The organism is Methanolobus sp. (assembly GCF_016278385.1).
Classification (GTDB): Archaea; Halobacteriota; Methanosarcinia; order Methanosarcinales; family Methanosarcinaceae; genus Methanolobus.
The window spans coordinates 1-57,671 of sequence record NZ_JADQBY010000016.1; the positions used below are offsets into that span (position 1 = coordinate 1).

A 57,671-nucleotide genomic window follows, 5' to 3' on the forward strand; every position below is an offset into this window, starting at 1 on the left:
AATTTGATCTCTACATCTGAAAACATAGTCTTAATCCCACTGAGAAGTTAATATAGAGGATTTCGATAAACCCCCACTTTCAACCAATTGCTTATAAGGAGTATATATGCCGAGTTTCAAAAAATAGGGTTTTTCGAAATCCTCTATATTCTGCTTTCTCCCCATAACCTTTGGTAGCGTCTCATATTTGCTGTAAAATCCCTATACTCCTATCTGTCCTTAATCTTCCATAGATAAATATCTATTTCCTGTGATCCATTCTTCGTTGATATCTATCAATATTGAGACTTGCAGTCTCAATAGCGACTCGTTATTAGGGAATACCCAAATGACCTTACTTCTTCTTTTGAGTTCCTTGTTAATCCTTTCTAAGATATTCGTATTCCTTATAGTTTTTCATTCATCTTTTCCTGCACCTGATTGCTGTAAAGCCTCAACTTCTATAATCTTGTTCAAGAACCAGGTTATAAGGGTTCTTACAGCATCTTCGCTATCGACAAAATAATCTTCTAACTGGTCACATAGGTTCATGGTCATGTACCTTCTTAGTTAGCCTAAAACATTCTAAAAAGGTACAGGACTATCACATTTTACAGCAAATCAGTTATGTTACCTTTTAGGCACTATAGCAAACTTATTGAAATCACAATCTATAGCTGAAATTATGAAAATAATCAATATAATAGAGACCATATCGAAGTTTTATTAACTTGAACATTTGTTTGAATTTGGAGGTATTCTACAGAACCCTACTTCAATACTTCTTTTAAACATTCTCCTATTACACCGTAAAAAATGTAATATTAAGATATCATTCAAAATAAAAATTGCAGACAATGCTTTCCAAAAGACTTTTATTTAATATTTCAACATAGAACAATGGATACAAAATCCGTACAACAAATGGGGAATTACTGTGGAAGTGCAATGCCTACTCGATTCGAATATGAACCATATCGTAGAAGAGGTTGATAGAGCTATTCATTCAGAGTTGAAGATACTCTTTAGAAAGATAGCAATCTGATATGAAAGGTTTAATGTGGTTTTCAAAGGATTATTAGATATCGCATGCTCTATGTCGTATTGGAAAAAAGTTAACCAGAAGTTTTGAAATCGGTTTCATAGAAAAACGCAGCTTGAAATATCATGCCGAACATAAATCAAAAATATGGGGAAATACAATGGCAATGAAGGAAAATAAGTTAGCTGAGAATGTTGATGGTGCTTATTATGTTGATGATGACTGTATAGGCTGCCGACTTTGTGAGGGCAACGCACCTAAAAACTTCAAGATGAAGGATGATGATTCTACAGCCTACGTATTCAAGCAACCAGAAAATGAAAAAGAGAAGCATGTTTGTGAGAATGCTCTGGATGAGTGTCCTGTAGAGGCAATTGGAAACGATGGTTGAGATTTGAAAATCGGCTGTAGAAAAACTCTAAATTCATGAGACTTATCATGTTAACAATTTTTCAAAGTACTTCAGAACATGACCATATTTGCTCACTGTAATTGACTGGTTCCCTTTTTGAGAGGGTTTCTGCAGAGTCTATAGAGGATTTCGATAAACCCCCACTTTCAACCAATTGCTTATAAGGAGTATATATGCCGAGTTTCAAAAAATAGGGTTTTTCGAAATCCTCTATAATATATGAAGTAATATATAGAAATGGAATGAGACAGTTATTTATTCGATAATTTATAAATTAGGGATAAATATTTTATTTGAAAAAAAGAAAATGTGGAGTGAAATAATGGTAGCGATTGTAAATAGAGAACTGTGCACAGGATGTGGTCAATGTGTTAATATCTGTCCAATGGAAGCCATTTTGCTGGACGACGAAAGCATTGCGGTTGTTGATTTAAATTCGTGTATAGACTCTGGAAATTGTGTAGATGTTTGCCCAGTTGAAGCTATTTCAATAGAGTGAACACCTTTTATTCGACGAATTATGAGAAATTCAGAACTGGGGATAAATAAGAATGATGGGTATTGAAGATTTGAGGCATGAACACAATGAAATAAGTTTAATGCTTGATGTTATGGGAAGGATCTGTGAACTACTCGATGCAGGGGAAAATATTGACCCGGTACACATTAAACAGCTATATGATTTCATGGTTGTTTTTGTGGATGAGTGCCATCATGGAAAGGAAGAAGAGTTTTTGTTCCCTAAGTTGGAATCTATTAATGGCGAGGAATCTAAAAAACTAATTGGTGTGCTTATAGCAGAGCACAAAGTTGGTCGTGAATATGCAAGTATTATAGTTGAAGCTATTTCTAATCATGAAAATATAGATTTAGAGAGTCGTTCAAAAATAATTAAGTATGGAAGGAACTATATCAAGCTCTTGACTCAACACTTTAATAAAGAAAATAAAATCCTTTTCACGATGGCTGAAAAGAAACTCTCAGATAAGGAGAATCAAGAGTTGTTTGAAGAATTTGAGATTGTGGTAAAGGAAAAGATTGGAATGAACAAATGTGAACAATTACATGAAATGCTTCACCAACTGGCTGATATTTATCTATGAACAAAGTTTGGCTCTGTTAGATAAAAGATAACCAATCAAAATAAAGATAGCTATAGGGATGCTATTGCTATTGTATCAGAAAAAAAATCAGGTTCAATGAAAATGTTTCACTGATACTTGACGGTCAAATCAAATATATGCAATTGGCTCTATAAGATGGTTGAGGGTAGGCTCACCCGGAAGTTCACGTTTAGGAGTACAGTGCCCCTATTGAAACGAGAGCATTTATTCCTGTGGACTCCTCACACCCAACACTATTTCTTCCCACCTTTGCCAAAGAATCCCAAGCTTTCAGGACAGAGCCAGCTCAGACGGCACACAGTGAATGCATTGTTTGCAATGGATGACGAAGTTAACTGTGAATATGGTGTTTCAGCATTGCTTAAGGTAGTAAGCATTTCTTATTATGAAAAAGATGAGATGCTCTAAGGGTACATTACAGTATATGAAGAAGAACTCCGAAGCTGATAAACCATTTATTCTCAATAACCATGTAAAAGAAAGGTTGGAAATGCTCTTAAAAAATCAAAATTTATCGAAACTATAAATAATCAAATAAAAGGCTTTGATATCAAGAAAAAGAATATGACAATACGAACTGTAATCATGCATTCAAGTGCCTCCAAAATCGTTTATAAGCCACTGATGGATTCAGGCAGGTCAATGTATGGACGGACACAAAATCTCCGTGTATAAACCGTCATTTTTGACCCATTCTGTCATCAAAGATGATGGTCAGTTTGAATGGGACTAAATGAAAATGTACGATATATGCAAAGAAGGAGATGGAATGCACTCATGCTATTTTTCTTTGAGTTTGGTGTAATATATTATAGAGGATTTCGATAAACCTTCGATTTTAACCAATTGCATATAAGGGGTTTATATGCCGATACCCAGATTTCCGGGTTTATCGAAATCCTCTATATTATATAATTACCATTTATATCATTGCCACTTATTACATTGCCAGAACATGCTTCCATTCAAATATTCCTATATCACCATCAAATTTGGATTCAGGATGATTGGCATACTCTATTATTGTCCTGCTAAGTTGCTTGAAATACTGAGATCCTTGCTTCATCTCTCCTGTTTCATAATCAATAAACAATTCATAATCAATCTCTTCGTATTTTATTTCCTTATACTTGGAAAGTGAGAGGTCGTAGTTATTTTCCTTGATTTCATCAAATGGAACATAGAAGCATTTACCCTTCCTGTCCTGAGGATTCTCTGTTTTCCTGTTCTTGTACCTCTCAATTATATCAAGAATATCCCCTCTCTTATCAATTGGAGTTCTCTTGTCATCCAGAGAGTAACCGTCTGCTTCCATGTCATAGAACCAGACCACCCTTCCGCACGCCTGCGGAAACGACCCTTTCGGATTGGACGATTTTAAGTTTTTCGTTCCGATTTTAGCGGAACTTTGGGCTTCACCAAGTTTGGCGGCAAATTCTTTTCATATAACATCGGGATTTAGAGAAGTTTTTGCGAAGCAAAAATTTGGGTGAACGAGTGCAACGGAGTGAACCTCTAAATCCTTGTTATATTCCCCGAAGGGCTAAAATATAGTGCAACGTTCCGAAGGAAAATTATAGAGTTTTATTTTTGCTTATTTCAGTACTTTGCTAATTTTAACAATAAATCCAAAATTACCTTTCGATAGCTTTATATGCGGCGGGAACGCCGCCATATGTCTCTTCTAGCATCCAATCCAAACACCTGTGCTAAAGTCGAATTAAGACCTAAAGAATGCATTGATACTGTTCTAAAATCCCTTACAGATAATATCACCATTAACATCAATGGTTCACTTACCTGTAAAGACCTGTTTTATACTGCCATATGTATGGCAGTAGAGAATAGTTCGATCCATTCCATATCAAAACACTATCAACAGATTCCTTGTGAAACATCTACAAGATATCATCTCAGGAAACTGAATCTTGAAGAGCTTATCAGGATAAATAAAAAGATCCTGCTTCAAGGTCCTATTAATACTCTGAAAACAGAGAAGAAGTATGAGTTTGCTATCGATTTTACCAATGATCCTTATTATGGAAAAACGAATTCATCCAATGAAAACTATGTGATACGTAGTCAGGCCAAGAAGTCAACAAACTCATTTTATTCATACGCTTCATTATCCATAATAAACAAGAACGAGAGATTCACTATATCTGTTCTTCCAATGGAGAAAAGTAAAACAACAGTCTATTACCTCAACTATTTTCTTGATACGATAAATAATCTAAATCTAAAGATTAAGGTTCTTTGTTTGGATCGAGGATTTTATTCTGTTGATGTTTTTAAATTTTTACAAAACAAAGAGATTCCTCATATAACACCTGTAGTAAAAAGAGGAAACAAGATCAAGCTACTACTTATCGGCAGAAATGCAAGATATACTGAATATGTAATGAAGAATCCTCAGAAGAAAGAGGTTAGATTGGATATTGTAATCGATGTCAAGTATCTGAAAGGTAAAAGAAACAAAACAGGATGTGAAAATCTTGGATTTGTAGTTTATGGACTTGAATGGAAACCTAGGAAGATCAGCAATGTATACAGAAGACGGTTTGCTATTGAATCATCTTATCGAATGAGAAATATAGTCAAACCAAAAACATCTACAAGAGACGTTACTTTAAGGTATTTCTTTGCATTGATATCGTTCCTGCTTAGAAATACATGGCTCTACATTCAGAAAAAGCATTTCACGATTGTAAAGCAAGGTCCTCAGACAATTGATGAGGACAAGTTCAGATTTGATCGATTTATTCTGTTTGTTGGGGAATGGCTTAGAAGAAAGCTAAGGATTCAGCTAGTTGTGCAGTGTTTGAGGTAGAATGATTGCGGTAAAAGCAAAAAGGATGGAAAATTAGCAAAGTACTGATATTATATCTATGTGTAGAAAACTCCTTAATCGGAGATCAATGCAATTATATTGTGATAAGAAGAGTCCATGCAATAATTGATAATACACTATCATCTCAATTTTTTTATTCAAAAATTTGCGTAATATCTAAACAGTTGAAAATTATTTTTTAGAAAAGTGCTGAAAAGTACCAATCGGTATAATAAGGGTACTTTTCAAGAGATTTCTATATAATTAATTTAAACTGTTCAGATGTTTCATAAAAATTTGGCAATAAAAATTGAGATTTAGATTCTTAGGCTCTGTAGAAATCTTCAATATTCTGATAATAACGAAAGTCGACAATTATTTTAAAAATATTCTCTGATTATGATAAAATATGCTAATTTCGTCCAGATGATGCTTATTTAGAGCTGTTTTCTACAGAGCCTAATCATTTATTGTTTTAATAGATTTTTGATTTTCATTATAATGTATAACAAATACAAATTTGCAGAGAAAAAGAAAACTTTTTTATACTTTTATAACTACCACATTTTTGTTATTATATGCATTTGATAGCAAGCTCAGCTAAAACAAAGATTGAAACTTGCATGTCTATTATGTGATGCTTTCAATAAAATTGGAATACAAAACAAATCAAAGATCATATTAAAAAGGTTGTTATATGGATAAAACAACAATAAAAGAAAGCACAGATTATTTTCTCTATAATGTGTGTCCTCTAGCATCTGTAACACTGCTATTTGGTTATACGATACTTAGCGCTATCAATGCATTACCCTCATACTTTTCATCAATGTCTGGCAATGCTAGTATTTTCTTAACTTCATCTGGCCTTAACCATTCCTTGTGATATCTATTTGTTTTTACTTCAATTTTTATTTTACTCATCTTATAAAAACACAACAATTACTATCTAAAAATTGTGTGAATGTGTGGGGAGTTTTAGAAACGATGTCAATAGACCAATTTGACTTGAAGTACATCTTGCCGAAATGGAGATAATGCAACAAATGATACGAAATGTTGCATCACATTTTAAGTTTATTGATGAAAAGAGATAACGAACTTGGTACGAATCAGTCAATTTTGTTGAAAGCGTACCAAATTATCCTTCATACAAAAAAAGGAAACTTCTATACAGGTTATGTAGTAAATATAATTAGGTAACGATTAAATATGTTATTATAGGATACATTTTATTGTATTAATGTTGCCATAAGTTGTAACCTTGTTCATTAAGGTTTCTTTGTTTCAAGTTCGCTTTTGTAGAGATTATGAAATTAGGACTTTGTGGAAATCCTCCTGCTACAATCTCAACTGTGGGCAACTTTTGATTAGTCAACCTAAACGGAAGATTTTTTCCATAATGAAGCTATACTTCGAAAAATCAGATTTTACATATAATGAAAAAAGCGTTTTTTAAAATGCTGTTGAAGTTTTTCCTTTAATTGGCAGCTATGGAACTCTGTGGAATATCTATTGAAATTATTTGTGCATCTCTAAAAAATGCTATTTTATACTAAAGTTTATGTCCATTAAAGTGGTTATTTATTTATAACAGTCACTTAGACCATTAATAATGATTTATTTGTTAAACATCGAATCTATTTTTTAACTAAGATTAACTGGTGGGTAAATACTGGTACAATTTGATTATTTTTCAGAAAACAAGATAGGCAAGTGGGAAACAGAACCTTCAATCTATTCTAATAGAATAGAATTAATAAAAAAATGGACTCCAATAAAGAATTTGAGTCTTATAACTAATCTTCCAGATATCCCTTTAAAATATCATCCTTGTCCAAAGGAGATGGAAGCCATAAAACTCTCCCTATACGTTACAAACCAAGCAACAGTTGCCACAGAATTGAGCGAAGCATTTGTCCTTCTTTGGAACAACGGATTATTCAATGCTGTTACCCTACCTATCCGAATGATATATGAAATTTGGGGGTCTGTCCATTACGCTCATAACATAATTAAAGGAATGAATGATAATTTTGAAGTCACTCAATCAAAGACCACGCGTTTAATAACAGGGAGTCGTTCTAATATAGAGTTGCCGTGGGGAGGCACTTCTAACATAACTTCGGTTCATATTCTGGATTTTATCCGCTCTCTTAATGATATATGTCCAGAGGCAGAGGAAAATTACAATTATCTCTGTGAAGCTTGTCATCCAAATTTTATAAGGCATGCTGAGTTGCAGATAATGGGCCCAAAGATAAACAATTGGGATAATAAAAACTTTCAGAAAAATGCTCATAAATTGGTTAATCAGACACTTTTTATAATGGAAACTGCGCTTATTGGACTTACTTTAGATATAAATGAATCGTTGGAGTTAGCTCTATGTTATATGATAGATAATCCAAATGTCAAACATTAGTTATTGTTGCATAAAAATATGAAGTTGTATAAAATTAGTCTTATCTATGGGAAATTGGAACGCTTAATCACTATATCTTAGCTCTGCATCCTCATTTAGATTTTTTCAGCCCTGAAGATTTAGGGAAACTCGAAAATCCCAATTTAGTTTATTTTTATTTACAGGTGAGAATCCACATCTGACCATCGCTTCTTTAAACTGCGGATTTGCGATAAAGAAACCATCTGGTGATTCTTCAAATAAAAGTTTAAGCGCATAACTGGCGTAAGGTTTCTCTGGTGTTTTTTGGGGGAGTATATTTAACGTTATCCAATTATCCAGGGCTTCTTTTTGATTTTCGGGTAATTCGTATGCACTCTCTTTTTTTGCCATATTGATACTGAATGATTTGGAAATATTTAATTCACATCCTTTTTCTTCAAAATAATTTTCACCAAGTATTGAGCCCATTTCTTCCAGTTTATTGTTTCCAAACTGTACAGGATCAATTGAAAATGAAGAGAACTAACCCTCTATTTAGGGCATCATCTTCATGATCTCACTTATTTCCGTGTGAAGTATATCTGTCTGCATTCTAATCTTCTCTCCTGAAATGCACCATTTTTGAAACACCTATCTTCCTCTCCCCAAGATAATATGAGCACAGGGCATGGTGAAACGAAGTGTAACTCCCCGAAGGGTTTCAACAGCAGAAGCCATTTCGATGAATTTAGCAAGATAGAAACTACCCTGTCCTGTAACATCATTGATTGCCCGAATATAATTTACATTACTTGCTTAAATGGACTCGCACAGTTCAAGTTACATAATCTAAATATCACATAAAACCAATCTTCTCTAAATGAGTTATATTATCAACAAGATAGTCCCGAAACAGCGTAAGATGTCTACAAAGGTAGGTGGGATTCTAATAATCGTAGGTGAGACTATGTTCCTTTTCTCTCTTCTGAATTTCCTGATGATAACAAGGCTTCAGTATTATAGTTCAGGGGACAGTTTCATGAGAACACTCTTTCCTCATTACCTTTTCTTCCTTGCAGCATTATTCATTGCGGCATTCATAGGCATGTGGCTGACCTATGTGTATGTGTTCCCGAGCAAACAGCGGTTTGCACAGGAACAGGCCATCAAGGATGACAGAAGTCCTCTTTTCAACAAGGTTCTGGACATCGAGAGTGAGATCGAAGAACTAAAAACCGCTGTCATTGAGCTGTCTAAAAAGATGGATCGCATGGCTGAAAAAGACAAACATTAATTTCCATTAAAATGACAATAGAGATCGATCCGGTTTTTGATGAACCTGCACTTGTAGTAAACAACGAAACAAGGGCACTGGTAATTGCTGATATACACCTTGGGATAGAGTGGGATCTCTATAGAAGTGGATTCTCCATTCCAAGCCGCATGAAACAAGGTCTTGAACGAATACTCGGGTATATCGAACAGGTTTCACCCGACAGAATAATCCTGCTTGGTGATGTGAAGCACAATGTACCTCAGATATCCTGGCAGGAACGGGATGAGATTCCCTATTTTCTTTTAATGCTTTCCGATCATGCAATGGTGGACATCTTCCCTGGGAACCACGATGGTGGTATCGAGTACCTGCTGCCTGAAAGAAAGAATATAACAGTACATCCTGTACGTGGTTCTGTAATAGAGGGTGTGGGCTATTTCCACGGGCATACCTGGCCAGACCCTTCTTTGCTCTGCGCAAAATACATTATTGCTGCTCACAATCATCCGACTATTCGTTTCACTGACTCTCTGGGGTATGCTACAGTAGAGCAAAGCTGGATAAGGACTCATCTGAATCTTCAGGCACTTCAGGAACATTTCACAAGTCTTGAGCTGGAAAAGGAAAATGGTAACTGGAATGACCCTGAACTTATAATCGTGCCGTCATTCAATGAATTATGTGGTGGTGTGGCTTTTAATGAATCCCTGCATGATGATCTGCTTGGACCTCTGTTCTCATCAAAGGGTGTGGATATTGACAATGCGGAAGCCTATCTTCTGGACGGAACAAATCTCGGGAAACTGAAGAACATAAGGAAGCTGGAAGAGAGCAAGATGCGTCCCTCAAGAAGAAAAAGAAAGAGAGCTAAAAAATGAGTTTTGGAAATTTTTTTGATTCATTCGACCCACGGATACAAGTTGCCCTTGAAAAACAGGGATTTAAGGCTCCCACTGAACCTCAGGAACAGGTATTTCCATATATCATGAAAGGAGATCACACATTTCTTATTGCACCTACAGGTTCTGGTAAGACCGAATCAGCAGTCCTTCCCATATTCCATTCCATTCTTGCCAAGACTCAGGAACAAAGAACGGGTATATCAGTTCTCTACATCACTCCTCTGCGTGCTCTTAATCGTGATATGCTCTCACGTATCCAGTGGTGGGGGAATGAACTTGGAATTGATGTGCAGGTAAGGCATGGAGATACTTCACAGTATGAGAGGCAGAAACAATCCCGAAAGCCTCCTGATTTCCTGATAACTACTCCGGAAACTCTGCAGGCAATGTTTACAGGTTCACGCCTGCGGAAGAACCTGGAATATGTGACTCATGTTGTTGTGGATGAGATACATGAGATGGCCTCGTCTAAAAGAGGAACCCAGCTTGCAGTGGGTCTTGAAAGGCTTGTGGAACTTTCAGGTGAATTTCAGAGAATAGGGCTTTCAGCCACAGTGGGAAATCCGGATGAGGTGGCAAAATTCCTTGCTGGCTCGGATAGGGATGTTTCCATTGTTTCTGTTTCCATGCTAAAGCTTCTGGATTTCAAAGTAGTGAGTCCACATGTGACAGATGAGGACGTAGCGATCTCAAAGAAACTGGCATGTGATGTTAACTTCGCTGCACATCTGCGTTGCGTCAGGGACATAGTTATGGATAATGTTTCCACTCTTGTTTTTGTAAATACAAGACAGAGTGCAGAGGCACTGGCAGCAGGGTTTAATATGATGGAGCTTCCTGTTGGAGTTCACCACGGTTCTCTTTCAGTGGATTCCCGTATTGAGGCGGAAGAATCATTTAAAAACGGAGACCTTCGAGGTCTTATATGCACTTCATCAATGGAGCTGGGTATTGATATTGGCAATGTGGATCATGTGGTGCAGTACGGCTCCCCTAGACAGGTTTCAAGGCTTCTGCAACGTGTAGGGCGCGCGGGACACAGGATACATGAGATCTCCAGAGGTACTATCATTGCCATGGATGCCGATGATATTGCAGAGAGCATGGCAATTTGCAGGCTGGCCATGGACGGTAAAGTTGAGTCGATATCTCCTCATATGAATTCTCTTGATGTAATCGCTAACCAGCTATCCGGATTGGTGCTTGATTTTGGCGAAGTTGGAATTGACCGGATATACAGCATCTTGAAACGTGCATATCCTTTCAAAGACCTTAAGATAGAGGTTCTCAGGAAAGTCGTCAGTCAGATACTGGAATATCGGATGGTCTGGCAGGAAGAAGGCTCGGATTCTATCAGTCGACGGAGAAAAAGCTGGCAATATTATTACGAGAACCTCTCTATGATACCTGATGAGAGAAAGTACGAGATATTCGATATTGTTACCGGCAGGTCAGTGGGTGTTCTGGACGAGGCTTTTGTTATTAATTTTGCAACTCCCGGGGCTGTTTTCATTACCAAGGGGGATATGTGGCGGGTCATTGAGATGGTCAGTGACCGTGACAGAATAAAAGTGGAACCTGTAAGAGGTATGGGTGAAATACCAAGCTGGGTCGGTGAGGAGATTCCGGTGCCATTTGAGGTGGCTCAGGAAGTTGCCAGCATTCGTTCCTTAGTTGCGGGTACGATCCATGATGAAAAAGACGACGAGGACATTGCAAAAGAAGTATGTTCTGTTTATCCTATAGGACCTGAAGCTCTGGAAGATTTGCTCTCTATCCTGAAGGAACATGTTGAAGGTGGTTATCCCTTGCCTGATCAGCATATGTTCGTTATAGAGAATGATGGTGAAGCTGTTCTTATAAACACCTGCCTTGGTCATAATGCGAACGAGACACTGGCAAAAGTTCTCACTTCCCTTCTCGCTGCAAGGTATGGAAGCAGTGTTGCACAGGAAATTGATCCTTACAGGATACGAATGACACTTCCACGCAGGATAAAGGCAAAGGAGATTGAGGTTCTTTTGAGGGATATTCAGCCGGAACATATCGAACCTATTATTGAGATGACTTTGAAGAACACATCATTGATGAAATGGAAGATGGTGCATGTTGCCAGGAAGTTCGGTGCTCTTAGTAAGAATTTGGATTATGATCGGATCAGCATGAAGAAACTCCTTGAGATATATCGTGACACTGCAATGTATGATGAGGTCATAAGGGAGATCTTTCACAATATGCTGGATGTGAAAAGGGTTACGGATATACTTACTCAAATGGCTTCAGGAAAGATTCTTATTGTTGTCAGTGGCCCAACACCATTAGGAAGTTGTGGTTTTTCCATGAAGCGTGATCTAGTAGCTCCGGAAAAGGCAGATAGGTCTATTGTTATGGCTTTGAAAGAACGTATCATGAATGATAATGTGATACTTTTCTGTGTACATTGCAAGAAGTGGACCTCGAGAAGAATGGTAAAAAATGTTCCTGAAAAAATAATATGTCCTGTTTGTGATTCCGGTCTTGTGGCTGCCTTGAAGCCGTGGGAAGATGAAGAGATAAAGCTTGTGAAAAAACAGGATAAAGTCACTTCGAAAGAAGATATAAAACGTATAAGAAGGGTTTACAGGAATGCAAATATCGTGATGACTCATGGGAATCTGGCAGTTGTAGCACTTGCAAGCAGGGGTGTAGGGCCGGAAATGGCAACAAGGGTTATACAAAAAATGCGGCATGATGAAGAGGCATTCTATCGTGATATTTTGGTTGCTGAAAGGAACTATGCTAAAAATAAAAGATTCTGGAGCTAACATGCTTTTATTTGTAAGGCTGGTTGTATAGGTAATCTTAATATAAAAAAAGTACAGACTTTAAATGGGTAAGTATTTTTGATAGTAAATCGGGAGGTTAAGAATGCAATCGTTTATAGTTGAGCATTATCTGCAAAAGAAAATTGATATCTATTGTGGTGGTCCTGACAGGTTCTATGGTGTTGTTGAAGCATGTGCTGATGGTGTTTTGACCATTAAGGACAATGATATGTATACGCATATTGCCATTAATAAGATTATTGCAATCTGGAGCGATGAGAAAAAGTAAATGAGAAGCAACTAAAAACGAATACCTGCTTTTCAGTAATTTATTTTTCTAATGTGCTATTTTCCTAAATGTTTACTATTTAGTAGTTCTTATGAATTTCAATTTTGCCTATACTTGTAAACCAATTTGTTCATGTCTATTAATTTAGTTTTTCTAATTTTCTGCATCCCTCTGCTTCAATCCAATAGCTTTATATCTGATGTTCCCTCTGCTTCAATCCAATAGTTTTATATCTGATGTTACTCAAATCAGGGTGACTTAAATCTACTCAACAGAGAAGGATTCATTATGAACATGAAAGAAAGATTACTCAAAGCATTAAAAGGTGAAGAAGTCGACAAAGTACCTGTTTGCACTGTAACACAGTCCGCTATTGTTGAGCTTATGGATCAGACCGGTGCAGCATGGCCAGAGGCACACACCGACGCACAGAAGATGGCAGACCTTGCAATCGCATCATACGAAGTATGCGGTCTTGAGGGTGTAAGAGCTCCATATTGTCTCACAGTACTTGCAGAAGCAATGGGTTGTGAAGTCAACATGGGTACAAAGAACAGGCAGCCTTCAGTTACCGATCACCCATACCCAAAGGGTGTTGACAACCTTGTTATGCCAGAGAATCTCCTTACAGTAGGCAGGATTCCTGTTGTACTCGAAACAATGAAACTCATCAGGGACAAAGTAGGAGATGAAGTACCTATAATTGCAGGTATGGAAGGTCCAGTTACCCTTGCATCTGACCTTGCAAGTGTAAAGAAGTTCATGAAATGGTCCATCAAGGCACCAGCAGACTTCGACACAATTCTTGACTTCGCATGTGATGCATGTATCCAGTATGCAAACGCACTCTTCGATGCAGGCGCAGACGTTATCAGTGTACCAGACCCAGTAGCCTCACCTGACCTGATGTCACCAGACACATTTGACAAGCAGCTCAAGCCATTCCTTCAGAAGTTCGCAGATGGTGTCAAGGGCCCAATGATTCTCCACGTTTGTGGCGATGTATCACCAATCCTTGAAATGATGGCAGACTGCCACTTCCCATCCATCAGTATTGAAGAGAAGGTAAAGGATCTTGCAGGCGCAAAAGCAAAAGTAGCTGGAAAGGTCACAATCTGTGGTAACGTTTCAAGTCCTTTTGTTCTTCTTGCAGGCGATGCAGCAACTGTCAAGGCAGCTGCAACAAAGGCTCTTGAAGACGGCGTCGATGTACTTGCACCAGGCTGTGGAATTGCACCTGACACTCCAGTTGCAAACCTTAAAGCAATGGTCGAAGCAAGAGACGAATTCTACGCATAAATTTTCTAAACAGACATGCCATAGTTCAACTATGGTCGTGTCTGCATTTTTTTATTCAGTTTCTATTAATTTTCCTTCTATTGCTTTTGTTTTCATTATTCACTGTTAACATAAATTTTTAATATAACCTAGTTGCATCTTTAATTGCTCATATGATATTTGGGCTACGAATTCGTCTTTTGAAAGTTAACTTTGGATTTTTAATTTCAAAATGGAGGAATATTATGCACTATAGTCTGGGAATTGATGCTGGCGGTACGTATACGGATGCTATTCTGGTAAGGGATTCAGATGCTTCTGTGGTAGATTCGAATAAATCACTTACAACATATCCTGATCTTGTTGCAGGTATCAGGAATGCGATCGATGGACTTGATTCGCAGTATCTTAAAAATGTAAATCTCGTATCCGTTTCAACGACTCTTGCTACAAACACAGTGCTTGAAGGTACAGGAAGTCCGGTGGCTCTTATTCTTGTTGGGGAACACCCTGTAAAAGGCGATTTCCCGGCAAAATATGTTCTTTCAATTTCTGGTGGTCATGGTTTTAATGGTGAGGAAATTGAAAAACCTGATATTGGTGCGGTACGGGAATTTACTCAAAAGATTAAAGATGATGTTGCTGCTTTTGCAGTTTCATCTGTTTTCAGTATTCGAAATCCGGAACATGAAATGGCCATTACTGATGTGATACATGAAATGACAGGATTGCCTGTAGTCTGTGGTCATGAACTTTCCCAGGATCTTGGTGCATATGAGAGAGCAGTTACTGCATCCTTGAATGCCCAGTTACTTCCAATTTCTCATAAATTTATTCTTTCTGTAATGGATGAGATAAAAAGAAAAAATATTGATGCCAGATTACTGATGCTAAAATGTGATGGTACTGTTGTAGGTTTGAAAGATGCCTTGGAAAAACCTGTAGAATCTATTTTTTCCGGTCCAGCTGCAAGTCTTGTTGGAGCATCTTTCCTTTCAGGAAAAAACACATGTGCAGTGGTGGATGTTGGTGGAACAAGCACCGATGTTTCAGCAATAACTAATGGTGTACCGGAGTTATCTGATACAGGGGCTGTTGTGGGTGGCTGGAAAACCAAAGTTCGTGCAACAAGGATGGAAACTTCTGCGATGGGTGGTGATAGTCATGTGTGGACGTGTTCCAAAGCAATATACATTGGACCGAGGCGAGTTATTCCTCTTTGCCTTGCCTCTTCTAAATATCCGGGATTCCTGGACAAATTGAAAAAGAGTGTCGCTCCTTTAAGAAGTGTGCTTGACAGGAACATTCAACCGACCAAATTTTTCATGAGATCAGGATATGAACCCATTGGCCTTGATGAGTCGGAAACTGAAATGTTCAAAGTAATCGGTAATGAGCCAATGAGCCTGAATGAAATTGCCAGCTTGTCTAAAAAGTATCCTTCTACTGTTATGATTGACTCACTAATTCAGAAACGATTGATACAGGCAATCGGTTTCACTCCAACGGATGCTCTTCATGTACTTGGCGATTATACTTTCTGGGATGTTGAGGCATCCAAAGTAGGAGCTGAAAAGCTTAGTAATCTTAATAAGATGACCCCCCTTGAATTCTGCAATAATGTCAAGGATATTGTAGCAAGGAACATGGCTTTTAATCTGATGTCTTATCTTCTTCCTGATGTCGAAAGGTCAGGCATCAAAAAAATAGTTGATGGGGAATTCAATGCCAGGTTCAAGGTAGATATCCCTGTAGTTTTGCTAGGTGGTCCAGTTGCAGCTTACCGGGAAAATATGGAAAGCATAATTGATGCACAAATAATTATTCCTGAACATGCGGAAGTTGGAAATGCTGCAGGAGCTCTTTTTGGAAAAGGTATCAAAAGAATTGAGATAATCATAAGACCAATTTCTGTTGCAGATCCTGATCAGGGCTACCTTGTATTTTCTCCAATTGGAAGGAACGATTTTAAGAAATATCGGGAAGCTGTGGAATATGCAAATAAACATGGAAAAAATATGGTTCTTGATTACATGGGTGAATGTGGTGTAAGTAAAGATAATATTGATGTCAAGATGACTAAAAAGACTTTTTCACCAGAGGGTTGGAAGCATGCTCCTCTTGAAACCATAATTACAATTTCGGGAATAGGCTATCCTAAAAAATTCATAATGTAACTCTTACATTAATATTCTATTTTTTTTTGTAAAATATCTGAAAATGAACATACTATCCAGTATGGAATATTAATCTATTAAGAAAAAAAAGAAAAAAGAAACAAGTTCTAAATTTAGAACTTGTAGTTTGCATCTGGTCTGAATACAGCGACCTCTGCCTTGTATTTCTCCATGCAGTCACTCATGAAGGTTTCGGATTCGTCGGTCATTGCGTCAAGTGATGCTTTTGCGTCCTTGAGTGCATTGATCTCGAACTTGGACATGACGAGTTTCTTGCTGTCTGCTGCGTTGAGGATGTCAACACTTGAGATTGCTGCGTTCTTTGCACGGAGGAAAAGGTCGTCTCCGTCCTTTACGATTGCCTGTCCTACCTTGTATGCGTTGTCGTATGCAAGGACGTATCCCTGTGGGTCTCTGTACTTGTCAGAGAGTACGAGGATGTCACGAAGCATCTTTGCGTTTCCGGTCTCTGTTGCTACGTTAAGCATTGCTGCATCGTAGTTCAGGGATTCGGACCAGCACTGTACTGAGGTACCACCGAATTCTGCATGGTATTCAACAGATTCGTTTGACCAGAGGTCACAGCACTGCATGACAAGGTTACCCATTACGTCAGAGTGAGCACAGGTTGAGGTCTTTCCTTCCTGAGCAATTGGGCATCCGGTGATGGACTTTACGATTGTGTTCTCGTATCCACAGTCCTTTCCTGGACCCTGAGCACCTGCTTCATATCCAGCGAGTGTTCTTGGTGCAGAGATTGCTCTTGCAATGATTGCAAGGGTGTGTGCAAGGTTCTTGTCGAGGAGACCACCAGCAATGAACATTGCGGTGTTTGCCTGTGCACAGTCTGTGTCACCAGCTGCAATTCTACCCTTCTTGTCTGCGATCTTCCTTATGTCAGACCAAATCATGGTCATGTCAATTGAACCGAGGCAGCCAATTCCGTAAATGAGGCCAGGTACATCGTTTCTGAGAATTGCGTAGTCAAGAATTTCCTTACCGCCCATTGTTTCGATGGACAGGAAGTCAGCTCCTGCTTCTGCAACAGCTTCGAATGACTCCATAAGGGTGTCATATTTTGCACCAATCAGTGCAAGAAGGTCACGGTCTTCACGGATGTCACCAGGTGTGTGTCTGAGACCACATTTGATTCCGTATTCTTCGTGGTATTCTTCAAGGATTGTCTTCTGTACGTGAGCGACTTCTCCTCCCCATGTTGGGTTGTTGGTCATCTGCTCTACGTGTTCTGTTTCCAGTGATACTGCAGGGAAACCGACCTGTACAGCTCTTGCCATGATGTCGGTTGTAAGTCTGCGGTATTCAGAAACGAGTTTCTCCTTGGAGACACCTGCTTCAGGTCTTGGTGCGTAGTTAACTTCTGCTGTTACGTATCCTGCACCTACTTCTAAACCGAGTTCTGCCTTGACTGGGTAAACTGACTTACCGAAGATCATGTCGTCAGCAGCTTTGTATGCCATTGATGTGTATCTTTTAACCATATCTCTCACTCCTTAGTGTTTGTGGAAAGTCTCCTTGAGTTGTGCGAGTCCTTTTCCTGCAAGGATTGCATTTGCCATCTTTGGTGCATCTGCTGCTTCTTCTCCATATACACCAAGTTCATACTGTACTACGAAGTCCTGGTTTACTGCTCCGCCACCACACTGGAATGGTACCTTGAGACCAGATTCGAGAAGTCTGTCGTTTACTTCCTTGAATGCATACATTGTTGTTGTCATCAATGCTGTTCCGGTAAGCATCATTGGGCTTTCCTTCTTTACAGCTGCGATTACTTCATCGACTGGGCAGTCACGGCCAAGGTCAACTACTTCAAAGCCAGCTGCTCTGAGGAGTGCTGCTACGATTGTCTTTCCGATGTCGTGTACGTCACCTTCTGCTACGTGGCAGACGATCTTTCCTTTTGGTTTAGGTGCAGATCCGCCCTGTTCTTTACAGAACTCGATACCCTCGAGCATTGCATCTGCTGACATCATAACGTTTGGCAGGAAGATTGTGCCCTGGTCGTACAGGTCTGTGACGATCTTCATTCCGACCATCAGCACATCGTCGATGAGCTTAATTGCGTCTGCTCCGCCTTCGATTGCCTTCTCAAGGCCTTCGATAACGTCGTCCTCTTCTCCATCAAAGATTGCAGCACATATTGTTCTTGCTGGTTCTGCTTTAGGGAACATCTCAGCTGCTAACTCTTCTGGTGACTGTGCTTTTTCTTTCTGCACATTGTACCTTATTAATATTTTACTTGGGTCTATATCCATCTAATTCTACCTCCTTAGATCTAGATTGCCTTCCTGCTACTTGTCATACGTTCAAGCGAAGGTATGCTGTAAAGCAGCAGATGGATATCTGTTGGTTCATGCCTCTGATTGATACAGCAAATGTCTCCACAACAATTTGCTAACAACCTTTAGTCATTCACTAACTTCATCTTTCCACACAATTACATAATCTAAGCTGGTATTTAAACATAACGGTTTCGGTATTTTATAATATAATTCGAATACAAATTGTATATATATTTTTCAACAGTTTCTGCTGTTTTCTTTTTTACTGGTTCTTTAATAGGCTGCAGTCTGATTATATTTACACTGTATCGGTTGTACTTCCTTATTTATGTATATATCACGCTGATAAAATTGCATATGTGTCGGTTAACTTTAAATATAACTGGTCATTTTCACGATTTTTACGCTTGTAACTAAAGTTTGCTTGTCATAGATGTTTTCTTTTTACCACTTATATATTTATTAAACCAGTTTGAAATTCTACATGTATTCAAAATAAAATTCATTTGTTGGGTGGGATTCTCCTGTTTTGTAATTATTTTGATGTAACTTCTCGTTTAGTGGTTTCATTGTTAACCGTTCAATTTAAGCATCGTCATATGTCGAAGTCTACATTATAACTGTCGGTTTATTTTGTATGTGTTTGATTTCAACAGATCTGTACGTAATACTTATATAATATCTACGAATCTTACATTTTTCCTACAATCGCTGATAAACAGTTACCATTTTATTCGATAATATGAAGCGCTGGTTTGCAAGAAAAAAACGAAAATCAGTGAAAAAAAGGAGCTACAGAACCTATTGGAATGCAGCTACATTATAATCAATTGTTATTGATTAGGTTAATTGGTGTTGGGTGCCCATGCTCATGTGACCTATTGTGCTTGAAACTGATCATTTTATCAGTCAGCTTCTCTGAAATAGTGTCATTTACTATATGTACAAGCTTTTCATGGTCGATGTTTGAAACTGCGGAGAGAATCTTGAGTCGAGGCATATCTCCTGTTACAGTATCAATTACTTCCATTGTAATATTCTGGTCATAAGCAGTAAGGTTTGTCTTAACAGTATTTGAATCAGATTCTATGAATAATTTGATATGTCCCACAAATTCAGAACTTAGCTTCATAACTTCTGATTTGATATCTTTCATTATGTCTTTTGCGACGATTTGGGCAAGGTCAGTTGTAATTCTCTCATTTAGCGTGTATTCAGTAGCATAGCTGGCTATTCCAGATGCTTCAATGGAATCAAGTGTTTCTTCTATTGGTTTGCCTGTTACCTCATCGATGATCTGGGTATCGAGGCGGGTAGTTTTGAGTTCATGCTTTTCCTGATGTTCAGGAACATCGCCCATTACAAGTTTTACAAAGTTGAACCAATGGTCATCTTTTATGGATGCGGAAAGTAATATCACCTTTGCATTAGGGTTCAGTTGCTGTACAGATGCCTCAATGATTGGGATACGAATTTCATCGATAAGGTCTATCTTATTGATGCCCAAAATCTCAGCATCGATTATCTGACGCATGGCAAAGTTCTTTACTTCTTTCATCAGCTGCTTGAATCTACTGCCATCTATAAGCGTGACAAGAGGCTGAATAGTAGTATCCTTCAGTTCCATCAGCTCAACATCATTCCTGATGACCTGAGGGAATGCGATCCCAGTAGGTTCTACAAGTACGATATCCGGATCGTATTCCTTCTTGAGGAGGGTCATTGTGGCTTTCATATTAACCTTAAGAGAACAACAGATACATCCGTTTGTCAGCTCGGTCATATCAAGACCGTACTTGGAGATGACATCCCCATCAAGACCTACTTCACCAATCTCATTAACAATGATTGCAACCTTCTGACCGGCATCACTGAATTCCATACCCAATCGTATAATGGTTGATGTTTTTCCGCTGCCTAAAAATCCGCCTACTATAAGAACTTTCATATTTCATACCTTCTTTTAAAAAAATTGAAAAAAAAGATTATGCTGATTGTTCCAGCACAGTAAGGTTCTCCCACTTGAATGTATCCTTTGGACACGCATTAATGCATCTCTTACAGTTTGCACCATCACAAAGGTCGGAACTAATCATCACAATACCTTCTTCATCGATGGTAATTGCGTCATTCGGACAGACCTTAATGCATTTTGGACATTCTGGGCAGGTGACTTTCATTGTAAGGTATGTACCTACTTGCTCAAGCACCTGAAGTCCTTCAGGACCAAGTATTGGTATGTCTTTTTGCACTGTCTTTGTAACGGTAGTGGTTTTCTCCGGCAGGTCAATCTGTGGCAGTCCCTTCTTCTTCAGGAACTTCTTCAGCATTTTGAAAGGCATTCCTTCAGTCCAGTATGATATCTCCTGGATATATGCTTCCTTGAATGCAGGGTCAGTTGCAAACATAACGTGGTTGCTTACAATCCTTGAAGCAATTTCCTGAAGCTCCCAGAGTCTCTCTTCAGAAAGGAGGATCTCCTTGGCGACGATGAGTGATGTGTTACCTATCTGTATTACCTCATCGACATTGTATGGCACCATGCCGACCTGGTGTGCTTTGACAGCATCCATGTAAGTTCCGGCAGCACCGGACATGTATGCTTTTTTGACATCAGCAACTTCTATTCCTGCTGCATTACACAGTGCAAGGTGTCCTGCGCGGATAGCACCCATTGCGAGTCCTGCTGCTTCCACATCTTTCTCAAAGAACTTGATCTTGTCCTGCAGGTAAAGTATGTGGTCAGGAGTGTTTATTTTTGGAAGCTGGATTATTCCGTTCTTCATTCCTGCTTCTATGATGGCAATTACACCTGTTCCGGTAATTCCCTTTGCCTTAATGGTGTCGTCTTCAATTATGTCTCCGTTGTTTGGGTTTATGAGTTTTCCCTTTACGGTATCCATGTCCCCGTTAAGTACATAGTTGCGTATGTTACCGTTTTCAAATTCAACATCAGATATGACAAATGGTGATGCAAGTTTTCCGTATTTTATCTGCTGCCCTTCAAGTGCGGGACCAGCTGCAGCGGAACCTGTGTAAATTGTTCCTTCGTGAATAAGTGCCATCTCTGCATTTGTTCCGTAATCAGTTGCAATTGCTGTTTCCGTAGTATCCAGAAAGCCCGATTTAATAATAAGTGCAAGTGCATCGGCACCAACTTCGTGTCTGATTGCAGGTGGAACTACGAGTTTTGCATTTGGATATACTTCAAGCCCCTTGATCTCTGAACATTCAACAATCCTGGCACTTCTGTCGGATTCTTTAATATTCAGTTTTTCTTTCTTCCTTTCGCCTGCGTATGCAAGGTCGTCTATTGGGATTCCCTGGAAAATCGATAGCTGGATGGGATTTCCACAAATTGCCATTCTCTGCAGTTCTTCCGGTTTAACACCCAATGTTTCAATAACATGCTTAACCGCATTTACATGCAGACCCTGGGCAAGGTCAAGACCATATGTGATAGCAAAATCCAGGTGGTCCATGACGTTTGCTCCTGGAAGCGGGTTACGCAAGGTAATTACCGTCTTCTGGATATCACCGGTATCAAGGTCAATTTTCTGTGCTCTGATACCACTGGTACCTATATCTATTGCAACTCCAAGTTTCATTTGTATCCCTTAATCCTTTTAAATTTAATAACGTAGTATCTGTGTCCGAACTTAAAAATATATGTTACGGTATATTTTGTCTCTTATCATCATTATTTAAACTGATTGAAGTACATCCTAAAACTGCTATATTTCAACAGTACTGAAGGTGTATTTTTTATACCGTTTAGTATCTCAAAAAAAAGCAAAACATACTATGTTAGAGTACACTGAGTATTTTTGTTCATAAAGTTAAAGGAATACTCTCTATAGATATTGTTTCTTTAGATGCGGCATATTCTTTCACCCTTTTCGGTCAATTGATATGCTTTACCCTTAATATCTCTATTTTCAGTTGAGCAGGAAGACGCCGCACTGCATGAACAGCAGGCGGATGTTTTTGGCCCGGAATTGTTGCAAACCTCAGCTATATAACCCATATGTTCCAGCATAAGAAGCCTGTCCTTGATGTTACTTTGATCAACTCCTAGCTTTTCTGCTGCTTCTTGTATTGTGCAATTCTCAACAAAAAGCAAGTTCAATGTTTCCTTGATCATTTTAGCAATCCACCTTCTGGAACAGGTTCGAACATGTCTTTCCATTTAAAAAATGCGAATAATGGCAGAATTGCCAGGTATATTCCGGGTCTCAGGTCACTGAGTGGTGTCCAGTCTATGAAATCCTTGTTTTTGAGAAGGTATGCTTCAAGCATATTCCCTGTGCTCACAAGCATATATATCGCTGCAAAGATGAGTGCTATCAGAATACCAACATAAGCATAGGACACACCCTCGTATATTCCGGAACGCATCTCCATAACTCCATATATGAATACCGTTCCTATCAATAGTAATACAAAAGACCCTATTACGTCGGCAGGTACGAACAATATCCCGGTCAATGGAATGCGGACATCCGGTCCCATGAGTATCTTAGCTACTCCTGCTAATAATTGAAGTAATCCTAAAAGTATGTACAGGGAACCTGTGATCATGGAAAAGACCATTGGGATCCTTGTGTCTGGTTCATAGCTGGCATTTTCTGTGTTAATAGCCAAGTAATGTTCCTCCCTGGTAAATTACGAATGCTGTTATCCAGGCAACAGCAACTCCATAGACAATTGCAAACATTGTCCATTTCCATGAACCTGTTTCCTTTTTGATCACGCCGACAGTTGCCACACATGGCATGTATAACAAACTGAAAGCCATCAGGCTAAGTGAACTTAGTGCTGTGATTCCAGGGTCGGCCAGAAGTCTCTCACTCAGGGCTTCAGAACTGTCACCTGATCCATAAAGAACTCCCATGGATGCCACAACTATTTCTTTAGCAACCAGTCCGAATATAAGTGCAACTGATATTTTCCAGTCAAACCCAAGAGGTTTAAGTAGTGGCTCAACCGCATGACCAAGACTACCAACGTAACTCTCCTCGCTTCCGTATTCTACGCCCCATGGGAATGATGCCATTACCCATATAACGACAACTCCGACCAATATGATGGAGCCTGCTTTCTTTATGTACATGAAACCGTTGTCCCACATGTGTATAATACTGGTCTTTAATGTCGGGAAACGATAAGGGGGCAGTTCCATTATGAATGGTGCAGGTTTTCCTTTGACAATGGTTCCCCTTAGTAATTTTGCAGATATGATTGCAATAACTATGCCCAGTACGTACATTGCAAATATGACTGTTCCTGCCTGTCTTCCAAAGAATGTGCCTGCGAACAGTACATATATAGGTAGTCGGGCTCCGCAGGAAACGAACGGTACTATAAGTATAGTAATAAGCCTGTCCTTTTCGTCCTCTATGCTTCTTGCAGCCATAATTGCAGGGACATTGCAACCGAATCCCATTAGCATTGGTATGAAGGACTTGCCGTGCATTCCTATTTTATACATCAGCTTGTCCATGATAAACGCAGCTCTGGCAAGGTAACCACTGCCTTCCAGTAGCGAGAGCAGGAAGAACAATATGAATATGTTAGGTACGAATACCAGTACTGCCCCGACACCGCCGATTATCCCCTGTCCTACAAGGGATGCAAGCCATTCAGGTTGAAGGCTGGAAGATACATAGTCCGCAAACCATGTAGACGCAATGTCTATCATATTCATGAAAGGCGTGGCAAATGCAAACGTAAGTTCGAATGCCCCCCACATCAGTGCAAGGAAAATAGGAATTCCAAGGTATTTATTAGTGAGTACCCTGTCTATCATATCGGATTTTGTTAATGTGTCATTGGCTCTGGTACACATCTGGGGAAATATCGTATTAATTGCAAGATAACGCTTGTCAGCGATTTCAGCTTCATATTCTTCCTGGTCGATGGAATCTATTATTTCCATGACTCTGCCATATACTGGGCTGTCTGATATTTTTCTCTTTACATTGCTATCGCCTTCAAGCAGGCGTATGCTCACCCAACGCAGAGGATACCTTTTATCGCGGTTTTCATCTTCACTTAATGCTTTCTCGATTTCAAGTATCTTATCCTCTATCTCACTTCCATATCCTATTTCATGACCATGGTGCTGTTCAACTTCTTTTTGCGCAATGACTTTGTCCAGAAGGTCACAAATACCTTTTTTCTGGGTTGCTACTGTCTTAATAATGGGTGTTGCAAGCAGTTCCTGCATCTTTTCAATGTAGATGCGATCTCCTCTTTCTTCAGCAATGTCACACATGTTAAGGACAATTAGTATCTCTGAGCCAAGTTCCATGAGTTGCGTTGTAAGGTAGAGATTCCTTTCAAGGTTGGATGCATCCACGACCTGAATAACAACATCCGGTTTTTCCTCAATTATAAAATCCCTTGCAACGATTTCGTCCATGGAATATGCAGTAAGGCTGTATGTGCCAGGCAGGTCTATAACTTCAATATCATATTCTTTATATGATACCCTGCCACTTTTCTTTTCGACTGTGACACCCGGCCAGTTGCCAACATGTTGCCTGGAGCCGGTAAGTGCATTGAAAAGAGTGGTCTTACCTACATTAGGGTTTCCTGTAAGTGCTATTTTTATCTCCCTTTTTTCCATGGGACGATCCTCTGAGAATAGTTATGATAGTTATATGTGTGCCGTCATATCTAATAGATCCGGTAGATATGTCGGCTTAAAGCCTGTTGATAAATATCTGACTCGCTTCTTCTTTTCTGATCGATAGGTGATAACCCTTTATCCTGTAGTCCATGGGGTCTCCGAGCGGTGCATTTCTTACAAGTTCTATGTCTGCTCCTGCAACCATTCCCATGTCAAAGAGTTTTCTTCTTGCAGCGCCTTTTACCCGTACCTTTGTAATCCTGGCCTTTTCTCCGGGTTTAAGCGTGTCAAGTGTTGTTTCCTGAATATCGAGCAAGTCATTCCCTGTCCTTTATGATGATAGCACTAATCCTTTTTTTTTGTATTTAGTAATTTCGCCTTGCCTAATTTATTTTTGTATACAAAACTAAAAATCATGTAAACTCTCATTTACATGTGTTGTATTACTGGCAAATATCTTTTTTCAGAACAACAAGAGATTACACAAAATCTAAATTGGGCCTGCCAGCTTTTATACCTGTGTATTTTTCTTCCCATGAACCGGGCAGGTATCCTTTGCGGCAGGTGTACAGTTGATGTATTCGCCGGTTTCACAATAATGATTAAAATGGTCAAGCCAGTAAGGCCATTCTTCTCTCATATTCATGAATTCTACGAATTTAGTGAGAGTTTCAAATGTTTCAGTGGTAAGTACATGTTCTATCTTGCAGGCATCATGGTCTGCAATTTCCTCACTAAGGCCAAGAATAAGTAAAAAGTCTCTGATGACACTATGTTTTTCCATTGTGCATTTTGCAATTTTCTCCCCTTCTGGGGTGAGGGTGACGCCACCATATTTCTCGTAGTTGATGTATCCCATCTTGGTGAGTTTCTTGAACATCCCGGTAACACTAGGTGAACTGAGCTCAAGTTCCCTTGATACGTCTTTGACCTGTGCATAGCCTTTTCTTTCAATTACCTTCTCGATAACTTTCAGATAATCTTCGGTTCTCTCAGTTGTCATGTAAAAACTACCTTTTTTTGGGTTGCCTATTCTTGTTAGTAAAATCAGATACATATCATATATAAAGATGCCTATCTTTTTCTGTATGCAGTACGATTAAATCTTTCGAGTGAAGCTATGATGCTCTTTTTCTTCTATTCACTAAGATACTTTTCCAACCTTTTCATTCCTTCTTTGATATTATCAAGGCTGTTTGCATATGAAAAACGCAGGTGCCCTTCTGCTCCGATTCCAAAATCAATACCAGGTGTAATGGCAACTCCGATATTTTCCAGTATCTGTCTGCTCATCTCAAGTGAATCTTCTCCAAATTTACGGGCGTCGGCAAGCACGTAATATGCACCCTTTGGTTCGGTTTTTATCTCAAATCCCATCTCTTTCAGTCTTTTTATCAGGTAAAGACGCCTTTTGTTGTATGTTTCAACCATTTCCTTGACATGTTCCTGTGGTCCTTCAAGGGCGGCAATCCCTGCGTACTGGACAAAGGCGTTGGTTGAGATGAACAGGTTCTGCTGGATCTTTTGTAGTGTTCTGATATGCTCTTTTGGTGTAATCAGATATCCAAGCCTCCATCCTGTCATGGCATAGAGTTTTGAGAAGCCGTTAAGCACAAAGGCATTTTCGGTGTACTCTAATATAGTATGGTCATCACCTTCGTAAACAAGTCCCTGATATATCTCGTCAGATATTATGGGAATCTCTCCGGCAACTTCTACAATTCCCCTAAGTATTGAATCAGAGAGTACCTGACCGGTGGGGTTTGATGGTGAATTAATGAGTATTGCCTTTGTTTTTGGGTTGATATGTGCAGCAACTTCTTTTGGTTGTAACATGAAACCATTGTCCTGGTTGGTGTAGATGTAGTCGGGTACTCCACCTGTGCTAGTTACAAAGTTTGGGTAACAGGCGTAATGGGGGTTTGACATAATGATCTCATCTTCAGGGTTAATGAGCGCAATGAAAAGCAAAAGCATAGCAGGGCTTGTGCCGGATGTTACGATTATTTGTTCAGGGGTTATATCAACATTGAATCTGTCCTTGTATTTCTTAGCGATGGCCTGCCTTAGTTCTATAAGTCCCTGACTATGGGTATATTTTGTATTGCCTGCACACATGGCTGTTGCTGCCGCATCGCATATGTGTGGGGCAGTAGGGAAATCAGGTTCACCTATTTCCAGATGGATAATACTCCTTCCCTTTTCTTCAAGCTGTTGTGCTCTTTCAAGTACTTCCATAACGTAAAAAGGTGGAATATTTGCAACTTTTTTGGATAACATGATACTCATCGTTACTAAGGATTGTAGGTTCAGGATGAGCCAGAGCAATAAAAGATTTTTGTTCAGGGAATGATCAACGGCAAAAAAAGTTGCTGGCATTAAGGCCAGCAATGATATTGTGTCTTTTCAATTAAAGTTTACTTACTTCCTGGCTTTTGCATACTCAACAAGAGCGTCCTTGATTCCCCACTTGAAAGCTACAACAACTGCGAATCCCCATGCAAGCGGACCTACAAAGATGTAGAATATGCTTGTGTCTATTAGCATTGCGTCAAGTGCAAGCATAATTACAATGAATGCAAGGAATCCGCGAAGAGCTGGTATCCATATGTTGCTTCCTTCAACCTTCATGTTCTCAAGCATACTTCCCATATAGTCTGCAAAAAGATCAATTGCAAGCAGACCTATCAGCAGTATTATGACACCTGCAAAGAGGTTTGGCAGATAGTTAAGTATTGATTGTACTACTCCTGCTATCATGTATAGCTTAAGGACATTAAGTGCTGCAGTGACAAATATCAGGTAACCAAATGCTCTTACAATTCCTGCAATGATCCCTGAAGTTGTCGTATTGCTTGAAGTCATTGCACTTCCAAGGCTTGTACTTGCCACACGGTCATCCAGTCCAGAGGCCACAAGTACGTTCTTTATAAGGTCTGAAAGGAAATCAACTATCAATAGCCCTATTAAAAGTATTACTATCGCAGAGAGTATCAGTGGTATATAGAGTATTATTGTTGTGATAAAATCTGCAACTATCTGGATGTTGAGCAGATCGATAATTATAACTGCAAAGATCAAGTAGACAAACCACCTGATTGCGGCATCAAAGAATTCCACAGTTGTTACCTGTGTTCTTGCTATCATATCTCCAATGGTCGTCTTGTCTATAAGATCATCGAGTCCTATCTTATCGAGAATCTTTGATCCAATCTTTCCCAATGCCTTTCCTACAATTGTTCCTACTATCAATAATAGTAGTACCCCTACCAATGTAGGAAGAAAAGCTATTGTCTGGTCTAACATAGTGTATATACTATCCATAATTGGCGATGCGGCCATATTTTTAACCTCACTTTATTATTCAATACCGGACGTCTTCCGGTGGTAAACCCGTTTTACATTAATACATCTCTCTCTAATTCTATATATAGATACTTCTCTTTATTATTTGGACAGATGTCAATGGTTGTGTTTATATATTATATTTTTAATTTATTATTAAAAACAGTTTAAAACACAAAAAGTATATAATCCCGGGATTTAGAGCCAAAGCTAATACTAAATACTCAGGTATTGATATTCAATGAAGGCTAAAATTATGTTTACTTATAATGCAAGTATTATTATCATATACTTACAAGTCCGGCTATAGCAACTACTGCGACGATCATGAGCATATATAGAAAGACCATGAATCCTACTTTTTTCGCGCTGATTATTGCTTTGTTGTTCATTTTTCCTACTCCATACTAATATATGTGCTAAATGCATATAATCATTATTTAAATATTAATTGTCTATAATTAAGGATATATTATCACAATGGAATTTCTTCTACTATATCTTTGATATAACAATTTTAGAAGTTCGCTCCAAAGAATAATTTTTATAGTCTGATAAGGATAAGAAAATCATACATAGGAATTGTCTCACCAGTGCAGGCTGTTTTTCAAAGCAGACACTTCGAATATTGGTCTGCTTATTCTGCTTGAGTAGTATAGAAAAGGGATATTAGCGATTTAGCAACAATACATTTTGATATATAATCTTTTCAAATGTTCCCATAACATTATATTGCTTCCTATCTCACTGTTATATGGGGGCTTTAGAAATGGATAAATTTGAAAGATACTTTTTTGGATTACTTGGACTTGTAATAGTGTTTCTTTTGGTGATTGTTGTTAGTATGTTAAATAATCCGCAATCTGATTACACAGATATGCCTGCTTACAATCAGCCTGGTGGTATGATGGGACAGGGATACTATGGTGAGGGCGGCATGATGGGTTCTGGTTATTATAATGAGGATGGCATGATGGATTCAGGTTACATCTATCCTTATGGCATAGACCTGAAAACAGAGTTCAATTCCAATGGTGAAATCATCTACTATACCGGATACAATGAAAGTGGGCAAATGATTGCCTTTTCATACGGTCCTAATTGGCTTTATGTCCACGGTGGAAGCTGCGTCAATTGCCATGGTGTAGATGGAAAGGGTGGGGTTCCTATTATGATGGCATACGCAATACCTGCTGACATTACTTATGATTCTCTTACTTCCGAAGATCATGAAATGGGGGATGGCGAGGAACATGAAGTGTTCACTGCTGAGAGTATCAAGAAAGCAATAAGAGATGGTGTCGAGCCTTCGGGGAAAGAGTTGGACCTTGCTATGCCCAGATGGCATATGGCAGATGAGGATATGGATGCTGTGGTTGAGTATTTGAAAACGTTGTAAAATAAGGTATTTAAGGGGTTTATATTCTCCTTTCCTTCTATTTATGTGATGATATCAGTTCAGTTTTCAGATATTCCTATATTCTCTCCGTTATCTTTTATCAGAACAAAGCCGAAATACAGTATTGCACCTACAATATTCAGAAGGACCAAAACTACTATCCATATTAGTTTTTCATTATTCCCATTAAACAGGAACTTATTTTCACTTCACTGAAGACAATCTATTATTGCCACTAGCCACAAAAGAAGAACAACAGAAATGCTTCCTAACAGTAGCTGTCCTATATAAGTTGCAATGGGAACAATTATCAAAATGGAAATTCCAAGTGCTGCCAATATATTTGTTGCTCTGATGCTTTTTGATTCAAACTCATATCTCTTATCTGCTTGATTTTATTCTTCAATTGACTTGGATTTTCAAAGAAATCATTAATGTCTGTTATCTAAAATTTAATTCAAATAGGTGAATCTTATTTGTACTATTCTAATTGATAAAAGTTTTGTAGAAATTTGATAAATCATGAAAAGATGCATATGGGTTCATAAGTGTGATTGCTCTTCAGCAAGCAGCCACATCATAACGGTTTCAAAAAACCTCTGGCATATATGCAATATTTGCAGGCATACCATATATTAGTTTAATAGGTTTATATCGATGCCTGCTTTTTGGTTGTAGTAAAATAGTGATCATTTTTAATAGCTACTAAATAACCTCATTGACAATAACATCAATATTAAATAGATTAATTACTTTATTTAATATCATCTATAATATATTTTTTTAAATAGGTGCAATAAAAGTTAACTTATAATATTATTTATATTCCTGAGTACTTTTGAATTTATTCTGGCTCATTCCTGCAAGGGGTACATATAGGCTTATAATAACTTTTCCTACATAACAGTGTGAACTATGCAAATCAGGCAGAAAAAGTAATTGAAGCGATGTATACGGCAGTAATTTCCGTATAATCTCTACTTTTCTCAGATGGATGGGCGTTAAAGTGATATATCCATGAACTCGTAAATGTGCATGAAGTAACACTTCAAGGAGATATACATGACTTCAAAAGATAATCTTAAAGCAGCTTTTACCGGCGAATCAATGGCAAACAGAACATACCTTGCATTTGCAAAGAAGGCAGATGAAGAAGGCTACTCACAAATCGCGAAACTATTCAGGGCTGCTGCTGCTGCTGAAACAGTTCATGCTCTCAATCATCTTCAGCGCATGGGCGGCATCGGATCCACAATGGAAAATCTGAAAGAGGCCATCAATGGGGAAACATATGAATTTGAGGAGATGTATCCTAAATTTATTGAAGAAGCAAAGGCAGAAGGGGACAACAGGGCTCTCTGGAGTTTTGAAGTTGCAAATAAAGTAGAAGTAATCCACGCAGGCCTCTATGAAAAGGCATTGGCTGAAATTGGTAAAAATGAAGAGGTCGACTACTACGTATGTAGTGTTTGCGGGCATACTCATGAAGGTAAACCTGAAGGTAACTGTCCTATCTGCGGAGCACCTGCTTCAAAGTTTGATAAAATAGATTGAATTTCCTATATATTATTCTGAAATTTTAAGAAAAGCTCTGAAAGTTGAAGTGTAGGATAGATCGATAACGGTGGAGCAATCTCTAAATCCAACGTTAACGATTTTATATTCAGTTTCCTTTTTCATTTACACCTGTCAGATCATTTCCACATGAATATCAAGCTCATGTGCACCGGATTCTGTAGGTACAGGATTGTTCCAGGTACTATAGTAATCTCCATTTGAAAGTCTGCCATTGCCGTCTACATCTACATGTACTGAAAGTGAGTATGTCAGTCTGTCATCTAGTTTCGGATAATAGATTATGTATTGAATTGGCTGGATATTATTTGCATCCAGGGATGTACCTTCAATGGAATCTTCTGTTATTATGCTGGATTCGATATCCTGAAGACTTACATCCTCTAGCTTCAAGTAAATGGCAGTATTTGAAAATGATTGTACAGGTTCGTCAAAGATTATCTCCCCTTGGACACTATTCTCTCCTAAAACGGTTTCTTCATCTGCATCAATGATATCTTCAGATGTTTCTTCATTATTGCTTTCCGCGCATCCCATAGAAAATGCAGTGGCTGCTATTATTAAAAGTATCAAAGTCAATGTAAGGTATTTGTTCATGCTTGCTGCTCCTCTGAATCAAGTGCATGAATAAATGATGCATTAGTATAATTATTTTGTTGGAATTATTGATAGAAATTATCAACTTGTCTCATGATTTCCTGCATTCTAATTTGCTAAGCATTTTTCCTCACCACATAATTTCCACATGAATTTGGAGGAAGAAAATCAGGTCTTATTATAAAAAAAAGAGGGCTTTAAACCAAAATTCAAATTTGATGTTTTCACCCTATATGCAGACTTTTTTAAATCTGCAACAATGGATCAAACATCAATTGCACATGCCATAAATAGCAGAATGCTGGGCTGCCATTAGCATTAAATTGTAATATATGGGTATTTATTGACTTTTAACCGGAGTCTCATATTTTTTGATATACCAGCTCAAGGTTTTTATAATACCACTTTCAAAATTCTCGTCTGCTCTCCACCCAAGTTCGTTTTCGATCTTACTTGCATCGATTGCATATCTTCGGTCATGGCCAGCTCTATCTGTTACATAGGTGATCTGGTCTTTATAGCTGCCTTCAGATTTAGGTTCAATTTCATCCAGTATCTGGCATATTCTGCTAACTATGTAGTTATTTTCCCTTTCGTTCTTTCCACCGATATTATATGTCTCTCCTGTGTTACCTTTGTGGTATACAATATCAATTGCTTTACAATGGTCCAGTACATATAGCCAGTCCCGGATATTCTTACCATCACCGTAAATAGGAATAGTTTTTCCCTGAAGAGCATTGCGTATAATGGTGGGGATGAGTTTTTCATCATGTTGTTTAGGGCCATAATTGTTGGAACAATTAGTTATGACAGTGTTCATTCCGTAGGTGTGATGATAACTCCTCACTATCATATCGCTGCTTGCCTTGCTGGCACTGTAAGGTGAGTTTGGGGCATATGGTGTCTCTTCGGTAAAGAGTCCTGTTTCGCCCAATGTCCCATATACTTCATCAGTTGATATATGGTGAAAACGGGGAAGGACCGATAATAGGTGTTCCTTATAAACAAATGGCTTTTCCATCCAGTGCTTATAAGCTACGTCAATAAGGGTATGTGTGCCGTTGATATTAGTTTTGATGAACACATCCGGGTATTTTATCGAATTATCCACATGTGATTCTGCTGCAAAGTGGATAACACCTTTAATGTCATATTCTGTGAATATGAAGTCCACCAAATCCCGGTTGCATATATCTCCCTTGATGAATTTATAGCGTGGATTATCCTTTACCTCTTCCAGGTTTCCCCGATCAGCGGCATATGTCAATAGATCAAGGTTTATAAGGTTGTATTCTGGATATTTTTCCAGAAAATACGGTACAAAGTTGCTCCCTATAAACCCTGCACAGCCTGTAACCAATATATTAGAATCCACGTAACAAACCTTCCAGATATGTTCCATAATCATTTTTGTTGAGCAGTTTTGCTATTTTCATTATCTGCTCAGAGTCAATCCATCCATTATTGTAAGCTATCTCTTCAATGCAGGCGATCTTGTATCCCTGTCTGTGTTCTATAGTTTGAACAAACTGGCTGGCAGTGATCAGGCTGTCATGTGTACCTGTGTCAAGCCAGGCAAATCCACGTCCAAGAACCTCAACTCTTAGCTTCCCTCTTTTGAGATATTCTTCATTCACAGAAGTAATCTCCAGTTCGCCTCTGTTCGATGGTTTGATACTTTTTGCAATCTCTATAACATCATTATCATAGAAATACAGTCCAGTAACGGCAAAATATGATTTGGGGTTAGTGGGTTTTTCCTCTATTGAAATAGCTTTTCTGCTATTCTTCTCAAATTGCACGACACCGAACCTTTCAGGATCTTTGACTTGATAGCCAAAAACAACTGCTCCGTCTTGTGTTTCCGCTGCCTGTTTCAAAATGGGTGAAAATCCGGGGCCATAGAATATATTGTCACCAAGTACTAAACAAACGGTATCATCACCAATAAATTCCTCACCCAGAATAAATGCCTGGGCAAGTCCGTCTGGAGATGGTTGTACTTTGTATGATATATTGAGTCCCCATTTAGAACCATCACCAAAAAGTTTCTCAAAGGATGGTAAATCATTTGGTGTGGAAATTATTAGTATATCCCTGATACCTGCCAACATCAGTACTGACAATGGATAATAGACCATTGGTTTATCATATATTGGCAGAAGCTGCTTACATATTGGAAGTGTGACGGGATACAGTCTTGTTCCACTACCACCTGCTAAAATAATGCCTTTCATTTTTTATCTCCCGATCATGAAATTAGGATGAAATATAATCTCAAATTTTTGACTCCTTCGTTTTTGCAAGATCAAATTGTTGTAAACAATGCAGATTGCATACAGGTATCACTTTACTTAAACTTTTCAATTTATAAAAAGGATTCTACTTTTTTCTGTATGATTTTCGTGTTTATTTAATGCGATTGTCGCAGGGACTTTTCAACAAGATATATCTTAATATATGTATATATGTGTTGTGATGGACCTTTAAGCCATTTAAATATCTTCCATGTGGCTGGCTAAATTGATGCTTTATGGACCTACTGATAGCTGCAAGTCTTCTTTTTATTGGGTTAAGGCTTTCAATTCAGGTAAATACGGACTTTTTCTTTTAGACACATTGTAAGGGTGTGTGCACCAAAATTTAGAGTATGTGACTTTTAATTCAATTGTTGTTCCAGTTGAAATGAAGGGGTTATTATAAAAATAATTTATATATTAAAATGTTGATTGTTGAATTTCAGTTTCTTTAAATACTCGATTAAGGTGTTTATGCTGAAGTTCTAATTGGCTGCCATCAATTGAGAAGAACAAAAAAGAAAGATATTGATAAATCATATAATTTAAGAAGTGATTAATATTTGACCTTATATCTAATAAAGGAAGCTTTCAACAATTATGCTTTTGATAATATTCAACATGCCGGTTTTATAATTAAAAAAGAAAGCCCCCGGGGGGATTTGAACCCCCGACCTGCTGATTACGAATCAGCCGCTATACCCCTAAGCCACAGAGGCAATTGTGAACGACACTATAATTCTATGTAATGATTTAACAATTTCGCTTATTATCTAGCTATATTACTTTCACTTCTATGCAGACGTTAAACTGATGGGGAGCGTAAGAACGGACGATTCGTGCTTCTATTAGTTCTGTTGTTCTTCCTGCTCTTTCTGCAGCCTCTTCGATGAGTTTCAGTGAACTCTCAAAAAGGTCGTCCTCATGGGTTATGTCATAATAGTGGATTATTGCATTAGGAGCGCACAGCTTGACGGCAGCATCAAGGAACTCGTTGGCGTTGTGTGGCAGGTTCATTATCACATGGTCGGCCACTGAGGCGAACTTTTGAGCTTCAATGTTCGCATCGCCTTCTATTGCTTCCACGTTGGTGGCAGAATTGAGCTTTACATTATGGCGCAGGAATTCGACTGCATTGGGGTTCTTGTCTATGGCGATAACCCGGATGTTGGGGCTTTTCTTTGCTATCATTATACTGTAGGGGCCAACACCTGCAAACATATCAACAACGGTTTGTCCATCCTGTATCTGCGTGAGGATGCGTGAGCGTTCAGTTGCAAGGCGGGGGGTGAAATATGCCCTCTCAAGATCGATGTAGTATCTGCAACCGTATTCCTTGTGAGTGGTTGAGGTCCTGGTTTCTCCTGCAATTGTCCTGAACCTGCGGGTTCTGAACTCTCCCTCTACAGGACTCATTGCGGCAAGCACTGTCTTAACGTTCTTTTTCACTTTCATAATAGCATCGGCCACCTTTAAAGGCTCAGGTACATCATCTTCGACAAGTGCTATATCTCCGACTACTTCAAAATGCGGTATGTCATCAAGGAGATCTTCAAGTTTAAGTTGTCCTTTCTGCTCTTTAAACTCGTTCTCGGTAAGTTCAAACTCTCCGGGCAGGTTCATTAATTGGCTTTCCTGTAGTTCTTCTGTAAGAGGTAGGTATAAATGATCATCTTCTGAAATAATGCGTGCAGAATTATCCAGAAGGTCCATTTCCAGCAGTGCCTTGCGTATGGGTTCGCCCTCTCTCTTTAAAACCTTGATGCAACTTTTTCTCATGTTCACGTACCTATGATAAACCATGATCCGAACAGGACAAGGAACAGACCACAAGACATCAGTACCCTTTCATAAACTTTTGGGGACATGAGTCTCTTTCCTTTGCTGAATGATGTGGACACAACCGTAAAATAACCAAGGTCTGCAAACCAGTGTCCTATCACAAACATCGCTGCTGCAAGTATACTGATCTCAAGTCCGCGCAATACCAGTGCACTTCCGGCAGCAAGCCACCACAGCCAGAAATATGGGTTTGAGGCGGATGTGATTATTCCGGCAAGCACAGGATTTGAGTTTGTAGTTCCATGCTCATGCATTGAACTTGCCGCACCTTTTGCATTTCTCATGGTAAGGATGCCAAATACAACAAGCGTCGCTCCTCCAAGTATGGAGATTACCAGAACTGTATTGTCGCTAACCGCTGTAATGCCAAATATTATCAGTATACAAACCAAAAGCTCCAGAATCGCATGACCGATGAATATTTCAGGTCCTGCTCGCCATCCCTTTTTCAGAGAAGTGTCTATCGTAGCAAAGAGCATTGGTCCGGGTACTAGTGCACCCGTCATGCCCACGGCAAATCCGATTGTCAGCATCTCCAGAAGTTCTAACATAGTTCACACTGGTTAATCCGGTCAAATGTTAAAAAAGATTTGGAAAAAAGTATGTGGAACAAAGGAAGAAGTGGTGCAGTCTTCCTTTGTTTCATTGTTTTAGATCTATTATTTTTAAGCTCTCTTAGAGAATGATTTCAATGTCAAGCTCTTCTGCAAGCTCTTTGTACCTGTTACGGATGGTGACCTCTGTCACACCTGCAACATCTGCTACCTCACGCTGTGTACGGCGCTCTCCACAAAGAATGGATGCAATGTAAATTGCTGCTGCTGCAACACCTGTTGGTCCACGGCCACTGGTAAGCTCCTTCTCGGAGGCCTGCCTGAGAATCTCGACACCTCTGGACTGTACTTCTCCTTTAAGGTTAAGTCCTGAACAGAATCTTGGGACATAATCTATTGGTGAGGTTGGCATGAGTTTGAGGGACAGTTCCCTTGAGATGAAACGGTATGTTCTACCGATCTCTTTCCTGCTTACCCTTGATACTTCTCCAATCTCGTCAAGTGTCCTTGGGACACTGCACTGGCGGCATGCTGCATACAATGCTGCTGCTGCAACACCTTCAATGCTCCTTCCGCGAATGAGGTTCTTATCGACTGCTTTCCTGTATACCACAGCAGCAGTTTCACGAACAGTCCTTGGAAGACCAAGAGCTGATGCCATACGGTCCAGTTCTGACAATGCGAAAGCAAGGTTCCTTTCCGTAGCATTGCTTACACGTATCCTACGCTGCCATTTTCTCAACCTGTACAACTGAGCTCTGTTCTTTGATGAAATGGACTTACCGTAAGAGTCACGGTTTCTCCAGTCTATCATGGTAGACAGACCTTTGTCGTGTATCGTGTACGTCATTGGTGCGCCCACACGGGAACGCTTCATCCTCTGGTCATGATCGAAAGCACGCCATTCAGGTCCTTCGTCAACGAACTCTGCATCAACAACAAGTCCACAGTCAGAACATACGAGTTCAGCTCTCTCGTAGTCCTGTACCAGGTTACGGCTGCCACATTCAGGACACTGCACTTTAGCTTTTTCTACCTCTGCGCTCTTATCTTTCTCTTTACGCGCTTTGATCATTGCACGTATCTTCTCCCTCTCGGAAGAATCGGAATATCGTACCCTCTCTACTTCAACCATTCAAATCACCTTTTATAATATTTATTTGAAATATATTTGACAAGTTTGTTCTTAGTCATCCACAGCTCACAGCGTAAATCCAATTATTAACTTCAATCTGTCATTGAACGTAAACCCGCTCGTTAACAAGTTTTTCCAATCCGGAAGCTACAACTCTTTTATCAGGTTTCAGAGTAAAATAGGGGTGGTCCACAGGACCAAATATGCCGGAAATCTTTCCAATAGGCCTTATGGATTTGTCCAGAGCAAAAGAGTTAATTCTCGGTAACTCTTTCATAGAGCCGGTAAAAGTCTTCCGGTCACCTCTGATAACAAGCTCATTTTGCCTCGAAATATGCAGAATTTGGCCTAATCTTTTCATATGTCTTCGTTCTTTAAATAAAGGTTTTGTACTATAAGTAGTACCAATCGTATATAAAACTTTCGTAAGCATTTTAATATTAGTTTTTTACAGTACAAAAACATATCTACACTTTTTCAGACCATGTCATCTATTAACAGACCACAACCTTAAAGTTATAAAAGAACAATTGAGGCACGACTTAAATAATATCAATTGTCCATCATAATTCTTATGCATGGAGGAAATTCAGTGGCAGATAATAAATTCGTATATTTTTTCGGGAACGAAGAAACTGAAGGCAAAAATAGCATGAAAAATCTGCTTGGTGGTAAAGGCGCCAACCTTGCAGAGATGGCCAACCTGGGAATCCCCGTTCCGCCAGGATTTACTATAACAACGGAAGTTTGTTTACTTTATCTTGAAAATGGGGCTTATCCAACAGAGGTTATTGACCAGATAAACAACACAATAGTAAAACTCGAAAAGGTAACTGGTAAAAAGTTTGGAGATAATGAGAATCCTTTGCTCCTTTCTGTCAGATCTGGTGCAAGGGTATCAATGCCTGGTATGATGGACACAGTCTTGAATCTGGGTTTAAATGATGATGCCGTTGCAGGTCTTGCAAAGAAGACTGGCAATGAAAGGTTCGCGTACGATAGTTACCGCAGGTTCCTGACTATGTTCGGTGATGTAGTACTGGATATTGAACATCATAAGTTCGAATCCTCACTGAGTGCTAAGAAAAAGGAACTGGGTGTAACTCTTGATACTGATCTTAATGTGGATGCACTTAAGGAAATAGTCGAGGAATTTAAAAATATCATCAAAAAAAGTATAGGCACTAATTTCCCTCAGGACCCGCGCAAGCAACTTCAGATGGCAATAGATGCTGTTTTTAACTCATGGAACAACCAGCGTGCCATTACTTACAGACGTCTTAACGGTATCCCTGGTGAATGGGGCACAGCCGTTAACGTTCAGTCAATGGTTTACGGTAACATGGGTGAAACATCAGGTACCGGAGTTGCATTTACAAGGGATCCAGCAACCGGAGACAAGCACTTTTTTGGCGAGTATCTTATTAATGCACAGGGAGAAGATGTGGTCGCAGGTATAAGAACACCTCAACCGATATCGACTCTTAGGGATACTATGCCTGAATCCTATGCTATGCTTGAAGAGATCTACAAGAAACTGGAAAACCACTTCGCGGATATGCAGGATATCGAATTTACCATCGAGGATGGAAAATTATATATGCTACAAACCAGGACTGGTAAACGCACTGCTGCAGCTGCTCTGAAAATTGCTGTTGACATGGTCAATGAAGGTCTCATTGATAAAAGAACAGCTATTACAAGGGTAACTCCCGAACAGATTGATCGTCTTTTACATCCAACCCTTGATTCTGAAGCTGAATATGAAGTCATTGCTACTGGTTTACCTGCTTCTCCCGGGGCTGCTGTTGGTAAAGTTGTTTTCACCGCAGAGCATGCCGAAAAGATGGCAAAGATTGATGAAAAGGTTATTCTTGTCCGTACCGAAACTTCTCCAGAAGATATCGGTGGAATGGATGCCGCAGAGGGAATACTTACTGTAAGAGGTGGTATGACCTCTCACGCAGCAGTAGTTGCAAGAGGGATGGGAAAACCATGTGTTGCTGGTTGTGGTTCAGTCAGTATTGATTCAGGTGCTTGTACCTTTTCTGTATCTGATATTACAGTAAAAGAGGGAGACTATGTAACCATCGATGGTAGCACAGGAAATCTCATAATCGGCAAAGTTGACCTGATCATTCCTAGTGTAAGCGGTGAACTTGATATCCTCCTCTCATGGGCAGATGAAATAAGGGAAATGGGTGTCAGGACAAATGCAGACACACCACACGATGCTCAGGTTGCCAGGGAATTCGGTGCAGAAGGCATCGGTCTTTGCAGAACAGAACACATGTTCTTTGGAGAGGACCGTATTCCTGCAGTAAGAGAAATGATCCTTGCAGAAGACACTGATGTAAGGCAAGCAGCTCTTAAAAAGCTTCTTCCAATGCAGAAAGAGGATTTTATAGGTCTCTTTAAAGTCATGGAAGGACTTCCTGTTACGATTCGTTTACTTGATCCTCCTTTACACGAGTTTCTTCCAAAACACGAAGAACTTGCTGACAAGCTGAGGGCACTTGAGGCAGAAGGTGGCAGTTCCAAAAACATGGATGATATCAAAAGGCTGATGGAACGTGTTGACTCCATGGTAGAGACAAACCCGATGCTCGGTCACCGTGGTTGCCGTCTAGGTATCACATATCCTGAAATTTATAAGATGCAGGTTCAGGCTATCATTGAAGCGGCATGTGAGCTTAAATCAGGTGGAATGGACATTGTTCCTGAAATAATGATTCCTTTGATATCTCACGTTAATGAACTCCGTTCTGTTAAGAAGGATCTTGTGGAAGTTGCAGAATCTGTAATGGCCAAAAAAGGTGTTAAACTGGATTATCTTGTAGGTACTATGATAGAGCTTCCAAGAGCTGCTCTGACAGCAGACCAGATAGCAGAAGAAGCTGAGTTCTTCTCATTCGGAACCAATGATCTTACACAGACTACTTTTGGCTTCAGCAGGGATGATGCAGGCAAATTCCTTCCATTCTATGTTGAGAACTCAATACTTTCAAGCGATCCATTTGCAATCCTTGATCAGGAAGGTGTTGGTGAACTTGTCAGGATAGGTATTGAGAAAGGACGTTCTACAAGACCAGACCTTAAAATAGGTATATGTGGTGAACATGGTGGAGAACCAAGTTCTGTGAAGTTTGGATATAACATAGGACTGAACTATGTAAGTTGCTCACCTTTCCGTGTACCAATAGCAAGACTTGCAGCAGCACAGGCTGTAATTGAAAAACAGGATAACTCCTGATTTTTCAATACTTTTTCTTTTTTATTTCAATTAGCTGATACTTGAATACAACAGTTGTCAGGCGATGCTTTTGTCTGTTTATCAGGATGACATCAGCCAGTCTCAAAAGCGTAGCTCTTCATAAAAGAATTAAAACAAAAAATAAAAAGAGAAAGAAAAAACAGATCAATATGATCTTGTAATCATATAATCTGCTATTGCCAGAAGTATTGTCTTTGCCTCTGAATCTTCAACAACATCAAGAAGCTCTTTACCTTTTGCCACATACGACAATGCAAGATCTCTCACATAATCTATAGATCCTGCTTCTTTGAGCTGGCTAACTGCTTCATTGATCTCTTCAGTTGTAGCTTCTCCCTTTCCGAAAATCTTAAGCTTAACGCCATTGTTCAGGGCGTGTATGGCTATAAGGGTCTTCTTGCCCTCCATAAGGTCACTGCCTCTTACTTTTCCGAGTATTTCTTCGGGAGTTGTCATGTCAATGACATCATCGTAGATCTGGAATGCAATACCTATCAACCTTCCACACTCGTAGAAAGCATCAGACACTTCTTCGGGGGCACCACCAAGAATAGCACCAATTTGCATTGAAGCTGCGTAGAGTACTCCGGTTTTCTTCTCGATCATTTCGAGGTATTCTTCCTTTGTAACATCTGTACGATCTTCAAATTCCACATCCATCCACTGGCCTTCACAGATATCCCTGCATGTCTTGGAAAGTATATCTATGCATTTCAGGTTTCGTTTTGGTTCTCCTGGTGCGTGTGTGAGTATCTCAAAAGCTTTTGAGTAAAGCGTATCACCAGCAAGAATGGCTCCTGCTTCTCCCCATTTGACATGGACGGCAGGCATTCCGCGGCGTATATCATCCCTGTCCATGATATCATCATGTACCAGTGTAAAATTGTGGACTAGTTCCACAGCCACGGCAGCCGGAAGAGCGGTTTCAAGATCAGAGCCAACAGCTTCTGCTGCAAGGATCACTATTGCTGGACGAAGTCTTTTACCACCTGCGTCAGGAAGATATCTGGCTGCTTTGTAAAGTTCATACGGTTTGTCGATGGGGAGATATTCCTTTATACCCTTATCGACATGCACTGAACGGTTTTTAATCTCTTCAATCAAATCCATATGCATCCCCTATCCAAGCTAATTACTCTTCTTCGATATAGAGTTCTTCACCGTTTCTCAACAGATGGAGTGTATCTCCGAGTACATAGCCTGCATCTTCTGCCATCTGAATATATTCACTGTGCATTTGTATGGTTCCATGTGCAGGAATGACATGTTCTGGTTTAAGCATCCTGAGCAGTTCCCAGTGGTCTTCACGGTATGCATGTCCGGATACATGGACATTGTCATATATCCTGGCTCCACGCATCTTCAATTTTGTTTCAAGTGCATAGCGGTTTGCCTGTGTCATGGGGTTTGGAATGATGTTAGCTGAGAATATTATCCTGTCACCACTGTCAATCTTGAATGGTGTTTCTCCGTTTGCAATTCTTCCAAGCACCGCGCCGGGTTCCCCCTGGTGTCCTGTAACAACTGGTAGGTACTTGTTTTTACCGGCTTCCATTATCCTGCCAAATGCTTTGTCTATTTCCCTGCGGTTTCCATAAATTTCCACGTTTTTAGGCAGTTCAATGTATCCCATCTTGTGGGCAGTTGCGATGTACCTCTCCATGGACCTTCCCATGAGAACTGGAATTCTCCCCATTTCCTGTGCAAATTTCACAATTGAATTCACACGGGCTACATGTGATGCAAAGGTGGTGACGATCATACCTACATCTGATTCTTCGGTTTCAATCAGTACGTCCCTGAGCATTGAATGAGCTATCATTTCAGACGGAGCTTTTCCATTGCGTCCTGCATTTGTACTTTCTGTAATCAGTGCAATGACTCCTTCTTCGCCAAGTTCTTTAAGCCTTTCAAAGTCAGGTGCCTCTCCAAGTGTAGGTGTCCTGTCAAGTTTGAAGTCACATGCGTAAACAAGAGCACCGCTTATGGTGTGGATTACAAGGAATATAGTATCTATTATGCTGTGCTGGGTGTTGACAAACTCAATGGATATGTCCTTTGTGATATCCATGGTTTCTCCTGCGTTCATGGATACGATGTTGTTCTTAACTCCGAATTTCCTCTCTGATTCGATCTGGTGCTTAATAAGGGCTGTTGTGTATGGAGTTCCTATTATGGGAGCTGCATATCTGTGTGCAAGTTTTGGAATTGCACCGATGTGGTCAAGGTGACCGTGTGTACATACAATTGCACGCACATTGCCGTTTACCTCTTTCATAATGGTGTCATCAGGGATGGCTCCCATTTCGATAAGCTCAAGTGAGTGCATCTTGTCGGTCTCTACGTCCTCGTGTATCTGGACTCTGTCCAGGCGGAGGCCCATATCAACGATGATGATGTCATCATTGATCCTGATAGCAGTCATATTACGGCCCATTTCATTATAGCCGCCAACTGCAATTATTCCTATTTCAGTCATATATATTACTCACATATTATTAAAAATATTTTATTTAATTATTCCCTTTGATTGATGAATGTCAAACTGTCTGAAAATCAGTATTCTTTGAACGCAGAGCAAGATCTTTTACATTAAAACCACGCAGTTCAAGATATTCTCTCGTCCAGCCACTTATCACAGCAGGTGCCAGGTGTAAATCGTTCATGTTCTTGCAGCCGCAAAGGAACATTGCCACCTTTAATTCGTTAAGCATGTGCTGGATGCTGTTCACTACTTCGTCCTTCCCCTTCATTGCAGGTTCTACAAAAGGTAAAGCAGCGCTTGCAACCGAGGCTCCAAGAGCAATGGACTTTGCAATATCAAGTCCACTCCGCAGACCTCCAGTTGCTATGACTGGCAAAGATACACTACATTCAACTATGCTTGGCACGGTGGGTATGCCGAAATCCCAGAATAATTCTCCCAGTAATTCAGATTCCAGGTCTTTTCTTTCCCTGGCACGATATACTTCCACACCTGACCAGCTTGTACCTCCGACACCACCTACGTCTATTGCGGATACTCCGGCTTCTTTAAGAAGGAATGCATCTTCATGTGATATTCCTGCTCCGGTTTCTTTGATAATTACAGGTACTGCCAGTGAGCATATTTCCTTAATAACTTCCAGGGCTCCTGAAGCATCCCTGTCACCTTCCGGCTGTATTGCTTCCTGAAGGAAGTTCAGGTGAACTGCAATGGCATCGGCATCGATCATTTCGATGATCCTTTCCACGCCTTCAACACCATATTCTTGTATCTGCGCCGCACCAATGTTACCGTAAACAAAAGCTTCCGGTGCTTTATCCCTCACAACGCGGAATGATTCCTCCTGTGAAGGATCTTCAATGGCGGCTCGCTGGCTTCCAACTCCAATTCCGATCCCAAGTTCTTCTGCAGCCTCTGCTAGTGCTGCATTCACTGACGTTGTGTCGGGATGTCCGCCAGTTATGGATGCTATCATAAAAGGTGCCTTCATATCCTTTTCCAGAAAACGCAGAGACAAGTCAATGTCATCCATGTTCATCTCCGGCAGGGCTCTGTGTACCAGCATTACATCTTTAAATCCTGGTCCTACTTTCCTTGATTCTACCGGGCTTGCAGCGCATAGCTCTAGATGTTCTATTTTTCTCCTGGAAGTACTCATAATAATACCTTGTAGACACTTAGATTTATGTTGTTTTAACACCTGAGATTGCGGTGCCTATATTTTTTCCACTCAGGAAATCAGATACGTTTCCTGCATTACCTGCATTGAATATATAAGAAGTACTGTTTGACTGCTCACTAAGATTTAAAAGCTCAAGTACTTTTCCCAGCATACCGCCTGTTACATCAGTATTGGCAGAACCGCCAAGACACTCCTTAATTTTATTGAAGTTATTGTTGCTGATATTGGGTATTACTTCACTGTTACTGTCAAGCACTCCTTCTTCAGCACTTCCTATTCCAATTCTTGCTGCTTTCATCTGTATTGCTAGATATGGAACTATCTGATCGCCTGAAAGGACAGAAGTCCCAAGTTCAGTGTCCATTACCATGTCTCCATGCAAAACTGGTACAAAGTCATTAGTAAGCATTTCTTCTATTTGCTCCAGGAACATACTCTTAATTCGGCTGTTTTCAGACACTGCACATGCCATTGGATGGACTGGCAATGCATTAACTCCTGCGGAGTTAAGGGCTTCAACAACCATGGTGTTAAGTTCCCGTACGGACATATGGGTCACTATTGAGCCGATGTGGTCGAATTTTCCTGTAAGTCCGAAACGTTTAACCTGCGGATGTCCAAATGATCCGGCTCCGTGCACGATAATAAGTTTACCTTCAAAACCTGCAATCTCGCTGGCAATACGTTTAATTTCATCCTGTCTCGCAGCACCGTCATCAGCACTTTTATCGGTGATGACACTACCTCCGATCTTCAGGATGGTGATATTATTTTTATCCATTCAATGGCTCCAGTCGTACGCCTTCTTCCGTATTTTTAGTAATAATGGCTTCTCCACCTGCATCTTCAATGGCTTTTGCAATAGTCATGGCGGTGTTATCATCTGCGAGCGATATTATACATCCGCCACCACCAGCTCCGGTGATTTTGGCACATATGGCACCACTGTTGCGGGCGGCATAAACAAGGGACGAAAGCTCAGCACTTCCAACACCAATGGCATCAAGAAGTCCCTGATTCACATTCATGAGTTTTCCAATTGTCATGTAGTCTCCCTCATGAACGAATTTTTCAGCAATCATGGACATCTGTCCTATATTGAAAAGGATTGATTCTATGATGGTAGGGAATTCGCTGCGAAGGTTTGCAACATTTCCAACAAGCTCCTTTGTAGAGGAGAATTGGTTCGTGTTGCCTATCACAATGGGACACTTCAGAAGTGGAAGTTGTTTTCTTTGTGGTATCATAACAACACCGCCCATGGTGCTTACATATGTGTCTGTGGGGCTTGCATTACCCTGTACCATTTTTTCGATTTCATGCCCTGTTCTTGCAATATCTTCAAGGGAAAGGCCACATTCATATAGATGGTTCAGTGCCTGGATACTGGCAACAGTAACGGCTGCAGAGGATCCGAGTCCGGAACCGACGGGAATTTCGGATTCGATTCTGATTCTGACGCCTGTTATATCTGTTAACCGTTGCATCTTTTCAATGGCATAGGATACATACGGGTGTATCTCATAGTCTATCCCTGTGGTTCCCAGCGTTGACTCTATTAATATATCGTTGCTCTTTTCCACATGAACCTTTGTGCGAAGTTCAACAGCACAGCAAATTGCGCTTTCTCCATATACTACTGCGTGTTCACCAAAAAGGTAAATTTTTCCAGGTGCAGAACATGTAATCACAGAAATCCCCTTGATATGGTTCTTACTCTACTACAATTGCTGCATATCCGACAACTTTCGCCATGTCTCCGCTGACGTCTCCGCTGGTCGCATATTTTAGCAACGATACGTTTTTAGCACCAAATTCTTTTGTGGCTGATAACATTGCTGCAATTGGGCCGAATCCGCATGCTGATATGTTTCGCTCTTCCCTGCGCCTGTAAAATTCAGGAATGTCCATTTCAATAATGGGTTCAATGAGGTAATGGTCATTTTCTCTGGCAACATCGGCAGGTTGGTAGTGGGTAAAATCACTTGATGCAATAAATATTACTTTCTTTCCTGTAAGCTTTGCTGCCTTTGCAACTTCTTGACCTATTTCCGATGCAGTTTCTTCATCCTGAAGTCCCATGCATATTGGAAGTATTTTAAAGTCATTGTTGGATATGTGTTGCAAAAAAGGTATTTGCACCTCAATGGAATGCTCTAAATGGTGTGCATGCTCATCAGAATCTATGATGGTGCCAGCAAGAAGTTTTCCTATTTCCCTGTCGGTTTCAACAATTCCAAGAGGAGTCATCCATGTATCCTGGGACATTGCCACAGCAGATCCATAACCTGTGTGGTTTGGTCCAAACAGTACATAGGTGTCTGCTTTAGGCAATCGGGCATATGCATGTGCTGCCACTTCTCCCGAATATATGTATCCGGCATGAGGTACGACAGCACCAAGGATGGGCATCTCTGAGATAACCACATCCTTAAAGCACCTGCTAAGTTCCTTCTTAAGGCTTTTTGGATTAAGCGGATAAAATTGACCGGCAACGGTTGTTTGTCTCATACTACAATTCACCCTATATTATTATACAGGTTTTTGATATATGTAGTATGCTTCACACAAGCTGTCAGTTTCAAACTCCTGCTTCAAAGTCTTCAAGTTCGTAAGTAAACATTGAATCATTGGCCTTTGCTATCTCTCTTGCAAGTAACCAGTATACGAGGGAGAGTGCTTTTCTTCCTTTGTTGTTGGTTGGAATTACAAAATCTACATTTGATGTCATGTTGTTGGTGTCACAGAGTGCCACAACAGGTATACCGATGTTTACGGTTTCCTTGATGACCTGTGCATCACCGGTAGGGTCGGTAACAATTACCACATCAGGCTCGCAGAATAGTTCTATTTTAGGGTTTGTAAGAAGTCCTGGAATAAATCTTCCTACCATTGACTTAGCACCGATTGCTTTTGCGAACATTTTTGCAGGGAATTGGCCGTACTGTCTTGCAGATACTACAAGAATCCTCTGTGGTTCGTATTTTGAAAGAAATGCTGCTGCGAGTTTAATTCTCTCGTCGGTTGCCTGGATGTCAAGTACATAAAGACCGTCTGTTCTTACGCGGTAGACGAACTTCATCATGTTCTCTGTCTTCTGTTGTGTACCGATGTGTACGCCTGCTGCAAGGTACTCATCTATTGGGACAAGAGATGTGGTCTTTACTTCTTCACCTGCTTCTCCGGTCACTTCACTTTCGATATTAGTTTCAGTAATTGTAATTTCTTCTGTAGAATCCATAAAATCACCTAATGTTATTATTTCGTTTAACAGTAATCGGAATTACTCCGAGTTCAAATTCCTTTTTAGCAAGGGTTAATGAGTTCATGCTTGGATCATCGATCAGCACTGGAGCCCCCATTGAAATTTGCAATGCTCTTGCACCAACGATTCTAGCTTTTTCATACCTGGTATAGTGTTCTGTAGTCAAATAGATCACCTGATTAAAATCATATTGAAAATATCAATAGTCCATTTGTTGATAGCTACTCCTATTGCTTTCAAAAAGTATTCCTGTATGAATAGCCATTAATGTGGTCAATGATAACCATGATAGATATAAATGTATTCGGAATCCCTCCGAATGTGGTTGTAAACCTTTTCTGATAGTAGTGCCCTTTAATTTTATGAGGCTGCTGAGATTTGAACTCAGGTTCCGGCATGTTTTGCATAGAAGATACATCATATGTCCCGAACGCCGAAAGCTGGTTCAGGTTACTCTACAGCCCCTTACTGGTACGGGGCAAGTGTATCTACTAGCTCGACATGTGAGAGGATCATTCTTCTGCAGCAGTAGCGGATGACACCAAGGTCATCCAGAACTGCAGCAGGATCTTCTCCTTCTCCGACACGCTGTTTATATTCTTCCCAACAGTTTGAGACTACTTTTCCACAGCTGAAACATCGAACTGGTAACATATCCTTTTGCCTACCTGTATGATTTCTGATACCTGGCACGTGCGCCTGGTCCACCAAACTTCTTGGTTTCCTTCTGTCTGGAGTCGTTTACCAGGAGATTACGGTCGTATGCCATATATGAATCTCTGAGATTTGTATCACTGGTCCAGTCTACAATGCCTCTTGCAATTGCAGTCCTTACAGCACTTGCCTGGCCGATAATTCCACCGCCATTGACAATAACATCTATGTCTAATCCTTCAGCAGCATCACCTGCAAGCGCAACTGCCTCAAGGATCTTGAGTTTTGCAAACTCAGGGCTGTATATTTCCAGTGGCTTCTTGTTAATGCGCACTTTTCCGTTTCCCTTCTTCACTGTTGCACGTGCAATAGCTGTCTTCTTTTTTCCAGATGAGGTTATAACCTTAATAGCCATTATAATCTTCCTCCTTTTTAGAACTTAGCACCGAGTTTTTTACTGACATCGCCAAGTCTGAGGTATTTGTTTGAACTCAGGCGGTCCATGCTTGCCTCTTCGATCTTTACAGCTTCCTTGTCCTGGAATTCCATTGGTACTCCAATGTATACCTTAAGACTGGACATTGCGCTTTTTCCTCTTGCACGTTTGTAAGGGAGCATTCCTCTTACGGTCCTTTTAAGGATTCTGTCCGGCCTCTTAGGGAAGTATGGTCCAAACTCTGGCTTACCTCTTTTTAGGGTTTGATCATACTCTCTTAATGTAGTATATTTTGAACCGGAAATGACTGCCTTTTCAGCATTGATAATATCAATTTGTTCACCAGCAAGCAATCTCTTTGCAACAGTACTTGCAAGCCTGCCCAGAATGAGTCCTTCTGCATCGATAATCGTCATCTTTTCCACCTACTGCAAGATCTTGATTCCAGACCCCTTGGGGTTTTCTTCCAATATCTGTTCAATTGTCAGGCATTTGCCGCCAACTTCTTCGATCTTTTCCAATGCAGTTACACTGAAATTGTATGCTGCGACAGTTACTGCCTTGCTAAGTAATCCTGAACCCAGGACTTTACCTGCAATAAGGACCGTTTCACCATCTTTTGCATACCTGTTGATCTTGCTCAGGTTTACCTGTGCGTAGTTCTTGCCAGGCTTTTCTAACCTTTTGGCCACATCTTTCCAGATAGCGACTTCATTCTGACGTGCCTCTTCCTTTAGTGCTGCAATAAGCACAGACGTGCGAGGGTTTGTCTTTCTTTCGATTTTGACTTGTGTAGTCTTGCTCATATTGTTCCTCCGCAAGAGTATGTCTCACTCACGCACTATATGCGTTCGAACATCCGTAAGGTGTCAATTAAGTAAGTACATGTGAGTCTGTAGAATCAGACTGGTGTTTGAATAACATTAATAGTACATAAAGATTATGTGGATTATTCTCCGTTACTGAATACATTACTGTACACTTTGTCATATATGGGACTTATGTCACATCCAAGTTCCTTTGCAGTGAGCAGGCCAGCAACTTCAATATCAACAAGATCTTCTAGTTGTTCCTGTTTCTTATTTATGAGTGCTGTTATGTCCCTTGCACTTTTTCCGCAATTAGCAACTATCAGGGAGATTATATCTTCGATTGTAGACCTCTCCTTAAAGATAGATTCCGAGGGCTTAAAACCATGTGGTATCTCTATCTTGTCGATATCAAAATTAGGGACAAGTTCTGCCTCTTTGAATTTTAACAAACGAGCTCCTATGGCCCTGTCCCTTATTTTAGAAGCAACATCAGGTGCCATCCATTTAAGATCAAAGGAGAGTGCGAATTCAAAGTCCTTGATTGACAGTGAATTCTTGTTATTTCGTTTAAATGGAGTTGCTGCTACAAGCATCAATTCATCCATTATGAACCTCTGCGAAGCTCATCAATAATTGTATCGGCAACTCTGCCACATTCTGTTCGCTTCGGACCATCAATATGATTGATCTGGAGTACAAGCAATTCACTTTCAACAATAGCCCTTACCAGGTAAATATCGCCCCTGAATGGGACACGATTGTACTTTCCATCAAGGTAGCTGTATCTCAAGTGAACCCTGAAATCTATAATTCCCTCTTTTTCCAGAGTGTCCAGTACATAATCTACAGTATCATAATTAAGTGATGAAAAATCTATGCCATTGGTGACTACCTCAATGGCTATCTCTCTTTTAGCCTGTATACGATGTCCTCTCTGGGTAACAGATTCAGTAACGAACATGCCGAACTTCCCGTCTATGTTTGCCATCACTTTCACAAAAAAAGGAAGGTCAGAATGGTAGCGATATTTCTGTTCAAACTCCACGGTCCTGTGAGGAAATCGATGATATATTCGCTTTCGCATCATTTTAAATTGCTACCATCCTTTATTTTCTAATTTTTATAATAAATGCATGTTCACTCTATTTAAAGTTTGATGAGTTTGGCGTCGATTATTCCTTCAACTGCCCTCATCTCTTTAAGAATTGGCTCAGAAACTTCTGAATCAACATTGAGAGCCATAATGGTCGTTCCACCGATTTCAGCTCTTCCTACTTGCATCCCTGATATGTTGATGTTGTTCTTTCCAAGAACCATGCAGCAGGGTCCTATTACATTAGGTTTGTTGACATGTTTTGTTACTATCAGGTATCCTGATGGTATAACATCAACATGTTCTCCGTTGATATTGATTATTTTTCCTTTGCCACCAATGACAGTTCCTGCTATTGACACTGTTTCGTTGCCCATGCTGATCTCTACTTTAATAGTAGAGCTGAATTCTTCCGTTGTATCTGATTTGCTCTCAACGACCCCTACTTTCCTTGACTTTGCAATGGTGCCTGCATTTACGTAGTTTACAGCAGATCCAAGTGCAACCTGAAGCATGCCTTTCACTGCAGCAATAGTTACTGGTCTGGTATCTTTTTCTGCAATTTCTCCGTTATATGATATCTTTATTTGATCATAATTCTTGCCAAACAACTGTGCACATGCATCACTCATTGTTTCAGCAAGCTGGATATAAGGTGCAAGCATAGTCATTATCTCTGGTTTAACAGAAGGTATGTTGATAGCGTTCTTTGCAGTTCCGCCAGTGAGCACGGATACAACTTCTTCTGCAACTGAAACAGCCACATTGATCTGTGCTTCCTTTGTGGATGCTCCCAGGTGTGGTGTAGCTATCAGCGTCTCACAATCAAGAAGCGGACTTTCAAGAGGTGGTTCATTTACAAACACATCAATTGCAGCGCCAGCTATCTTTTTACTGTTCAATGCCTCAGCAAGTGCTTCTTCATTGATGATTCCCCCACGTGCACAATTGATGATTCTTGCATTACTTTTCATCAAAGCAAACTCTTCTGCATCGATGATGTTTCTTGTATCTTTTGTAAGAGGTGTGTGAACAGTGATGAAATCGGCCACTTTTACTATTTCATGAACTGACATCATCTTTACTCCCATTTCCTTTGCCCTTTCATCAGAAACAAAAGGATCGTACGCCAGGATCTCCATATTAAGTCCCTGTGCCCTTTTTGTCACCTCTGCACCAATGCGTCCAAGTCCTATGACACCAAGGATCTTGCCATTGACCTCAACACCCATGAACTTGTTGCGTTCCCATTTTTTGGATTTGAGTGATGCATTTGCCTGTGGCACATTCCTTGCCAGGGACATCATCATTGCAATAGTGTGTTCTGCTGCGGAGAGCATGTTTCCTTCAGGTGCGTTGACAACGATTATTCCTTTCTCTGTAGCTGCCTCTACATCCACATTATCAATACCTACCCCTGCTCTTCCAACAATTTTCATTTTGTCGGCTGCTTCTATAACCTTTCTTGTAACCTGCGTCCCGCTTCTGATTACAAGTGCGTCATATTCAGGTATCTTCTCAACGAGTTCCTCTTCGGAAAGTCCTGTAAGGACATCAACTGTGAAATGCTGTTGAAGTATTGTTAATCCCTGTTCTGATAATGGATCACTAACTAGTACTTTCATATTATATGTCTCCGCGGATAATTGCAATATAAATGATTGCGTATTGATTTTATAGTTTTAAGGACTATGGAATTGTATCATTTTCTACATATGGCCCTATGCTTCCATAATCGCTTTCAAGCTATTTTAACTTTCTTTGAAAATACACCATTTTACATATACTTGTCTCTTTAAAAACTTAAGTGCTTACATTATTATATTTAATTGTACTTGGATATGGTTTCTATCGCAAGATAAAATAGAAACATATATATAAAATACTCTATATTAGCTTTAAATACCGGTAACAATCAATTCAAACATATATATGTGCCACAAAGAAGTTTTTTTTTCCATTGCAGGGTTCTATATGAGAAAAGGCGTAAGAATACTATTGATATCAATATCGTTTGGTCTTGCATTCTGGTTTATTGATACATACATAGTACATATTCTGTTCGATGCAAACATCCTGCCGTTTTCTTCATCACAAAAGGAATTTTTCCGTAATATCTATGTTAAAATTTTTGTATTCATTGGATTCATCCTATTTGGTCTGACTATTTCGAAAATGGCTCAAAAATGTGATTGTGTTGAGGGCGAGTTACTTTCGCAACTAAGGTTTGAGAATATTGTTGCAGAGATATCCTCTCATTTCATCGGAAAGAAGTCAGAGTACATAGATGAAGGAATCCATATTTCTCTCAAGAAGATTGCTGAATTTGCGGATGCTGATCGTGGTTATCTTGTTATTTTCTCCCCTGACAAAAACCAACATGATACTATGTATCAGTGGCATGGGGAACACATAGACAATGAGTATATTGATAGTTATCCCGGTAGGGATTTCCCCTGGTGGATGGAAAAACTTTCATCTCCTGAAATAGTCCACATTTTTGATGTATCAGAGTTGCCTTCCTCTGCAGACAAGGAAAAAGAGGCGCTTGAAAAGGCAGGTATCATGTCTGTACTTTCCATACCCTTACAATCCAATGGGTGTCTGGTAGGTTTTCTGGGTTTTGACTCTTTCAGCCAGAAAAAGGTCTGGCCATCCAATTACATCAAGTTGATGCGGGTAGTCGGTGACATTTTTGTAGACAGCATAGAAAGAAAGGAAGTTGAAGAATCGATACTGGAACACAGGGAAAGGCTGGCAAGAGCGCAGTCAATTTCGCATATAGGGAGTTGGGAGATAGACCTGCGCACAAAAACACATTTCTGGTCAGAGGAAATGTATCGTATCATGGGTTTTGTTCCTGATGAAATATCCATCGATAAGAATACTTATACTGAAATTATAAACCCTGATGATTGGGAAAGGTTTAATTCCTGTGTTGAAAGGGCACTTTCGACTCCGGGATACAAATTTGACATAAAGGTAAGGGTTGTGAGAAAGAGTGGCTCCGTTTGTATTCTTCATTCTCTTGGGGAGGTGATATGGGACAATGATGGCAATCAGCTATTATTCCAGGGGACTACCCAGGATATTACTAAAATATCACTTGCTGAAGAAGAACTCCATAGAAAGAATCGTAATTTGCTTATTCTCCAGTCCACGGCTCTGATAGCTGCCAGCTCACTGGAGATGGGAGAGTTCCTGAGTGATATCCTTGAAGAAATAAATGCATATGTAGGCTGCGAATACGGCTCGATTTATTTGCTCTCTCCAAAGAACAAAAGCTTTGGGCTTTGTTCATCAAATGGCATAAAAAACGATCTGAAAAATAAAATTGATTCAATTCCTCTGGACGATCCTATATTCCAGACAATACCCAACATTCAGAACACCTGGATCACTGATAAAGTGAATGATATTCAGGGCTGTCTGGAAGGATTTATTTCAAACGAAAATGTCGGTAAGCTTGCTTTTATTCCTATTATTTCCCGGGATGATCTTGTAGGTATTATATTATTGTTCCCTAATAAACAGACCGCAATTTCCAAAGTCGACCTCAGGATACTTGGTAATGTAGGTCGTCAGATAGGAATTACCGTGGAAAACATTCGCCTTCTGGATGAAACAAGGAACGCTTATGAAGAACTGAAGTCCCTTGACAGGATGAAGGATGAATTTGTAGCTAATATTACTCATGAACTTAAAACACCTCTTATATCTATCAAAGGATACAGTGAGGTTATTTATGAAGGTCTTCTCGGAGAACTGGATGAAAAACAAAAAAAGTGCCTGAAAATAATTATTTCAAATTCTGAACGCCTGGAACGTCTGATAGAATCTCTACTTAACATGAATTCCCTAAATTTTGAAAAACACCATGTATTTTCGCCAGTTCATCTAAAAGATGTGCTCGACAATGCCATTAACAGCCTTTCCATGAGGATGGAAGAAAAGAACGTAAGGGTGAAGAAGGATTATTCCATTGATATGCATCTTGTGTACGGAAATTGTGAATTCCTTAAATATCTTTTTGTATATGTTCTTGACAATGCTATTAAATTTTCACCATCGGGTTCTGAAGTATCTATATCGGTACGCGTGGATGGAAAAAATCTCCATGCTACCGTAAGCGACCATGGAATAGGTATTCCTCAGGAATGTATGGACCGAATATTTGAAAGGTTCTATCAAATAGACGGTTCAACAACTCGTATTTATGGGGGTAACGGACTTGGTCTTTATCTTTCAAAAAACATCGTAGAACTTCATTTCGGAACGATTGAGATTGAAAGTGAGGAGGGTGCTGGTACGGATGTACACATTTATGTTCCTCTTTACAATCCTGATATTCATGAATAGGGTGAATACTATTTCGATTCGTCCTTAAACCGGAAGTACACTCTACGGTTATTCTTTCCCTTATTTTCGGCTTTGATTATTTCTATGTGAGGGATGTCTCCTGTGTTTGCAATATGAGTTCCGCCACAGGCTTGCGTATCAACGTCAGGTATGTTTACCACTCTGATTTCTTCTATTTCAGGAGGGAATGCATCTTTGAGTTTTACAAGAGAAGGAATCTGGAATGCTTCATCTCTTGGCATAATCTCAATACTCACCGGTATCTTGCGGTCTATTATTTCATTGACCTTCCCTTCGTATGATTTTATATGTTCCCTGTCAAAGTCCTCAAGATTGAAGTCCACACGGGTCTTTTCTTCCCCAAGCTGGTTGCCCGATATCTTTGCTCCGGTTTCTTTGTGTATTATGGCACTGAGTATATGGCAGGCAGTATGGTATTTCATGAAAAGATACCTTCTGTCCCAATTGACAATTCCCTTTACTTTATCTCCTGCCTTCAGTCCTGTAACTGTGACCTCATGACTGACATTGCCGTTGAACTTTGCGACATAGGTGATGGGGAATTCTGCTCCGTCTTCCCTCACAAAGATACCGGTGTCATGAGGCTGGCCACCGGAATTAGGATAGAATGCTGTTCTGTCAAGCACCACGAATTTGTCATCCTTGACACTTTCAACAGTTGCATTGAATTCATTCAGATAACAGTCATTCAGGTATAGTTCATTCATAAATACAGGTAATAGCTCTTATTAAAATTAATTTTTGCTATTTGGGATCAGTATGATTGCAAAATATCATATATTAGCTGCACCCTAAAATTATTAGGAAAATGGCTGGCAAGGGAACAAAAGATATATCGATCTATCCTCTTCTGATGGTTAATTTTATCGGCAGTATGGGACTCAGTTTAGTGTTGCCGTTCCTCATATTCCTTGTTGTAAGATTCGGTGGAAATGCGCTGATATATGGTATTATTTCCTCAATGTATCCTGTTTTCCAGTTGATTGGTTCTCCTTTGCTGGGGCGCTGGTCTGATATCTATGGCAGGAAAAAGGTTCTTTTTCTCAGTCAAGCAGGCACTCTTTTGTCATGGATCATCTTCTTCATCGCTCTCTTTGTACCGGTTGTTGCTTTGAAAAATATAAACTCAGGGATACTGGGAAGTTTTGTAATAACCATTCCTCTTCTTCTTCTCTTCATTGCAAGGGGATTTGACGGACTTACCGGAGGAAATGTTTCCGTTTCAAATGCTTATATTGCTGACATCACTGAAGATAAGGACAGAAGCAAAAATTTTGGAAAAATGTCAGTTTCCACAAATCTTGGTTTTATAGTGGGGCCGTCGCTTGCCGGACTTCTCAGTGTGACAATATATGGTGAAGCTCTTCCTGTGCTTGCAGCCATTCTGATATCACTGGCAGGTACTATAATGATAGTTCTCTATGTTCCCGAATCTCGTAGATGTGTTTCAAAGAGCAAAGTTCCGAAACACTTCTCAACAATGGCTGATAAGCCGGGTGGATGTGTTGACTCCACACCTTTGCAAAAGCAGAAGTTCAGGGATGTGATGAAACTGAAGCACATACCTTATATGTTCCTGATATATTTCCTCATCTTCCTTGGTTTTAATACATTCTATACGGCTTTTCCTGTACATGCAGCAAACGATCTCCAGTGGAGTATTGCAGAATTAGGTTTCTTTTTTTCTTTCCTGAGTATCCTGCTTGTGATCGTTGAAGGTCCGGTACTTTCTTACGTTTCCAAAAGATTCTCTGATCCGTTTCTTATTATCTCAGGGAGCCTGATACTTGGAAGCAATTTTGTATTGCTGGCTTTTGGTAGCACACTTCTTACTTATGTTGCAGCAATCTTTTTCGCAGTTGGCAATGGTTTTATGTGGCCTTCTATTCAGTCAATTCTGTCAAAACTT

Annotated in this window: 56 protein-coding genes, 1 tRNA gene and 1 pseudogene (1 of these 58 running past the window's edge); 17 read left to right on the forward strand and 41 right to left on the reverse strand. The window is 39.7% G+C overall.

Annotated features, from left to right (window positions below; translation table 11 throughout):
• Nucleotides 1-219 precede the first annotated feature (219 nt).
• Nucleotides 220-396: pseudogene (locus QZZ23_RS07375) on the reverse strand (transposase); the annotation flags it as partial.
• Nucleotides 397-531 (reverse strand): hypothetical protein, encoded by a 135-nt coding sequence (locus QZZ23_RS07380; RefSeq protein ID WP_292468354.1) that lies wholly within the window; start codon nucleotides 529-531, stop codon nucleotides 397-399.
• A 650-nt stretch (nucleotides 532-1,181) separates the two neighbouring features.
• Here QZZ23_RS07380 and QZZ23_RS07385 point away from each other — a divergent pair.
• The 4 genes from QZZ23_RS07385 to QZZ23_RS07400 all read left to right on the forward strand — a co-directional run bounded on the left by QZZ23_RS07385 (nucleotide 1,182) and on the right by QZZ23_RS07400 (nucleotide 2,965).
• On the forward strand, nucleotides 1,182-1,412 hold the full coding sequence (locus QZZ23_RS07385) for a ferredoxin (protein WP_292468356.1): 231 nt from the start codon (nucleotides 1,182-1,184) through the stop codon (nucleotides 1,410-1,412).
• A 343-nt stretch (nucleotides 1,413-1,755) separates the two neighbouring features.
• A complete protein-coding gene (locus tag QZZ23_RS07390) occupies nucleotides 1,756-1,932 on the forward strand; it encodes a 4Fe-4S binding protein (RefSeq protein WP_292468358.1) in 177 nt (58 codons plus the stop codon).
• Between the two features lie 52 nt (nucleotides 1,933-1,984).
• On the forward strand, nucleotides 1,985-2,536 hold the full coding sequence (locus tag QZZ23_RS07395) for a hemerythrin domain-containing protein (RefSeq protein ID WP_292468361.1): 552 nt from the start codon (nucleotides 1,985-1,987) through the stop codon (nucleotides 2,534-2,536).
• A 210-nt stretch (nucleotides 2,537-2,746) separates the two neighbouring features.
• On the forward strand, nucleotides 2,747-2,965 hold the full coding sequence (locus tag QZZ23_RS07400) for a hypothetical protein (protein WP_292468363.1): 219 nt from the start codon (nucleotides 2,747-2,749) through the stop codon (nucleotides 2,963-2,965).
• Between the two features lie 532 nt (nucleotides 2,966-3,497).
• On the opposite strand, the gene QZZ23_RS07405 is transcribed toward QZZ23_RS07400, so the two are convergent.
• Nucleotides 3,498-3,890, reverse strand: a complete 393-nt coding sequence (locus QZZ23_RS07405) for an N-6 DNA methylase (protein ID WP_366931327.1) — start codon at nucleotides 3,888-3,890, stop codon at nucleotides 3,498-3,500.
• A 342-nt stretch (nucleotides 3,891-4,232) separates the two neighbouring features.
• Between QZZ23_RS07405 and QZZ23_RS07410 the strand changes: the two genes are divergently transcribed.
• A complete protein-coding gene (locus QZZ23_RS07410) occupies nucleotides 4,233-5,387 on the forward strand; it encodes an ISH3 family transposase (protein WP_292468366.1) in 1,155 nt (384 codons plus the stop codon).
• Nucleotides 5,388-6,167: 780 nt separating this feature from the next.
• On the opposite strand, the gene QZZ23_RS07415 is transcribed toward QZZ23_RS07410, so the two are convergent.
• Nucleotides 6,168-6,311 carry a hypothetical protein gene (locus tag QZZ23_RS07415; RefSeq protein ID WP_292468367.1) on the reverse strand — a complete coding sequence of 48 codons (144 nt, stop codon included), beginning with the start codon at nucleotides 6,309-6,311 and terminating at the stop codon, nucleotides 6,168-6,170.
• Nucleotides 6,312-7,233: 922 nt separating this feature from the next.
• On the opposite strand from QZZ23_RS07415, the gene QZZ23_RS07420 reads away from it, so the two are divergent.
• On the forward strand, nucleotides 7,234-7,812 hold the full coding sequence (locus tag QZZ23_RS07420) for a hypothetical protein (RefSeq protein ID WP_292468370.1): 579 nt from the start codon (nucleotides 7,234-7,236) through the stop codon (nucleotides 7,810-7,812).
• 105 nt (nucleotides 7,813-7,917) lie between these two features.
• Here the strand turns inward: QZZ23_RS07420 and QZZ23_RS07425 are convergent, their stop codons facing one another.
• Nucleotides 7,918-8,262: a hypothetical protein gene (locus QZZ23_RS07425; protein ID WP_292468372.1), complete on the reverse strand. Its 345-nt coding sequence runs from the start codon at nucleotides 8,260-8,262 to the stop codon at nucleotides 7,918-7,920.
• Nucleotides 8,263-8,653: 391 nt separating this feature from the next.
• Here QZZ23_RS07425 and QZZ23_RS07430 point away from each other — a divergent pair, with 391 nt between their 5' ends.
• The 6 genes from QZZ23_RS07430 (at nucleotide 8,654) to QZZ23_RS07455 (ending at nucleotide 16,499) form a co-directional block, all read left to right on the forward strand.
• A complete protein-coding gene (locus QZZ23_RS07430; protein WP_292468375.1) occupies nucleotides 8,654-9,067 on the forward strand; it encodes a hypothetical protein in 414 nt (137 codons plus the stop codon).
• An 11-nt stretch (nucleotides 9,068-9,078) separates the two neighbouring features.
• Complete coding sequence (locus QZZ23_RS07435; RefSeq protein ID WP_292468377.1) at nucleotides 9,079-9,927, forward strand: metallophosphoesterase; 849 nt, start codon at nucleotides 9,079-9,081, stop codon at nucleotides 9,925-9,927.
• Complete coding sequence (locus QZZ23_RS07440; protein WP_292468379.1) at nucleotides 9,924-12,755, forward strand: DEAD/DEAH box helicase; 2,832 nt, start codon at nucleotides 9,924-9,926, stop codon at nucleotides 12,753-12,755. The genes QZZ23_RS07435 and QZZ23_RS07440 overlap by 4 nt, the downstream gene beginning before the upstream one ends.
• A gap of 103 nt (nucleotides 12,756-12,858) precedes the next feature.
• Nucleotides 12,859-13,044: an MM0924 family protein gene (locus tag QZZ23_RS07445; protein WP_292468381.1), complete on the forward strand. Its 186-nt coding sequence runs from the start codon at nucleotides 12,859-12,861 to the stop codon at nucleotides 13,042-13,044.
• A gap of 288 nt (nucleotides 13,045-13,332) precedes the next feature.
• Nucleotides 13,333-14,343, forward strand: a complete 1,011-nt coding sequence (mtaA, locus tag QZZ23_RS07450) for a methylcobamide:CoM methyltransferase MtaA (RefSeq protein ID WP_292468383.1) — start codon at nucleotides 13,333-13,335, stop codon at nucleotides 14,341-14,343.
• Between the two features lie 224 nt (nucleotides 14,344-14,567).
• Nucleotides 14,568-16,499: a hydantoinase/oxoprolinase family protein gene (locus tag QZZ23_RS07455; protein ID WP_292468386.1), complete on the forward strand. Its 1,932-nt coding sequence runs from the start codon at nucleotides 14,568-14,570 to the stop codon at nucleotides 16,497-16,499.
• Nucleotides 16,500-16,612: 113 nt separating this feature from the next.
• On the opposite strand, the gene mtaB is transcribed toward QZZ23_RS07455, so the two are convergent.
• From mtaB to QZZ23_RS07510, 11 genes are all read right to left on the reverse strand, one after another.
• Nucleotides 16,613-17,998 (reverse strand): methanol--corrinoid protein co-methyltransferase MtaB, encoded by a 1,386-nt coding sequence (gene mtaB, locus QZZ23_RS07460; protein ID WP_292468388.1) that lies wholly within the window; start codon nucleotides 17,996-17,998, stop codon nucleotides 16,613-16,615.
• A 12-nt stretch (nucleotides 17,999-18,010) separates the two neighbouring features.
• Nucleotides 18,011-18,772, reverse strand: coding sequence for a methanol--corrinoid protein MtaC (gene mtaC, locus QZZ23_RS07465; RefSeq protein ID WP_292468390.1), 762 nt, complete (start codon nucleotides 18,770-18,772; stop codon nucleotides 18,011-18,013).
• A gap of 853 nt (nucleotides 18,773-19,625) precedes the next feature.
• Nucleotides 19,626-20,747, reverse strand: a complete 1,122-nt coding sequence (locus tag QZZ23_RS07470) for a GTP-binding protein (RefSeq protein WP_292468393.1) — start codon at nucleotides 20,745-20,747, stop codon at nucleotides 19,626-19,628.
• Between the two features lie 37 nt (nucleotides 20,748-20,784).
• A complete protein-coding gene (locus QZZ23_RS07475; protein WP_292468398.1) occupies nucleotides 20,785-22,407 on the reverse strand; it encodes a methylamine methyltransferase corrinoid protein reductive activase in 1,623 nt (540 codons plus the stop codon).
• Nucleotides 22,408-22,670: 263 nt separating this feature from the next.
• The gene (locus QZZ23_RS07480; RefSeq protein ID WP_292468401.1) at nucleotides 22,671-22,943 is read right to left on the reverse strand and encodes a hypothetical protein; all 273 of its coding nucleotides are present in this window, start codon (nucleotides 22,941-22,943) and stop codon (nucleotides 22,671-22,673) included.
• Nucleotides 22,940-23,443: a hypothetical protein gene (locus tag QZZ23_RS07485; protein WP_292468404.1), complete on the reverse strand. Its 504-nt coding sequence runs from the start codon at nucleotides 23,441-23,443 to the stop codon at nucleotides 22,940-22,942. The genes QZZ23_RS07480 and QZZ23_RS07485 overlap by 4 nt, the downstream gene beginning before the upstream one ends.
• Nucleotides 23,433-25,430, reverse strand: coding sequence for a ferrous iron transport protein B (feoB, locus tag QZZ23_RS07490; protein WP_292468406.1), 1,998 nt, complete (start codon nucleotides 25,428-25,430; stop codon nucleotides 23,433-23,435). The genes QZZ23_RS07485 and feoB overlap by 11 nt, the downstream gene beginning before the upstream one ends.
• Nucleotides 25,431-25,506: 76 nt before the next feature.
• Nucleotides 25,507-25,749 (reverse strand): FeoA family protein, encoded by a 243-nt coding sequence (locus tag QZZ23_RS07495; RefSeq protein WP_292468409.1) that lies wholly within the window; start codon nucleotides 25,747-25,749, stop codon nucleotides 25,507-25,509.
• Nucleotides 25,750-25,944: 195 nt separating this feature from the next.
• Nucleotides 25,945-26,436, reverse strand: coding sequence for a metal-dependent transcriptional regulator (locus QZZ23_RS07500; protein ID WP_292468412.1), 492 nt, complete (start codon nucleotides 26,434-26,436; stop codon nucleotides 25,945-25,947).
• Nucleotides 26,437-26,570: 134 nt separating this feature from the next.
• Nucleotides 26,571-27,713, reverse strand: coding sequence for a pyridoxal phosphate-dependent aminotransferase (locus QZZ23_RS07505; protein WP_292468415.1), 1,143 nt, complete (start codon nucleotides 27,711-27,713; stop codon nucleotides 26,571-26,573).
• A gap of 141 nt (nucleotides 27,714-27,854) precedes the next feature.
• On the reverse strand, nucleotides 27,855-28,775 hold the full coding sequence (locus tag QZZ23_RS07510) for a hypothetical protein (RefSeq protein WP_292468418.1): 921 nt from the start codon (nucleotides 28,773-28,775) through the stop codon (nucleotides 27,855-27,857).
• A 772-nt stretch (nucleotides 28,776-29,547) separates the two neighbouring features.
• On the opposite strand from QZZ23_RS07510, the gene QZZ23_RS07515 reads away from it, so the two are divergent.
• Nucleotides 29,548-30,177: a cytochrome c gene (locus QZZ23_RS07515; protein ID WP_292468420.1), complete on the forward strand. Its 630-nt coding sequence runs from the start codon at nucleotides 29,548-29,550 to the stop codon at nucleotides 30,175-30,177.
• A 59-nt stretch (nucleotides 30,178-30,236) separates the two neighbouring features.
• On the opposite strand, the gene QZZ23_RS14690 is transcribed toward QZZ23_RS07515, so the two are convergent.
• A complete protein-coding gene (locus QZZ23_RS14690) occupies nucleotides 30,237-30,371 on the reverse strand; it encodes a PLDc N-terminal domain-containing protein (protein WP_366931328.1) in 135 nt (44 codons plus the stop codon).
• Between the two features lie 868 nt (nucleotides 30,372-31,239).
• On the opposite strand from QZZ23_RS14690, the gene QZZ23_RS07520 reads away from it, so the two are divergent.
• A complete protein-coding gene (locus QZZ23_RS07520; RefSeq protein WP_292468423.1) occupies nucleotides 31,240-31,731 on the forward strand; it encodes a rubrerythrin family protein in 492 nt (163 codons plus the stop codon).
• A 135-nt stretch (nucleotides 31,732-31,866) separates the two neighbouring features.
• Here the strand turns inward: QZZ23_RS07520 and QZZ23_RS07525 are convergent, their stop codons facing one another.
• The 8 genes from QZZ23_RS07525 to QZZ23_RS07560 all read right to left on the reverse strand — a co-directional run bounded on the left by QZZ23_RS07525 (nucleotide 31,867) and on the right by QZZ23_RS07560 (nucleotide 38,541).
• Nucleotides 31,867-32,349: a YbaY family lipoprotein gene (locus QZZ23_RS07525; protein WP_292468425.1), complete on the reverse strand. Its 483-nt coding sequence runs from the start codon at nucleotides 32,347-32,349 to the stop codon at nucleotides 31,867-31,869.
• Nucleotides 32,350-32,689: 340 nt separating this feature from the next.
• On the reverse strand, nucleotides 32,690-33,727 hold the full coding sequence (gene rfbB, locus QZZ23_RS07530) for a dTDP-glucose 4,6-dehydratase (protein WP_292468429.1): 1,038 nt from the start codon (nucleotides 33,725-33,727) through the stop codon (nucleotides 32,690-32,692).
• Nucleotides 33,717-34,589, reverse strand: a complete 873-nt coding sequence (gene rfbA / locus QZZ23_RS07535) for a glucose-1-phosphate thymidylyltransferase RfbA (RefSeq protein WP_292468430.1) — start codon at nucleotides 34,587-34,589, stop codon at nucleotides 33,717-33,719. Before rfbA ends, rfbB begins: the two co-directional genes overlap by 11 nt.
• 707 nt (nucleotides 34,590-35,296) lie before the next feature.
• A tRNA-Thr gene (locus tag QZZ23_RS07540) sits at nucleotides 35,297-35,368 on the reverse strand.
• 58 nt (nucleotides 35,369-35,426) lie between these two features.
• A complete protein-coding gene (locus tag QZZ23_RS07545) occupies nucleotides 35,427-36,428 on the reverse strand; it encodes a class I SAM-dependent methyltransferase family protein (protein ID WP_292468433.1) in 1,002 nt (333 codons plus the stop codon).
• Between the two features lie 2 nt (nucleotides 36,429-36,430).
• Nucleotides 36,431-37,042, reverse strand: coding sequence for a LysE family transporter (locus QZZ23_RS07550; protein ID WP_292468435.1), 612 nt, complete (start codon nucleotides 37,040-37,042; stop codon nucleotides 36,431-36,433).
• Between the two features lie 124 nt (nucleotides 37,043-37,166).
• A complete protein-coding gene (locus QZZ23_RS07555) occupies nucleotides 37,167-38,180 on the reverse strand; it encodes a transcription initiation factor IIB (RefSeq protein ID WP_292468437.1) in 1,014 nt (337 codons plus the stop codon).
• Between the two features lie 100 nt (nucleotides 38,181-38,280).
• Nucleotides 38,281-38,541 carry an H/ACA ribonucleoprotein complex subunit GAR1 gene (locus QZZ23_RS07560; protein WP_292468440.1) on the reverse strand — a complete coding sequence of 87 codons (261 nt, stop codon included), beginning with the start codon at nucleotides 38,539-38,541 and terminating at the stop codon, nucleotides 38,281-38,283.
• 231 nt (nucleotides 38,542-38,772) lie between these two features.
• Here QZZ23_RS07560 and ppdK point away from each other — a divergent pair, with 231 nt between their 5' ends.
• Nucleotides 38,773-41,433, forward strand: a complete 2,661-nt coding sequence (gene ppdK, locus QZZ23_RS07565; RefSeq protein ID WP_292468443.1) for a pyruvate, phosphate dikinase — start codon at nucleotides 38,773-38,775, stop codon at nucleotides 41,431-41,433.
• Nucleotides 41,434-41,598: 165 nt separating this feature from the next.
• Here ppdK and QZZ23_RS07570 read toward each other — a convergent pair whose 3' ends face one another.
• From QZZ23_RS07570 to serA, 15 genes are all read right to left on the reverse strand, one after another.
• Nucleotides 41,599-42,564 carry a polyprenyl synthetase family protein gene (locus QZZ23_RS07570; protein WP_292468446.1) on the reverse strand — a complete coding sequence of 322 codons (966 nt, stop codon included), beginning with the start codon at nucleotides 42,562-42,564 and terminating at the stop codon, nucleotides 41,599-41,601.
• A 22-nt stretch (nucleotides 42,565-42,586) separates the two neighbouring features.
• Nucleotides 42,587-43,933, reverse strand: coding sequence for an RNase J family beta-CASP ribonuclease (locus tag QZZ23_RS07575; protein ID WP_292468449.1), 1,347 nt, complete (start codon nucleotides 43,931-43,933; stop codon nucleotides 42,587-42,589).
• 61 nt (nucleotides 43,934-43,994) lie between these two features.
• Nucleotides 43,995-45,104 carry a type 2 isopentenyl-diphosphate Delta-isomerase gene (gene fni, locus QZZ23_RS07580; RefSeq protein ID WP_292468518.1) on the reverse strand — a complete coding sequence of 370 codons (1,110 nt, stop codon included), beginning with the start codon at nucleotides 45,102-45,104 and terminating at the stop codon, nucleotides 43,995-43,997.
• A 19-nt stretch (nucleotides 45,105-45,123) separates the two neighbouring features.
• The gene (locus QZZ23_RS07585; protein ID WP_292468451.1) at nucleotides 45,124-45,903 is read right to left on the reverse strand and encodes an isopentenyl phosphate kinase; all 780 of its coding nucleotides are present in this window, start codon (nucleotides 45,901-45,903) and stop codon (nucleotides 45,124-45,126) included.
• Nucleotides 45,896-46,813: a mevalonate kinase gene (locus tag QZZ23_RS07590; RefSeq protein WP_292468453.1), complete on the reverse strand. Its 918-nt coding sequence runs from the start codon at nucleotides 46,811-46,813 to the stop codon at nucleotides 45,896-45,898. The genes QZZ23_RS07585 and QZZ23_RS07590 overlap by 8 nt, the downstream gene beginning before the upstream one ends.
• 22 nt (nucleotides 46,814-46,835) lie before the next feature.
• Nucleotides 46,836-47,633, reverse strand: coding sequence for an MEMO1 family protein (locus tag QZZ23_RS07595; RefSeq protein WP_292468455.1), 798 nt, complete (start codon nucleotides 47,631-47,633; stop codon nucleotides 46,836-46,838).
• A gap of 70 nt (nucleotides 47,634-47,703) precedes the next feature.
• Nucleotides 47,704-48,363 (reverse strand): 30S ribosomal protein S2, encoded by a 660-nt coding sequence (gene rpsB / locus QZZ23_RS07600; RefSeq protein WP_292468458.1) that lies wholly within the window; start codon nucleotides 48,361-48,363, stop codon nucleotides 47,704-47,706.
• Between the two features lie 4 nt (nucleotides 48,364-48,367).
• Nucleotides 48,368-48,553, reverse strand: coding sequence for a DNA-directed RNA polymerase subunit K (locus tag QZZ23_RS07605; RefSeq protein ID WP_292468461.1), 186 nt, complete (start codon nucleotides 48,551-48,553; stop codon nucleotides 48,368-48,370).
• A 299-nt stretch (nucleotides 48,554-48,852) separates the two neighbouring features.
• Nucleotides 48,853-49,041: a DNA-directed RNA polymerase subunit N gene (locus tag QZZ23_RS07610; protein WP_292468464.1), complete on the reverse strand. Its 189-nt coding sequence runs from the start codon at nucleotides 49,039-49,041 to the stop codon at nucleotides 48,853-48,855.
• A gap of 10 nt (nucleotides 49,042-49,051) precedes the next feature.
• Entirely contained in the window at nucleotides 49,052-49,456 is a 405-nt protein-coding gene (locus QZZ23_RS07615; RefSeq protein WP_292468467.1) for a 30S ribosomal protein S9, read from the reverse strand.
• 17 nt (nucleotides 49,457-49,473) lie between these two features.
• Nucleotides 49,474-49,893 carry a 50S ribosomal protein L13 gene (locus QZZ23_RS07620; RefSeq protein ID WP_292468470.1) on the reverse strand — a complete coding sequence of 140 codons (420 nt, stop codon included), beginning with the start codon at nucleotides 49,891-49,893 and terminating at the stop codon, nucleotides 49,474-49,476.
• A 9-nt stretch (nucleotides 49,894-49,902) separates the two neighbouring features.
• The gene (locus QZZ23_RS07625) at nucleotides 49,903-50,283 is read right to left on the reverse strand and encodes a 50S ribosomal protein L18e (RefSeq protein ID WP_292468473.1); all 381 of its coding nucleotides are present in this window, start codon (nucleotides 50,281-50,283) and stop codon (nucleotides 49,903-49,905) included.
• Nucleotides 50,284-50,426: 143 nt separating this feature from the next.
• Nucleotides 50,427-50,894, reverse strand: coding sequence for a DUF2240 family protein (locus tag QZZ23_RS07630; RefSeq protein ID WP_292468475.1), 468 nt, complete (start codon nucleotides 50,892-50,894; stop codon nucleotides 50,427-50,429).
• Nucleotides 50,894-51,373: a hypothetical protein gene (locus tag QZZ23_RS07635; RefSeq protein WP_292468477.1), complete on the reverse strand. Its 480-nt coding sequence runs from the start codon at nucleotides 51,371-51,373 to the stop codon at nucleotides 50,894-50,896. Before QZZ23_RS07635 ends, QZZ23_RS07630 begins: the two co-directional genes overlap by 1 nt.
• A gap of 62 nt (nucleotides 51,374-51,435) precedes the next feature.
• A complete protein-coding gene (gene serA / locus QZZ23_RS07640) occupies nucleotides 51,436-53,007 on the reverse strand; it encodes a phosphoglycerate dehydrogenase (protein WP_292468479.1) in 1,572 nt (523 codons plus the stop codon).
• Between the two features lie 349 nt (nucleotides 53,008-53,356).
• On the opposite strand from serA, the gene QZZ23_RS07645 reads away from it, so the two are divergent.
• A complete protein-coding gene (locus QZZ23_RS07645; protein WP_292468481.1) occupies nucleotides 53,357-55,741 on the forward strand; it encodes an ATP-binding protein in 2,385 nt (794 codons plus the stop codon).
• Between the two features lie 8 nt (nucleotides 55,742-55,749).
• On the opposite strand, the gene alaXM is transcribed toward QZZ23_RS07645, so the two are convergent.
• Entirely contained in the window at nucleotides 55,750-56,469 is a 720-nt protein-coding gene (gene alaXM, locus QZZ23_RS07650; RefSeq protein ID WP_292468483.1) for an alanyl-tRNA editing protein AlaXM, read from the reverse strand.
• Nucleotides 56,470-56,570: 101 nt separating this feature from the next.
• Here alaXM and QZZ23_RS07655 point away from each other — a divergent pair, with 101 nt between their 5' ends.
• On the forward strand, nucleotides 56,571-57,671 hold the 5' portion of the coding sequence (locus QZZ23_RS07655; RefSeq protein WP_292468486.1) for an MFS transporter. Its footprint extends 198 nt past the window's final position; only the first 1,101 of its 1,299 coding nucleotides appear in the window; it begins with the start codon at nucleotides 56,571-56,573; its stop codon lies off the right edge, out of view.

Excerpts from the sequence above, each read along its gene's own strand:
- mtaB (WP_292468388.1), bottom strand. The coding sequence starts at position 17,998 with ATGGTTAAAAGATACACATCAATGGCATACAAAGCTGCTGACGACATG.
- QZZ23_RS07480 (WP_292468401.1), bottom strand. The coding sequence starts at position 22,943 with ATGATCAAGGAAACATTGAACTTGCTTTTTGTTGAGAATTGCACAATA.
- QZZ23_RS07445 (WP_292468381.1), top strand. The coding sequence starts at position 12,859 with ATGCAATCGTTTATAGTTGAGCATTATCTGCAAAAGAAAATTGATATC.
- QZZ23_RS07550 (WP_292468435.1), bottom strand. The coding sequence starts at position 37,042 with ATGTTAGAACTTCTGGAGATGCTGACAATCGGATTTGCCGTGGGCATG.
- rfbA (WP_292468430.1), bottom strand. The coding sequence starts at position 34,589 with ATGAAAGGCATTATTTTAGCAGGTGGTAGTGGAACAAGACTGTATCCC.
- QZZ23_RS07520 (WP_292468423.1), top strand. The coding sequence starts at position 31,240 with ATGACTTCAAAAGATAATCTTAAAGCAGCTTTTACCGGCGAATCAATG.
- QZZ23_RS07420 (WP_292468370.1), top strand. The coding sequence starts at position 7,234 with ATGGAAGCCATAAAACTCTCCCTATACGTTACAAACCAAGCAACAGTT.
- QZZ23_RS07440 (WP_292468379.1), top strand. The coding sequence starts at position 9,924 with ATGAGTTTTGGAAATTTTTTTGATTCATTCGACCCACGGATACAAGTT.
- QZZ23_RS07415 (WP_292468367.1), bottom strand. The coding sequence starts at position 6,311 with ATGAGTAAAATAAAAATTGAAGTAAAAACAAATAGATATCACAAGGAA.
- QZZ23_RS07455 (WP_292468386.1), top strand. The coding sequence starts at position 14,568 with ATGCACTATAGTCTGGGAATTGATGCTGGCGGTACGTATACGGATGCT.
- QZZ23_RS07595 (WP_292468455.1), bottom strand. The coding sequence starts at position 47,633 with ATGAGACAAACAACCGTTGCCGGTCAATTTTATCCGCTTAATCCAAAA.
- QZZ23_RS07385 (WP_292468356.1), top strand. The coding sequence starts at position 1,182 with ATGGCAATGAAGGAAAATAAGTTAGCTGAGAATGTTGATGGTGCTTAT.
- serA (WP_292468479.1), bottom strand. The coding sequence starts at position 53,007 with ATGAAAGTACTAGTTAGTGATCCATTATCAGAACAGGGATTAACAATA.
- QZZ23_RS07615 (WP_292468467.1), bottom strand. The coding sequence starts at position 49,456 with ATGGCTATTAAGGTTATAACCTCATCTGGAAAAAAGAAGACAGCTATT.
- mtaC (WP_292468390.1), bottom strand. The coding sequence starts at position 18,772 with ATGGATATAGACCCAAGTAAAATATTAATAAGGTACAATGTGCAGAAA.
- QZZ23_RS07410 (WP_292468366.1), top strand. The coding sequence starts at position 4,233 with ATGTCTCTTCTAGCATCCAATCCAAACACCTGTGCTAAAGTCGAATTA.
- QZZ23_RS07390 (WP_292468358.1), top strand. The coding sequence starts at position 1,756 with ATGGTAGCGATTGTAAATAGAGAACTGTGCACAGGATGTGGTCAATGT.
- QZZ23_RS07515 (WP_292468420.1), top strand. The coding sequence starts at position 29,548 with ATGGATAAATTTGAAAGATACTTTTTTGGATTACTTGGACTTGTAATA.
- QZZ23_RS07610 (WP_292468464.1), bottom strand. The coding sequence starts at position 49,041 with ATGTTACCAGTTCGATGTTTCAGCTGTGGAAAAGTAGTCTCAAACTGT.
- QZZ23_RS07525 (WP_292468425.1), bottom strand. The coding sequence starts at position 32,349 with ATGAACAAATACCTTACATTGACTTTGATACTTTTAATAATAGCAGCC.
- QZZ23_RS07470 (WP_292468393.1), bottom strand. The coding sequence starts at position 20,747 with ATGAAAGTTCTTATAGTAGGCGGATTTTTAGGCAGCGGAAAAACATCA.
- QZZ23_RS07430 (WP_292468375.1), top strand. The coding sequence starts at position 8,654 with ATGAGTTATATTATCAACAAGATAGTCCCGAAACAGCGTAAGATGTCT.
- QZZ23_RS07620 (WP_292468470.1), bottom strand. The coding sequence starts at position 49,893 with ATGACGATTATCGATGCAGAAGGACTCATTCTGGGCAGGCTTGCAAGT.
- QZZ23_RS07570 (WP_292468446.1), bottom strand. The coding sequence starts at position 42,564 with ATGGATTTGATTGAAGAGATTAAAAACCGTTCAGTGCATGTCGATAAG.
- QZZ23_RS07435 (WP_292468377.1), top strand. The coding sequence starts at position 9,079 with ATGACAATAGAGATCGATCCGGTTTTTGATGAACCTGCACTTGTAGTA.
- QZZ23_RS07635 (WP_292468477.1), bottom strand. The coding sequence starts at position 51,373 with ATGCGAAAGCGAATATATCATCGATTTCCTCACAGGACCGTGGAGTTT.
- QZZ23_RS07585 (WP_292468451.1), bottom strand. The coding sequence starts at position 45,903 with ATGGATAAAAATAATATCACCATCCTGAAGATCGGAGGTAGTGTCATC.
- feoB (WP_292468406.1), bottom strand. The coding sequence starts at position 25,430 with ATGGAAAAAAGGGAGATAAAAATAGCACTTACAGGAAACCCTAATGTA.
- QZZ23_RS07505 (WP_292468415.1), bottom strand. The coding sequence starts at position 27,713 with ATGTTATCCAAAAAAGTTGCAAATATTCCACCTTTTTACGTTATGGAA.
- QZZ23_RS07630 (WP_292468475.1), bottom strand. The coding sequence starts at position 50,894 with ATGGATGAATTGATGCTTGTAGCAGCAACTCCATTTAAACGAAATAAC.
- QZZ23_RS07575 (WP_292468449.1), bottom strand. The coding sequence starts at position 43,933 with ATGACTGAAATAGGAATAATTGCAGTTGGCGGCTATAATGAAATGGGC.
- QZZ23_RS07510 (WP_292468418.1), bottom strand. The coding sequence starts at position 28,775 with ATGGCCGCATCGCCAATTATGGATAGTATATACACTATGTTAGACCAG.
- rpsB (WP_292468458.1), bottom strand. The coding sequence starts at position 48,363 with ATGGATTCTACAGAAGAAATTACAATTACTGAAACTAATATCGAAAGT.
- QZZ23_RS07560 (WP_292468440.1), bottom strand. The coding sequence starts at position 38,541 with ATGAAAAGATTAGGCCAAATTCTGCATATTTCGAGGCAAAATGAGCTT.
- QZZ23_RS07625 (WP_292468473.1), bottom strand. The coding sequence starts at position 50,283 with ATGAGCAAGACTACACAAGTCAAAATCGAAAGAAAGACAAACCCTCGC.
- QZZ23_RS07555 (WP_292468437.1), bottom strand. The coding sequence starts at position 38,180 with ATGGTTGAAGTAGAGAGGGTACGATATTCCGATTCTTCCGAGAGGGAG.
- QZZ23_RS07395 (WP_292468361.1), top strand. The coding sequence starts at position 1,985 with ATGATGGGTATTGAAGATTTGAGGCATGAACACAATGAAATAAGTTTA.
- QZZ23_RS07645 (WP_292468481.1), top strand. The coding sequence starts at position 53,357 with ATGAGAAAAGGCGTAAGAATACTATTGATATCAATATCGTTTGGTCTT.
- alaXM (WP_292468483.1), bottom strand. The coding sequence starts at position 56,469 with ATGAATGAACTATACCTGAATGACTGTTATCTGAATGAATTCAATGCA.
- QZZ23_RS07380 (WP_292468354.1), bottom strand. The coding sequence starts at position 531 with ATGAACCTATGTGACCAGTTAGAAGATTATTTTGTCGATAGCGAAGAT.
- QZZ23_RS07475 (WP_292468398.1), bottom strand. The coding sequence starts at position 22,407 with ATGAAACTTGGAGTTGCAATAGATATAGGTACCAGTGGTATCAGAGCA.
- QZZ23_RS07425 (WP_292468372.1), bottom strand. The coding sequence starts at position 8,262 with ATGGGCTCAATACTTGGTGAAAATTATTTTGAAGAAAAAGGATGTGAA.
- mtaA (WP_292468383.1), top strand. The coding sequence starts at position 13,333 with ATGAACATGAAAGAAAGATTACTCAAAGCATTAAAAGGTGAAGAAGTC.
- QZZ23_RS07545 (WP_292468433.1), bottom strand. The coding sequence starts at position 36,428 with ATGAGAAAAAGTTGCATCAAGGTTTTAAAGAGAGAGGGCGAACCCATA.
- QZZ23_RS07500 (WP_292468412.1), bottom strand. The coding sequence starts at position 26,436 with ATGACAACTGAGAGAACCGAAGATTATCTGAAAGTTATCGAGAAGGTA.